Raw genomic sequence first — 56,833 nt, forward strand, 5'->3', positions numbered from 1 at the left:
GCCGGCTCCCTACGCCCAGGGCGGCGCGGGACAGGGCGGCGGCACGCACGGCGCCGGGCAGGTGCCCGGCGGCGCCCCGGCGGCGCCCGCGGCCTCCGCGGAACCCGCGACGCAGTACCTGCCGCCCCTGAGCGGTGACGATTCTGCTGCGGCTACGCAGTACCTGCCGCCTGTGGGCGGCGGCGCGGCCTCCGGGGACGCCTCCGCTGCGGCCACGCAGTACTTGCCGCCTGTGGGCGGCGGTTCCAACGGTGGCTCCAGCGGTGGTCCTACGGGTGGGGATTCCGCCGCTGCGGCCACGCAGTACATGCCGCCCGTGGGTGGTGGTCCCGCGGGCGGGGACTCGGCCGCTGCCACGCAGTACCTGCCGCCCGTAGGCGGTGGCCCCGCGGGCGGGGATTCCGCCGCGGCCACGCAATACCTGCCGCCCGTCGCCGGAGGCGCTCCGGTCGGTGGTGGTCCCCTCGGAGGCGCTCCCGTCGGTGGCGGTCCCGTCCCGCCGCCCCCGTACCAGCCGCCGCTCGGCGCCGGCCCCGCGCAGGGAGAGCGGCCGCCGCCCTCCGAGTTCGACGGCCTCTTCCGCGCCTCGGCCGCCTCCGCCGCGGCTTCCGCTTCCGTCTCCGCCTCCGCTCCCGGTTCCGCCGGTCCCCGCGGTGCGGCCGCAGCCGCCCCCGGGCACATACCTCCGCCGCGTGCCCCGCACGCGGCGCCCCCGCAGCCCGCCCCCGCCTCCCCGCCCTCCCGGCGGAAGCTGCCCACCGCGGCCATCGTCGGCATCGTCGTCGCCGGCTGCGCCGTCGCGGGCCTCGCCGCCGGTGCGCTGCTCAGCGGCGGGGGAGACGAGAAGAAGAGCGACACCCCGCAGAACACCGCCGTCAGCTCCGCCACGCCCGGCGACGCGTCCGACCAGGGCGACGGCGGCAAGAAGGAGCCGTCGGCGTCGGCGGACCCGGCGGATCCGGTGGCCGCCCAGGCCAAGGCCCTGGACGCCCTGCTGAAGGACAGCAACAACAGCCGCGACGCCGTGATCAAGGCCGTCGACTCGACCCGGGACTGCAAGGACCTGGGCAAGTCCGCGTCCGACCTGCGCGACGCCGCCAAGCAGCGCGACGGCCTCGTCACCCGGCTGCAGAAGACCGCGATCGACAAGCTCCCCAACAGCGCCGAGCTGTCGGCGCAGCTGACCAAGGCGTGGCAGTCGTCCGCCTCCGCGGACACCCACTACGCGGCGTGGGCGGACCAGGTCGGCGGCAAGCACGGCTGCATCAAGGGCCACGCGCGCCCGTCGGGCGAGAGCACCGCGGGCGACCGTGCCAGCGGCGACGCCACGGCCGCGAAGAAGCAGGCCGCGGAGCTGTGGAACCCGATCGCGAAGAAGTACGGGCTGTCGCAGCACTCGTGGGCGCAGCTCTGACGATCACCGGCGGAGGGGCGGAAGGCGGGGGCTCGGGCCGGATGTCAGTGGGGGAACGTACGATCGATTGCTATGCAGGGTTCGGAGAAGTCTTCCCGCCGCGGCCGCCGCTCGACCACCATGGACGGCATGCCGCTCAATGACATGCCGTGGTGGCGCTGGCGTGCCCAGGTGCGCTCGGCGCTGCACATGCTCTCGGACCCGGTCTTCCAGCGCGAGCGCTGGCTCGTCGGCGACGCGGGCTTCGGGGACGTGACGGACGCCGTCTACCGACTCGTCGAGGACACCTGGCTGGACAACTGGTCGGCCGAGAAATACATCGGGACGATCTTCCGCGACTCGGGCGAGGCCGCGCTCGTCGATCTCGCCGTGCTGCGCGTCCTGCGGATAATGCACCAGGTCGGGCCGGACGCCCCGGTCTCGGCGTATCTGGAGCACCACGGCTGGCCGGAGGCGGTCCAGGCCGCGCGGGAGGCGCACGTGCGGCTCGCGCTGAACGACGGGGACGAGCCGGAGGCCCCGCCGCGCCCGCTGGAGGTGCTGGAGCGGCTGACGCAGGTGCGCTGAGCCGCGGCCCCGACCGCGGCGCGGTTCGGGGGGCCCCGCGGGTGTGCGAGGCTATTGGGCTATGAACGCCTCCCAGTCCCCTGCCGCCGAAGGGGCCCCAGCGCAGCCCGAGCAGTACGTCCTCACCCTCTCCTGCCCCGACAAGCAGGGCATCGTCCACGCGGTGTCCAGCTACCTCTTCATGACCGGGTGCAACATCGAGGACAGCCAGCAGTTCGGTGACCACGACACCGGGCTCTTCTTCATGCGCGTCCACTTCGGCGCGGAGGCGCCCGTCACCCTGGAGAAGCTGCGCGCCAGCTTCGCCGCCATCGGCGACTCCTTCCACATGGACTGGGAGATCCACCGGGCCGACGAGAAGATGCGCATCGTCCTGATGGTGTCCAAGTTCGGCCACTGCCTGAACGACCTGCTCTTCCGCTCGCGGATCGGCGCCCTGCCGGTGGAGATCGCCGCCGTCGTCTCCAACCACACCGACTTCGCCGAGCTCGTCGGCTCCTACGGGGTCCCGTTCCACCACATTCCGGTCACGAAGGACACCAAGCCGGAGGCGGAGGCGAAGCTCCTGGAGCTCGTCCAGGCCGAGAACGTCGAGCTCGTCGTCCTCGCCCGCTATATGCAGGTCCTCTCGGACGACCTCTGCAAGGTCCTCTCCGGGAAGATCATCAACATCCACCACTCCTTCCTCCCGAGCTTCAAGGGCGCCAAGCCGTACCACCAGGCGCACGCCCGCGGCGTGAAGCTGATCGGTGCGACGGCGCACTACGTGACCGCGGACCTCGACGAGGGCCCGATCATCGAGCAGGAGGTCGAGCGCGTGGGCCACGAGGTGACCCCGGAGCAGCTGGTCGCCATCGGCCGCGACGTCGAGTGCCAGGCCCTCGCCCGCGCGGTGAAGTGGCACAGCGAGCACCGCGTCCTGCTGAACGGCCGCCGGACGGTCGTCTTCGCGTAGTACCGGGAGCGAGCGTCGGCCCGCCGCCTCGGGCTGATGCCCGCGAACGTCTGTGGCCCGCATCCTCGATGCGGGCCACAGACGTATTCCAGGCCCCTCACATCCGCGACAGCGAAGCCGTCGCGTACAGCGCGTCCAGGATCGCCTCGCGGTCCCCGGACTGGCCCGCTGCCGCGTCCTCCGGGTGGACGTGGCCCGCGGCGAGGCGGCAGAACTCCATGGCGTCCAGGGCGACATGGGCGACCTCGGTCGCCGGGGAGGGCGTGGCGGCCGGGGAGTCGAGGGCGATGTGCCAGTGGCCGCCGCCGCTGCCTTCCACTTCCAGGTGGAGGGAGCGGCCGGGCGCGCCCGCCACGGCCAGCGTGTGGGCCGGCGGGGCGAGGCCCGCGCGGCGGCGGGCGACGATGGCGGCCGGGAGCATGCGGGCCGCGAGGCCGACCAGCTCGTGGAGGTGGCCGGGCGACGGCGGGTGGTAGGGGTAGTCGACGGCGTCGGCGATGTCCTCCGCGTGGATCCAGCACTCGAAGGCCCGGTCGAGGAACGCGTCGCGCACGGGGAGCGTGGACGGGCCGTACGGGACGGCCGGTCCGGCGGCCTCCTGATCGGCGAACGACGCGCCTCGTATCAGCGTGCGGCCCTGTTCCCGCCACTCGGCCCGCACCGCGCCCGGCGGCGTCGAGGACCGTGCCGCCCACAGGGCCTCCGTGCGCTCGGTGGGGGTGCCCGTGGCGGCCCCGAGCGGGTCCGGCAGGCCCAGGGCCCTGGCGACGAGGCCGTCGACGGCCGTGAGGTGGCCGATGACCGCGGCCACCGTGGTGTCCCGGCCGGCGGGCCGCTCGCCGTCGAACCACCGCAGCCGCACAGGCGCCTGCCACTCCGCCTCGCCGATGTCGTGCAGGAGGGCGTCGAGGCGGGCGGTCTCCGCGTCGTAGGGGGCGGCCCACGCGGGCACGGGGACGCGGGCCGGACGGCGGCCCAGGCAGGAGGCGAGCACGCGCGAGCGCAGCCGCGGGTCGAGGTCCAGGTTGTCCTCCGGGTGGAGCAGGGCGACGGCTTCGCGCAGCCGTACGGCTTCGTCCGCGCAGGTGGCGCAGTCGGTCAGGTGGGCCTCGACGGCCGCGGTCTCCTCGGCGGAGCAGGCGGCCAGGGCCCACGCGCCGAGGAGGGACTTGAGGACCTTGTGCGACCTCGGAGCCATGTCGGACGTCGGAGCCATTTCGGGAAGAGGGGGTGAGGCGGGAGCGGCGGCGGGGCCGGGATCGGGCGCGGGAGCAGCGGCAGGGGCGGTCCCGGGATCGGGTGCGGGATCCGGTGCGGGAGCAGCGCTGGGCGCAGGGCCGGGCGCCGGTGCGGGGGCCGCTTCCGGCCACCGGGGGCCGTCCTCCGCCGCCGTCCGCGGCAGCGGTATCCGCGGCGGCCCGGACGGACCGGAGGCGCCGTTTCCGCCTTGTGGGCCCGCGCCGCCCCGGCCGAACTCCTCGCTCACAGTGCCCCTCCGTGCGCCGGCGGCGCGATGACGCGCGGCCCGCGGTGCGCGGTGGAGAGCAGCTGCAGCCCGAGGCGCAGCCGGCGCCGCGCCTCGTCCTCCGTGACGCCGAGCTGCGCGGCCGCCCGGCGGTAGTCGAGGCGGCGCAGGTAGGCGAGGTCGAGCGCGGCGCGCAGCGGGGCCGGCATGGACGTGACGATGTAGTCGGCGCGGGCCGCGGCGGACGCCGCCCGCACCTTCTCCTCGATCTCCTCGGGCGTGGCCGCCCCGGCGCTCTGGGACTGCCGCAGCCGCTCCACCGCCTGACGGTGGGTGAGCCCGGCGATCCAGGAGCGCAGCGAGCCCTCCTTGGGGTCGAAGTCGCCGGGGTGCTCCCAGACGTGGCCGAAAACCTCGCGCGTGACGCGGTCGGCGGCGGCCTCGTCCTCAAGGACGCGGTGGGCGAGGGTGTGCACGAGGGAGGCGAAGCGGTCGTAGAGTTCGCCGAGGGCGGCCGCCTCGCCGTGCGCGAGCCGCTGCTGCATCTTGCGGTCCCACCGGGGTGGTGCTCCGTCGGTCGCCATGGCTGCCCCTCCGTCCGCCGCTGGTTCTCGTCGATCCGATCCGCCGAAAGTGTGTCCGTCGCACTCATGCCCGGCGTCATGCCGCACCGCGCTTGTGCCCACGGTCACATACTCCTCGAATGTAGTGGCCGGGTCCGGCGGTCCGGCCGCCTTTGCGGGGAACATCGTGAAGATCGCCCCACCGGGCGGCTCCGGATGGTATTGCCACGGTCACTTTCCGCACATCTGGCCGATCGTTACGGATCGTACGTGCGCGAATGTGCCGATGTGTTATGCGGGTGTGACCGGAACTTTGGGGATTAACGGTTCGAGCTGGGCATAGGCTCGTTGGGGGCCGGCGCCGCACGCCCGGTCCCACCGGCGTTTCACGTGGGCGAGACGGGGGAGACGCCGGGCAGCCACGGCTGCGGAAAGGTCCGTTCCGGGGAGCGAGAGACCGAGCGAAGGGGCTTCGAGCGCGTGACGTTGAAGGTGAAGGACGCCGAGCGCGGGGACTGGGCCGTCCTCCGCGTCTCCGGCGAGATGGACCTGGTGACGTCGCCGGTGGTCCGGCAACGCGTGCACGACGCGGTCGCCGACGGACGGCGCAGCCTCGTGCTCGACCTGGCCGAGGTGCGCTTCTGCGACTCCAGCGGCGTCGGCGTCCTCATCGCCGCCCGCCGCCTGATGCGCTCCTGTCAGGGGCGGCTGAGACTCATCCTGCCCCCGCAGGGCGGCGCGGCGGACGGCTCCCACGTCAACAGGGTGCTCGGCGCACTGGGGGTGCGCCGCCTCTTCGAGATCTATCCGGACCTGGCCACGGCCACCCACGAGGGCCGCGACAGCGGCGAGGCCCTCCCCGCGCAGTCCGCCTAGGCGGACCGCTCCGCGGAGGGGCCCGCCCCTCCGACCCCCGTACCTCTCCTACCCCTCCCGCGGGAACCCGGCCCGTACGACGAAGCCGCCCTCCCGCGTCCCGTGTGCCTCAAGAGTTCCGCCCAGGCTCTGCGCCCGCTCGCGCAGTCCCACCAGTCCGTGCCCGCCGCCGGGCAGCCCCGGTGCCGGGACGGCCGCGTCCGGCGGTCCGTTGCGGATCTCCACCAGCAGCGTCTCCGCGGCGTCCTCCGCCAGCCGCACCCGTACCCGCGCACCGGGCGCGTGCTTGCGGGCGTTGGTCAGCGCTTCCTGCACCGTGCGGAACGCCGCGCGCTCGACGGCCTCGGAGCGCGCGGTCCCGGGAGCGCACGCGTTCTCGTACGTCACGTCGAGCGCGCTCAGCTCGATCAGCCGGGGCAGGTCCGCGAGGCGCGGCTGCGGGGTGAGCTCTTCGGTGTCGGCCCCGGCGGCGCGCAGGATGCCGACCATGTGCCGCAGCTCCTCCAGCGTGCGCACCGACAGCTCGCGGATCCTGCGGGCCCCTTCGCGCGCCTGCTCGTCGCCCGTGCTGATCTGGACGGCGCCGGCCTGCAGGCTGATCAGGCTGACCTGGTGGGCGACGACGTCGTGCATCTCGCGGGCGAGCCGGGCCCGCTCGGTGGCCAGGACCTGGTCTGCGAGCAGCCGGTCCTCGCGCGCCCGGCTGCGCGTCAGCTCGTCCAGCCGCGCGCCGAGCTCGCGCCGGGTGCGGGTGAGCAGGCCGAGCGCGACGGGCGTGGCGGCGGTGACGCACGCGTCGAGGAACTGGAGGGCCACGTCGCGCCGGTCGGCGAAGGAGAGGTGGGAGATCGGGTACGGCAGGAAGTGCGCGGCGGCGAGCAGCGCGGCCGCCCCCACGAGCAGCCGCCGGTCGGTGCGCAGCGTCGCCACCGTGTACAGCGCGATCATCGGGGCGAACCAGACGTAGCCGATGTAGATGCCGGGCAGCGTCACCGCGAAGACGGTGAGCGGGAAGCGCCGGCGCCACACCAGCGCGGCCGCGGCCGCGAGCGACACCCCGAGGTCCAGTCCGGGCTTCGGCCCGTTGACCAGCAGGGCGTCCACCACCGCTATCAGCACGGGGACGACGATGGGGAGGGCGGTGCGCACACGCGGGGGAAGCCGGCGCGGGCCCGCGGCGGTGGTCACGCGCCCGCCCCCGGGCCCTCGTCCTGCGGCCGCTGCTTGCCCTGCGCCGTGACGAGCCCGGCCCGGTCGGCGACGATCGCGGCCTGGACGCGGTTGAGCCCGCCGAGCTTGCCGAGCACCGCGCGGACGTGGTCCTTGACCGTGCTGGGCGCGAGCCCCATCCGCTCGGCGATCTGCGGGTTGGCCAGCCCCGCGCCGAGGTGCGCGAGCACCTCCCGCTCGCGCGGGGTGAGCACCGACACCGCCTCGGCGGCCGTGGTCTCCGCCTCGGACGCGAGGTAGCCGCCGATCACCGCGCGGGTCACGCCGGGATCGAGGACGCTGCCGCCCGCCGCGAGGGTCCGCACGGCCTGGACGAGCTGCTCCGGGTCGGTGTCCTTGAGGAGGAAGCCGGTCGCGCCGCCGCGCAGGGCCGCCGCCAGGTACTCGTTGGCGTCGAAGGTCGTGAGCATGGCGACCGCGGGCGGGCGCGGGGCGGCGCGCAGCGCGCGCAGGACGGTCAGTCCGTCGACGTCCGGCATCCGGATGTCCAGCAGGACGACGTCGGGGGCGCAGTCGCGCACGGTCGCGACGGCCTCGCCGCCGCCGCAGTCGGCGACCACCTCGATGTCCGGGGCCGTGCCCAGGATCATCCGCAGCCCGGACCGGACGAGCTGCTCGTCGTCCACCACCGCAACACGGATCACCTGCCGTTACCTCTTCCACGCCTACTGCTGCCTGCGCTGCTGCTCTGTGCGTTCACGACCCGCTAGACCCTGTTCGGAGGGGTCCGGTTCCGGTCGCGTTCCCCAGCCTGCCGTACGGGTCCGACAACCATCGCCGAAAACGGAGCGTGGCGCTCCGCCCGATCGCCCTTCGGACGGTCGGGCGGCGGGGCCGGTGGCGGGTCCGACGGCCGGCACCGCCCGGCCACCCCGGCCGGCCCCCGCCCGGTCCCCCCGATCGGCGGAGACACCCCCTCCGATCGGCGGGGGCGAACCGGGACCCGCGGCGGATTCCGTACGGGGCCTACGGACGGCAGAGTGCTGTCCGTACTGCAGCATGCCGGGACTGACCTACCGGCAGTGAGGTGTTGCGGCACACGGCCACGGACCGCCGCATCCCCCACAAGCGGCGGCCCGTGGCCGGGGGAATGCCTTTGTTCACAGGGGCCCGGAGCCGTGCGGCGCCGTCGTCACATCGGCGGCGCCGCCGGTGCCGGTCCCAGCGTCGTCGTCCCCGGCGCGGCCCGGTGGCCGAGGCCCGTGCGGTACGCGTCCAGCGCCGCCTCGACCCGGCCCGTCCGCCGCAGCAGGTCCCCCAGCAGCCGGCACAGGTCCGCCAGGTCCCCCGCGGCTCCCGTCCGCTCCAGCAGTGACAGCGCCGCGCAGTAGTGCTCCTCCGCCGTCTCGGTGAGGCCCCGTTCCTCCGCGATCAGCCCCAGCAGGCGGTGCGCGCCGCCCGCGTGGACCGCGCCGCGCTCGGCGCCCAGCGCCGACTCCGTGGCCGACGGCGCCAGCAGCGGGCTCAGCAGCCCCTCCGCCTCGGCCGCCTTGCCGCGCCGCCGCAGCACGTCGGCCAGTTCCACCTCCACCTGCACGGTGAACAGCGGCGCCCGCTTCGACGCCAGCATGTCGCGCGCCGTCCGCAGCTCGCTCTCGGCGCCCTCCAGGTCGCCGTTCTGCGCGCGGACGTAGCCGCGCATCCAGTGGCAGTGCGCGAGCTCGGTGCGGATGTGCAGCTGCTGGTAGAGCTCCTGGGCCTTGGCGAGGGAGGCGTCGGCCTCCGCGATCCGGCCCTCCGCGATCAGGGTGCGGGCCACGCCGCGGTGCATGCCGGCGACGAGCGCCGGGTCGTCGACCTGGGGAGCCAGCGCCAGGGCCAGCTCGGCGGCGTGCGCGGCGCGGGCGTGCGCCCCCATGTCCATGTACGGGGCGATGGACGCCGTGTAGAGGAGCAGCAGCGCGTCGGGGTCGTGCAGGCCGGAGGCGTTCAGCTCGTCCAGCGCGGTCTCCAGCAGGTAGCAGGCGTAGCGCAGTTCTCCCGCCAGGAGGTGGGCCGTGGCCCGGCCGCGCAGCGCGGGCACGCGGCGCGGCAGCGGCTCGTCGGCCAGCAGGGCCTCGGCGGCGGCGTAGTGGTCGCGGGCCTCGGTCAGCTCGCCCGTCTCCAGGGCGCAGTCGCCGAGCCCGAGGCGGGCGGCGGCGTGCTCGGAGGTGAGCTCCGCGCGCGCCGCCTCGTCGCGCAGCGCCGCGTAGCGGGCGGCGGCGTCCTCGGCGGCGCCGGTGGCCAGGGTGCGGCGCGCGTCGGTGAGCCGCATCCGCAGCCGGGTCGCCAGGTGGGCGGGGCGGCCGGTGGCGAGCTCGTCCACGGTGGTCCCGAGGCGGTCGGCGAGGTGGCGCAGGGCGGTCTCGGAGGGGCGCACGCGGCCGGCCTCCAGGGTGGAGATGTAGGCCGCGGTGTAGGCGGGCTCGGCGAGCTGGCGCTGGGTGAGGCCCTTGGCCGTCCGCAGCCGCAGCACGCGCCGGCCGATCTCGGCGGGCCCGTCCGCCCGTATGCCGTGGGTGCTGTTCTCGGCCACTGCTGCCCCTCGGTAGGTTACGCCGTGCATTTCGCGGTGCACCGCGTCATGCATTTCGCCCTGCACGCCGCCGTGCACCGCGTCATGCGCTTCGCCGTGCACCTCGCCGTGCGTGTCAGGTACTACGTGACGACGTGAGGATGGAACCATGCCGGATGCCCGCGCCGGGCAGGATCTCGCAGGGGGCGCACAGAGGCGCGGAGGGGCGCTCGGCGCCGCACCGTCCGGTGCGGCAGCACCGTCGGTGACCGGCCGGCACCGCCAGCCCGGCCTGGTCCTCACCGACCACCACTTCGACGTGCCGCTCGACCACGACGACCCCACCGGTGAGCACATACGGGTCTACGCGCGCGAGGTCGTCGCGAGCAGCCGCGAGCACGACGAACTGCCCTGGCTCGTCTACCTCCAGGGCGGCCCCGGCTTCCCCGCCGGCCGCCCCGTGGGCCGCGACAGCTGGCTCGACCGCGCCCTGGAGGACTACCGCGTCCTCCTCCTCGACCAGCGCGGCACCGGCCGCTCCACCCCCGCCACCCGCCAGACCCTCCCGCTCCGCGGCACCCCCGCCCAGCAGGCCGACTACCTCGCCCACTTCCGCGCCGACGCGATCGTCCGCGACTGCGAGCACATCCGGCGCCGGCTCACCGGCGACCGGCCGTGGACCGTCCTCGGGCAGAGCTTCGGCGGCTTCTGCGCGGTCACCTACCTGTCGTACGCGCCCGAGGGCCTCGCCGAAGTGCTGATCACCGGCGGTCTCCCCGGCCTCGACGCCGACGCGGACGCCGTCTACCGCGCCGCCTACCCGCGCATGGAGCGCAAGACCCTCGCCCACTACGACCGCTACCCCGGCGACGAGGCCGCCGCCCGCCGCATCGCCGCCCACCTCGCCGAGCACGAGGAAGTCCTCACCGACGGCACGCACCTGACCGTCGAGGCCTTCCAGCAGCTCGGCATCCTCCTCGGCACCGGCGACGGCTCGCACCGCCTCCACTACCTCCTGGAGGACGCCTTCGCGGACACGGCCGACGGACCGCGCCTCTCCGACGCGTTCGCCGAACAGGTCGCGGCGATCCTCTCCCGCGCCCACTGCCCGCTCTACGCGCTGCTCCACGAAGCCATATATGCCCAGGACGGGGAGGCGACGCACTGGGCGGCCGAGCGCGTACGGGCGGAATTCCCGCAGTTCGACGGGTTCGGTCAGTCCGGCGGGTTCGGCCGGCACGACAACGACGGCGGGCGCTTCCTCTTCACCGGCGAGACCGTCCACCCCTGGATGCTGCACACCCACCCCGCCCTGCGCCCGCTGCGCCGCACCGCCGAACTCCTCGCCGAGCGCAAGGGCTGGACACCGCTGTACGACGCCGGCCGGCTCGCCCGCAACACCGTGCCCGTCGCGGCGGCGATCTACCACGACGACCTCTACGTCGACACCGCGCACTCCCTGCGCACGGCCCGGGCGATCCGCGGGCTGCGGACGTGGGTCACGGACGAGTACGAGCACGACGGGGTGCGGGCGGGAGGCCGGGCCGTACTGGACCGGCTGCTGAAGCTCGTACGGGACGAGGCGTGACGTCCGGAGGCGTGACGTCCGTGACGTCCCTCAGTCCAAGCGCTCGTTGATCGCGTCCATTGCCGGGAGCCTCCCGGGCCCCTACGTTGAGCCGCGCATTAAAGCGACTTGACCCGCCACTTGACACCCTGTCCGGTGGCGGCCGAGCCCCGGAGGCCCCCTATGAGAAGACGAACCACGAGACGACGAATATCCCTCGCGGCCGGCGGGCTGGCGCTCGCAGCGGCACTGGCCGTCACGGCGCCCGCCGCGGCCGCGAGCCCCGACCGCGCCCAAGGCACTCAAGGAACCCCACACACGCAGGACGTCGAATACTTCACCGGCCCCGACGGCCACCCGCGTCACACCACCATCCCCGCGTCCCCCGCCCTGCCGCGCCCGCTGCTCCCTTCCGCGAAGGGCGACGGTGACGTCACCCCGGTCGTCACCAACGGTCCGGTCGGCTCCAAGCTCGACGTCGTCTTCATCGGCGACGGCTACACCGCGGGCCAGCAGGGCGACTTCCACGCCGCAGTACGCGCCAAGTGGGCGAAGATGTCGGCCGTCGAGCCGTACGCGTCCTACACGAACCTCTTCAACGTGTGGGCGGTCGACGCGGTCTCGCGCGACTCCGGCGTCACCAATGACCCCGCCAAGGGCGTCACGAAGGACACGGCCCTGCGCTCGTACTTCTTCTGCGACGACATCGAGCGCCTGCTGTGCGTCGACACCGCGCGCGTCGAGTCGTACGCGGCGAAGGCTCCGGCGGCGGACCTCGTCGTCGTCCTCTCCAACTCCACCAAGTACGGCGGCGCGGGCTACAACGACGTGGTCTCGCAGGTCGGTTACGACGGCGTCGCCACGGCGTCCTCGGACCATCCGAAGTCCGACCAGGTCGCCGTCCACGAGACCGGGCACTCGCTCGGCAAGCTCGCCGACGAGTACCAGTACGACGAGTACGGCACGTACACCGGCTCCGAGCCGCGCGAGGTCAACATCAGCACGCTGGACGCCGGGCAGCAGGCCGAGAAGCGGCAGAAGTGGTACCGCTGGCTCGGCAGGACCTCACCGGACGGCGGCACCGTCGGCTCCTACGAGGGCGGCGGCTACTACCCCAAGGGCCTCTACCGCCCCACCGAGAACTCGATCATGCGCACGCTGGGCCACGAGTTCAACCTTCCGGGGCGCGAGGCGATGATCGCGGGCTTCTACCGCCACGCGAGCGTGCTGAGCAGCGACACCGGCACGTACGGGACGGTCTCGCGCCGCCGGCACGTCACCGTCCGGCTCGCCGCGCCCACGGTCACCGTGCGCTGGTACGTGGACGGCCTGGAGGCCGTCGCCGCGCGCGGCCGCACCGACGTCGTCCCCCGCGCACTGGGCGTGCCGGCGGACGGCCGCCCGCACACGCTGAAGGCGAGGGCGGTGGACCGCACGGACGCGGTCCTCGACCCGGAGCTGCGGGGACGGCTGAGGGGGGAACTGGTGTGGGGGGTGACGCGGTGACGCGCTAGCGTCCCTGCGTCCCTATAAGGGGCGCGGGAACTGCGCGATCAGCCACGTGCGGCCCGCAGTTGACAGCCCGGCCGTGTCATCCCGCGTCCAGGAAGGGCGCGTCCACGTAGGCGCGAGCGAGGCGGCCGTAGCCGCGATCAAGCACGGCCGCGGCCGCCTCCCGCACGCCCTCGGCCGGTTCCCCCGCGGCCAGCGCGGCGTGCACCGCATCGAAGCCCAGCTCCCGTACCGCCCCCGCCAGGGACGCGAACGTCTCCAGCTCGTCCCGTACGTCCGCGTCCGCGGCCCGCTCTCCCGCCCGTTCCAGCAGGGCGGCCAGGAGCTGGTCGCGGCGCTCGCGGGCCAGCGGGAGGTAACTGCGGCGCAGGGAGGGGCTGTCCAGCAGGATGCGGGAGAACGTGCGCGCCTGGGGGAGGGAGTCCGCGGCCAGGATCGTGCCGACGGCCTCGGTGCAGGCGCGGCGCAGCCGCTCGATGAGCTCCGGGCCGGTCGCCGCGCCGCGCACGGCCTCGGCGATGCCCGGCTCGAACTCCAGCCGGCGGCCGAAGAAGATGTCCTCTTTCGACGCGTAGTGCGTGAAGACGGTGGCCGGGGCGACGTCGGCCGCGGCGGCGATCCGGGTGAGCGTCACGGCGTCGAAGCCCTCGTCCGCGAAGAGGCGGAACGCGGCTTCGGCGATGGCGCGGCGGGTCCGCTCGCGCTTGCGGCCGCGCATTCCGGAGGCGGGTGCGGCCGGTGCGGCGGGGGTGCCCGGTGCGGCTGCGGTGGTCGCGGTGGCCGTGGAGCTCGTGGTCATGCCTCCCAGGATAGCCGTCCGGCAAGTAAAAATAGAGGTGCTACATTTTTGGAGCACCTCTATTTTCGAGGTCCGCCCGCTGTCGGTCCACCCACTGCCGGAGGACGTCACTGCCATGCGAGCTGCCGACCCCTCGTCACCCCGATCCCGCCCCGCCATACGCAGGGCCGGCCGGTCCCGGACCGGCCGGCCGCCGTCCGCACGCGCCACGACCGCGATCCTCGTGATCGCCTGCACCGCTCAATTCATGGTCATCCTCGACGTGTCGGTCATGAACGTGGCCCTCCCGGCCATGCGCGCCGAGCTCCGGCTGGGCCCGGCGGGCCAGCAGTGGATCGTCAACGCCTACACCCTCGCCTTCGCCGGCCTGCTGCTCCTCGGCGGCCGGGCGGCCGACCTCGTCGGCACGCGGCGCGCCTTCCTCGCCGGCGTCACCGCGTTCACGCTCGCCTCCCTCGCGGGCGGCTTCGCCTCCGAGGGCTCCCTGCTGATCGCTGCCCGCGCGGTCCAGGGCGCGGGCGGCGCCGTCCTCGCGCCCGCCACCCTCACGCTGATCATGCGCACCTTCACCGAACCCGCCGCCCGGACAAGGGCCATGGGTGCCTGGAGCGCGGTCATGGCGGCCGGAGGCGCGGTGGGCGGCGTCGTCGGCGGAGTGCTCACGGAGTACGCCGGGTGGCGGTGGGTGCTGTTCGTCAACGTGCCGATCGGGGCGGGGCTGCTGGCCGCCGCGCTGGTCTGCGTACCGGCTGCGGAGGCGGCCGGGAACGGCACCCATGCGGGTGCCGGGGAAGGCGCGGGTGCCGGTGCCGGGACCGGGACCGGTGCTGCGGGAGGGCTGCGCCGCCTCGACGTCCCGGGCGCGGTGTCCGTGACCGCCGGCCTGACGGCCCTCGTCCACGGCACCGTCGCGAGCGGCACGCACGGGTGGGACGCGTGGATGGTGTGGGGCTCGCTGGCGGCGGGAGTGCTGCTCCTCACGGTCTTCGTGGCCGTCGAGCTGAGGGCCCCTCACCCGCTGGTCCCCCTCGCGACCCTGCGGCGGCGCACCGTCGCCACCGCCAACCTGCTGGTGTTCTGCATGGGCGCGGCCGCGTTCTCGATGTGGTTCATGCTCTCCCTGTACTTCCAGCAGGTCCTCGGAGAGAGCGCTCTCGTCGCCGGGCTGTGCTTCCTGCCCGGTTCGGCCGCCATCGTCGCCGGCGCGCAGATCTCCACCCGCCTCATCGCCCGCACCGGCCCGCGCCCGCTCGTCCTCACGGGGATGACGATCAGCACGGTGGGGTTCCTGTGGATGTCGCGCATCGGCGCCCACGACGGCGGGGACTACGTGGCGGACGTGCTCGGCCCGTTCGTCCTGGCCACCCTCGGCGCGGGCCTGGCCATAATGCCCGTCACCGCCGCCGCCACCAGCGGCACGCCACCGCACGAGGCGGGACTCGCCTCCGGCCTCGTCAACACCTCCCGCCAGGTGGGCGGCGCGCTGGGTCTGGCCATGCTCGGCACGGTGGCCGCGCACGCGGGCGGGGGAGCGGCGGGCTACGGCAGGGCGCTGCTGGTGGGGGCGGCGTGCACGGCGGCCGCGGGGGCGGGAGCGCTGGCGCTGCCGCGGCTGCGGCTGCGAGAAACCGACCGGAGAGAGCCCGGCCCCGGCCGGCGAGAGACCAACCGTTTTCCAAGGAAAGGCTGACCGTGTCCAACGAACTGAACCACTTCATCGTCCACGTCAAGGACCGCCGGGAGACGGGCACGTTCCTGTCCTGGCTGATGGCCGCGCCCGCCCCGCTGGAATGGGGCCGCTTCACCCAGGTCACCAGCGCGAACGGGGTCGGCATCGACTTCCTCGACGACCTGGTGGACCCGGGCGGCATCAACCGCAGCCACATCGCCTTCCTCGTCACGGACGAGGAGTTCGACGCGATACTCGGCCGGCTCGCGGAGCGGCAGGTGCCGTTCTGGGCCGATCCGCTGCTGAAGGTGGCGGGCGAGATCAACGACGAGTACGGCGGCCGCGGGGTCTACGTGCTCGACCCGGGCGGCACGTGCGCCATCGAGTTCATGACGACGCCGTACGGGGACCAGCCGTCGCCCCGGTCGGGGGTGGCGACGGCCGGGGCGACGGCCGGGTAGGGGTCAGGCCGCCCGATCAGGCACGATGCCGGTGACGCCTGCGAGACGTGTGAGTTGTGCGTGGCGTATGAGGTGTACGAGGCATGTGACGGCGGCGGGAAGAGCCGCCCGGGAAGGGAAGCACGTTTCAGATGAGTGGGCTCGGCAGCGGCAGAGGGCAAGTGGACGCGGAACGGATGGTCGCGGAGGCGCGAAAGGCGTTCTTCGTGATGTTCGGGTTCCTGGCCCTGGTGTGGGCGGTCCAGCTCGCCAACTGGGCGAGCGACTACGCCTTCTCCCGCCACCACGGGATCGTCCCCGGTGACGTGGGCACGCTCCCCGACGTCTTCGCCGCCTCCTTCCTCCACTGGAGCTGGGAGCACATCGAGGCGAACTCCGGCCCCCTCTTCGTGTTCGGCTTCCTCGCCGCCTACCGGGGCGTGGCCCGCTTCCTCGGGCTGAGCGTCCTGCTGATGGTGAGCAGCGGGCTCACGGACTGGGTGTTCGGGGACGCCGGCACCCGGGGCGTCGGCGCCAGCGGCCTGGTCTTCGGATACTTCGCGTACGTGGTGGTCCGGGGCCTCTTCGACCGGCATCTGATCGACTCCCTGATCGGCGTCGTCATGGCGGCGTCGTACGCGTACCTCCTCACCGCCGCCGTGCCGGGTGCCCCCGGCATCGGCTGGCTCGCCCACCTCGGCGGGCTGGTGGGAGGCGTGGTGGGGGCGTGGGTCTTCCGCGACCGCGACCGCGACCGGGGCGGCGTACGGGGCGGCGAAGGGGGCGGCGAGCGGGCGGCCGTCGAGCCCGCCGCGGCGAATCCGAGGGCCGCCCTGTACAAGGAACTCGACGACTTGGGCCTGCTGTAACAGCGCCGGACGGACAGGCGGGCGAGCGGACTGACTGGCTGACCAGACCGGACCGGGCACAGGATGTCGGGTCCGGGAGCACGTGCCCTTCCTAACGTGAAGGACGTAAGGAAGAGAAGGAGATCCGCAGTGCTGGACCGGCTCAACGAGGCCCTGGAACACATCGAGTCGCATCTCGACCGGCAGGTCGACGTGGCCGGGCTGGCGCGGATCGCGATGACGTCGGAGTACCACTTCCGCCGGCTGTTCTCCGCGCTCGCGGGGATGCCGCTGTCGGAGTACGTCCGGCGCAGGCGGCTCACCGTGGCGGGCGCCGAAGTGCTCGCCGGCGAGCGGACGCTGCTGGAGATCGCGGTGCGCTACGGCTACGGCTCGGGGGAGGCGTTCGCGCGTGCGTTCCGCGCCGTGCACGGCACGGGTCCGGGCGAGGCCCGGCGGAACGGCGCCACGCTGCACTCCCAGCCGCGGATCTCCTTCCGTCTCGTTGTCGAAGGGAGCAGCAGCATGCAGTACCGGGTTGTGGAAAAGCCGGAGTTCCGTGTGGCCGGGAAGAAGGTTCGTGTCCCCCTGGTCCACGAGGGGGTGAACCCGGCGATCGCCGATTTCATCCGCGGCATCGACCAGGAGACGATCCGGCGCATTTCCGCGCTGTCCGACCAGGACCCGGAGGGGATCGTGGCGGTGAGCGACGACCTCGACCCGAGCCGCGCCGAGGGCACCGAATTCGACTACTACCACGGCGTGGTGACCGGTTCCGCCGACGTGCCGGAGGATTTGGACGCGCTCACTGTCCCGGCGGGCGCGTGGGCGGTCTTCGAGAGCTCCGGCCCGTTCCCGAAGGCCCTCCAGTACATGTGGCGGGACGTCTTCACCCAGTGGTTCCCGTCCAACCCGTACCGCAGCAGGCCGGGCCCGGAGATCCTGCGCGTCCGGATCACCCAAAGCGCGGCGGACGCGGAGGCACAGGCGGACGCGGAGCTGTGGATACCGGTGGAGCGGACGACGGCCTGAGCCGGGTGACGGCTTGGGCCGGGTGACGGCCCGCCCGGGCCGCATTGCAGCGCCGGGTGACGGCCTGACCGCATGACACGCGCGCCCCCGGCGATGCCGACCACCGGCATCGCCGGGGGCGCGCGCGGCTCACCCCGCCGCCAGTTCCCTCTCCAGGGGCGTGCGGAAGCGCGGGGTGACCCGTACCGCGCCCAGCCACGCCGACAACCTCGCGGCCTCGGCGGCGATCGCCGCCTCCGCCTCCGCGCCCGCGTCCGCCAGCAGCCGCCAGGCGATCTCGCCGTTCGCCCGCTGGGCCCAGCCGCCGATGACGCGGCCGTTCCACCACACCGTGGGGCCGACGTTGCCGGCGCGGTCGAAGAGTGCGGGGACGTGATCGGGGGAGAGGTACCAGTCGCGGCCGCGCCAGCCCATGGCGGTCGGGTCGAGGCCGGGGAGGAGCGCGGCCCAGGGGGCGGGCTCGGGGTCGTCGTCCAGGTCGCCGGCCAGGACGTGGGCGGTCTCCCCGCGCGCCAGCTCCGCCTCACGGGCGCCGATGTCCGCCAGCGCCCGGCGCGTGTCGCCGAGGGTCCAGCCCGTCCACCACTTCAGGTCGGCCTCCGTGGCCGGCCCGTACGCGGCGAGCCAGCGCCGGGCGAGCTCGGCCTTGGCCTCGCGCACGTCCATCTCGGGGATCGGCGGCACCGGCGCCCACGGGTAGAGGCTGCTGGTCCACGACCCGCGCGGCCGGGCGCGGCGCACGTGCCCGTCCGCGGCGAGCAGCCGCAGCACCCGGCTGCCGATGCTCTGCCGGCTCTCGTACGCCTTGCCCGGCGACGTCACGAGCGTCTCGCGCAGGGCGGGCACGTCCTTGCCGAGCTCGGCGGTGGTGGCTTCGCCGCGCGCGGCCAGCGCGTCCAGGACCTCCCGCTCGGTGCGGGCGAGGCGCTGCTCGTCCCAGGGGGCGTGCCCCTCGGTGTGGGCGCGCAGGCGCTTGAGGAGCATCGCCCGCTCGCGGGCCGCGATGGCGCGGGCGGTGGAGGAGCTCACGTACGGGGCGAGATCCGTGGTGACGGCGAAGATCGTGTGCCGCATGGACAGCAGCTTGACGAGGGACACGTCCTCGTACAGCGCCCGTTCCACGTCACCGGGGGAGGGCTCGGCCAGCCGCGCGCAGGCGGAGAGGTAGACGGTCGCGGCGTCGGTGGCGTGCAGTCCGACCAGGGCGTCCGCGACCTCCTCGGTGCTGCCGGCCCGGTGGGCGGGGGCGAGGAGGTGGCGCCGGGCGAGGCGCGCACGGCGCTGGTCGTCGGAGACGCGGGGGCGGGGGCTGCTGCTCATGGGGGCGAGGGTAGAGCGGATGTAGGACGGATTCCGTCCTTCAGGGCCCGTGTACGGGACATCCCTGAGGCGGGGTCGGGGGAGTGTGGGGGACGGGTCGGGGCGATGCCCGATGTAGAGATGATCTTGGTTCGGAAGACTCGTCGGCATGGAGCAGACGAAGAGGAAGACCCCCGGCCGCAGCGCCCTGCTGGCGGCGGCGCTGGCCGCCGCACTCGCGGCGGGGACGGCCACGGCGGCCGGCGCCGCGACGCCGAGGCCGGACAAGAAGGCGCTGGAGGAGTCGATCGCCGGCTTCCCGAACGCGGACGTGAACGGCGCGCTCGTCCGCGTCGCCGGCCCCGGCGGCCACTGGTGGGGCACGTCCGGCGCGGCGGACAAGGAGACCGGCGCGTCCGTCCGCTCGGACTCCTCCTTCCGCATCGGCAGCATCACCAAGCTCTTCACCGGCACGGTGATGCTCCAGCTCGCCGCCGAGCACCGGGTCGACCTGGACGCGCCGGCCCGGCGCTACGTGCCCAGCCTGCTCCCCGACGCCTTCCAGGACGTGAAGGTCGGCCAGCTCCTCAACCACACGAGCGGCCTGCCGGGCCCTTCGGCGCTGACCTACGGGGACGGCTCCAACAAGTGGTTCGCCGAGAACCGCTTCCGGTCGTGGACCCCCACGGAGATCGTCAAGGCGGCCGTGGAAGGAAAGAAGCCGGCCTTCCCGGCGGGCGAGGCCCAGCAGTACAACGGCATCAACTCGCACGTGGCCGGACTGATCATCGAGCGCGTCACCGGCCACACGTACGCGGAGGAGGTCCGCAACCGCATCACCCGCCCCCTGGGCCTGCGCCACACCTACGTCCCGGCCGCCGCCGACGTCACCCTCCCGGAACCCCACGCGCACGGCTACCGCACGGTGGACGGAACACTCGTCGACGTCACCGAGCAGAGCCCGTACCCGTGGGCGGAAGGCGGCATGATCTCCACCGCGCCGGATCTGGACCGCTTCATCACGGCGCTCCTCGGCGGGCGGCTCCTCCCGCCCTCGCAGCAGCAGCGGATCTTCGACCTCCCGGACGTCCCCAACGCCCCCGGCAACCACCACTGCGCGAGCCTCACCGACCCCGGCAACCCCGGCCGGGCCTGCTTCAGCCGCATCGGCCTCATGCGCACCGAGCTGCCGGACGGCACGGTCGTCTGGGGCAAGACCGGCTCCGAGCCGGGCTACACCAACGGGATCTTCGCGAAGCGTGATCTGTCGCGGCGGGTGGTGTACTCGCTCAATTACAACAACCCCCCGGGCTCCAGCGAGCTGCGGTACATCCTGCGGATAGCGGGGGCGGCGTTCTCTGCGGGGCCGCGGGAATGAGAAAGGGGCCGGACGCTCAGGCGTCCGGCCCCTCTCAGGAAAGTGTGCGCTCGGCAGGATTCGAACCTGCAACCTCTTGATCCGTAGTCAAGTGCTCTATCCGTTAAGCTACGAGCGCTCGGCTTCGGAGTGATGGCTACCACTCGTCGGCGTTGCGGGGACAATATTACCCGACCCGCAGGGGTGCTTTTTACCGCCACCCTCGGTGACGATCTCACTACGGCGCCCGCCGGGGAGGTCGCCGCGCGGCGCGCCGAGGGTGCCGCGGCTCAGGGCGCGGGTGAAGGAACGATACGGCTGGGCGGCGACGCGGAGGGTCGGCCCTTCGGGCCGCTTTGAGTCGCGTATGAGTATGGGGCCGGGGGCGCGTATGCCGTCGGGCAGGGCGATCTCCACGCAGTCCTCAGCCGCTGCGCTGTGGGTGCTCTTCTTGAACCTCACTGGGTCTCCTTGGCGATCCTGCGGATGAAGTCGCGGGACATCTCCGGGTCCAGCGCCTGGGCCTGCAAGTGCTCGAATGCGATGGCGTACCGCACGACGTGAGCGTCCTCTTCCAGGTAGATGGACTTCGCGAGAGGCTCGACGGCGACGACCGGCTCACCGACGTGGAAGTTGAAGACCGTGTAGGCGCCGTTGATTCCAGTGTGCGCCCCTGCCGCGAATGGGAGAACCTGCAGTTCAATATTCGGCTGCATCGATACGGTGAGGAGATGCTCAAGCTGACCTCGGAGCACTCCGCGGCCACCCACCTCTCGCCTCAAGCAGGCTTCGTCAAGTACGCACCTCAGCGTGAGTGGAGGTCTGTCTGATTCGGCGTTGTGGACAAGGATCCCTTGGCGCTTCATGCGCAACTCGGCGAAGGCGCGCACCTCGCGCATGGTCTTCCATACGCTGCTGCCCTCGATGACCGCGTGGGCATAGTCGACTGTTTGTAGCAACCCGGGGATGACGAGAGCGCCGTAGGCGTCGGTGCGGGTGGCGATCTCCTCCAGCTCCATGAAGTCGGCGAACGGTGAGCGGATGACGTCCCGATACTGGGTGTAAAGGGCATACTGCCGGCTGCTGTTGGCGAGCTTGGCGATCTCCTGCGTCTCGGCGATGCGATCAGCGTCTTCGACTCCGTACACGGCGAAGAATTTGTCCAAGTCGGGCGGCCTGTGCTTGCCGTTCTCGATTTTGCTCAGCGACGGGGCGCCGTAGAGGTCCAGCAGCTTGGCGGCGTCCGCCAAGTTCAGTCCTGCTCTCATGCGCATGGTCTTCAAGATCGTGCCGAGCCTTCGGCGTAGCAGCGTGGGTGTTGCGTCGGCCACGCGATCACCTCCCTGAACAGCGACTCTACTGACCCTAACTGCCCCTTCGTGAGCCCCTGTTCACCCACTCGGGCTAATCATCCCGAGCAAGGTTGCATTGAACTTTTCGCGAGCGCATCGTTTTCGCTGTCGCAGACGGAGCTCGGGGAGGCGTGAGGCCATGACCTACAGGATCGGCGCGTTCGTGGTGGACACCCGTGAGGGAAAGATCGCGCAGGTGATCGGGGCGGCGGGGAGCCGCGTGACGTTGCGGCGGCCCGGAGGCGGGCTCGAATGGGAGGCGCCGTTCGCCTCGTTGCGGCTCGCCACCCGGGAGGACCGGGAGGCCGCCGGGTTGTGGCCGGCCATGCGGCGGACGTACGGGTGCGTGGACTGCGGGCAGTTGAGGGACGCCTACAACGAAGCCGCCGCCGGAGGCGACCCGTACGCGACGGGCGAGGCCCTCGTCCTGCTGCGCCGTCACTGGCGCATGGTGCACATGGGGGGTGCGTGACCGTGCGGAGCACATGCGCTCACCGCGGCGGCTGGTTCGCCCGCACTCGGGGCGAGGCCCGCTGCCGCGACTGCGGAACCGTCCGTTTCACGGACTACGGCGCCCTCAGGCCGCCGGGCCTCCCGCACGCGCTGACCCCGAAACGGAGGGACGCACGCAAGGCGGACAGTGCCGCAGCGGCATGGATGGCGAACTTGCCCCGGAAGGTGGTGTGGTGGGGGCTGGGATCCGTGGCGGTGGGTGCGGGTTAGAACAGGCTGGCAGCGGGGGGAGGGGTGGGGGGTGCGGCTCCGTCGGGTGTCCGGCGCTGAGTGGGTGGTTGGCCGCCGTACTCGTGCCGTCACGGATGCGGGCGCGTGAGGAGACCTCCCCATCGGCCTGGGCTGATGGGGAGCTGGCTGCTGCCGCGATGTGGCTGGGGCCGTCGTGGGCGCTTCGCTCGGCGCGCCACCGTCGTGGCTGGGCGGGCGAGTGCGGGGGGTGGGGGGCTGGTGCCTTCTCGGTGCGGGAATCCACCGGCGGGGGCGGGGCTGGGCGGCGTAGAAGTGCGCGGAAGGTGTTGGCCGTATGCCTCGGCCGTCCCATGTGGCGGCCCCCGCCTCACGGGTCCCGGCGCTCGGCTGCGGGGGCCGGGAGTCGCCCGGGCCGGTGGCCGCGCGGCGTACAAGTGCGCCGAGGACGACAGTGCATGCCTCAACTGCCCCACCGGGTGGCACCCGCCTCACTGGCCTCAGTGCTCGGCTGCGGGCGCTGGAAGTCGCCGGGCCGGTGGCCGCGCGGCGTACAAGTGTGCCGAGGACGGCAGCCGTATGCCTCAACCGCCCCACCGGGCAGCCGCCGCCTCACGGGCCCCACCACCCAGCGGCGGGGGCCGGAAGTCGCCCGGTCCGGCGGCCGCTCGGCATACAACCGCGCTGAGGACGGCAGCCGTACGCCTCAACCGCCCCACCGGGCGGCCCCTATCTCAGAAACCACCCTCCACGTGCACCCGGCCGCTCGGCCACGACGCTCACCCGCGCCTAGCGAAGCGCCCACGACGGGAGCAACCACATCGCGGCAGCAGCCAGCTCCCCGCCAGCCACGACCTATGCGCAAGGTCTCCTCACGCGCCCGTCATCCGTGACGGCAGGAGTACGGCGGCCGACCACCCACCCACCGCACACCTCGAAAACCGAACCCGCGCCCCCCACCCCTCCCCCCGCTGCCGGCCTGTTCTAACCCGCACTCGACCCACGGAACCGCACCACAACACACCACCCACTACCGCCGGGCGTGTCGGTAGAGCACCAGCACGGCGAGTGCCGCCGCCACCGAGAAGGGGACGCTCCAAGGGAGCAGTCCGGCCGCTGCCAGGGCCACGCAGAGCGGGAGGGCGAGCAGGGCCGTCGGGAAGACGGGGATCAGGGCAGGGATCAAGGAGGCAGGGATCAGGGCGGCGGCGGTACGGCGTGAGTCGCGGGACGTCATTCGGGGGCTCCTTCTCGGGCGCGGTCCAGGTAGTCGGCCAGGTCGCCCCAGCCCTCGGTGGCGGCGGGCGTCTCGCCGGACATGGCGTGCGGGGCGTCGCGCCAGGCGCCCCGCACGGCCGCGGAGGTGGCGGTGTCGCCGCCGGAGAAGCGTTCGCCCAGTTCGTCCATGCGGGCCACCAGCCGCCGTACCCGGGGGTCCGCCGGCGGCACTCCGGTCGTCCGGAGGCGCTCGGCCCGGCGGTACAGCTCCGGCCACTCGACCTCCAGGAGGTAGTGCGCGGCGGGGCCGACGGCGGCGGCCTGGTCCTGGAGGAGCCGGAGCTGGTCGGCGCCGAGGCGGTCCCGGAGGGCCTGCGCGCGGTCGGGGGCGGTGGCGCCGGTGGCGCGGAGGGCGTCGAGGAGGTCGGTAGTGGCGGGGGAGCGGCCCGCGGCGAGTTCGGCGTCCAGGCGCCGGAGGCGCTCGCGCAGGGACGTGAGGGACGCCAGGGCGGCCTCCACGCCGGCCAGGTGGTCCCGTACGAGCCGCCTCGGATCGACGCCGCCGTCCAGGCAGGTGGCGATGGTCTCCAGGCCGAGCCCGAGGCTCCGCAGGGCGAGCACCTGGTAGAGGCGGACGAGGTCGTCCTCGGTGTACTCCCGGTGCCCTCCCGGCGTGCGCCGGGAGGGGCTGAGCAGACCGATGGTGTCCCAGTGGTGCAGTGTGCGCACGGTGAGCCCGCAGGCCTCGGCGAGGGCGCCCACTTTCCAGGTGCCGGAATCGTTCATGAGGCCACCATGCCTCCTCACGCGGCGTGAGGTTCAAGCGGCGTGAGGTTGAAGCGGAGTGAGCTGCAAGCGGCGCGAGGTGAACGCGGCAGCGCACCGGCTGGCCGGAACCCGTCCCCCCGCGTAGCCGTGGGCCGGGAAAGTGTGGGGCAAGATGGGCCTATGGGGACCTTCGCTGCGCACGATGGTCTGATCGCCGGCCGGTACCGCCTTTCCGGGCGGATCGGGCGCGGCGGCATGGGCACCGTATGGCGTGCCACCGACGAGCTGCTGGAGCGGCAAGTTGCCGTCAAGGAACTCCATATGGACGAGAGTGACGGCGATAACGGAACCTGTCCCGCCGGCCTCTCCGATTGCGACCGCACGCTCCGCGAGGCGCGCGCGGCCGCGCTCATCAGTCATCCGAACGTCGTCGCGCTCCACGACATCGTCGTGCAGGACGGCCGGCCCTGGATCGTGATGGAGCTCGTGGACGGGCGCGCCCTGTCCGAAGTGCTGGCCGCCGAGGGGCCGGTGGGCCCGCGGGAGACCGCGCGGATCGCGATCGCCCTGCTCTCCGCCCTGCGCACGGCGCACGCCCGCGGCGTCCTGCACCGCGACATCAAGCCGCCGAACGTCCTGCTGGAGACGGCGACCGGCCGCGTCGTCCTGACGGACTTCGGCGTCGCCCAGGTCCGCGGCGCGACGACGATCAGCGAGACGGGCGCCTTCGTCGGGTCGCCGGAGTACACGGCACCGGAGCGGATGTCGGGCGGCTACGCCGGGCCCGCGTCCGACCTGTGGTCGCTGGGCGTCCTGATGTGCGCGGCGCTGAGTGGAGTGACGCCTTTCCACCGCGACTCGCTGGGCGGCATCCTGCACGCGGTCGTCCACGAGGAGATACGCCCGCCCGACGCCGCGGCGCCCCTCCTGCCCGTCGTCCAGGGGCTGCTGGAGCGCGATCCCGCGCGGCGGATGGGAGCCGACGAAGCGGAGCGGCTGTTACGGGGCTACCTGGCCTCCGGAAGGGTCGCCGGCGGCCCGGGCGGAGGGACCGCCGCGTACCCGCCGGGCGGCTCCCCGTACAGCCATCCGTACAGCCGCCCGCACAACGCTCCGTACAGCCCCCGCGGCCGCACCGTCCTCATGGCCGCCGTCGCCGTCGTCACCCTCGCCGGCACGGGTGCCGGCCTCGCCGTCCTGCTGACCGAGCGCGGCGCGGAAGGCGGCCGTCCGGCGCAGGTGTCCAGCGGCCCCCTCGTCCGCTCGCCCGGCCCGCCCGTCACCCGCGAACCCCCGGCCAGCGCCCCCGTGAACGCCCCGGAGGGCTATCACGCGGTGCAGGACCCGGCCGGGTTCGCGCTCGCCGTACCGGACGGCTTCACCCGCTCCTTCGAGCCCCCGCGCGTCTTCTACTACGCGCCGGACCGGCGGACCCGCCTCGCCGTCGTCATCCAGGACGCCCAGCCCGGCGGCGCCGCGGCCGCCCTGCGCGCCTCCGCCGCCGCGGCCCCCGAGCGCTACCCGGGCTACCGCTCCGCGACCCTCCGCGAGACCACGCGCAAGGGATACCCGGGCGCCTCCTGGGAGTTCACCTGGGACGGCCCCGAGGCCGGGGCGGGCGGTGCCGGCGGGGCGCTGCGGACGTACGACATCTGCTGGGACGAGGGCGGCAAGATGTACGAGGTGTGGGTCGCGGGCCCGGCGGGGGAAGCGGAGCGGACGAAGCGGCAGTTCGACGTCGCCTTGGAGACGTTCGTGCGGATCAGGACGGTATCAAGCCCTTAGTTCCGTAGACCCGTAAGAGGATGGTTTGCACCGTCAAGGTGCACCTGCCCGTGCGCCCTTGGTAATGATGGGGCCATGACGAACGACGGGGGACAGCCGAACCGGCCCGGCAGAGCCGGCGAGCCCACCAGCTACGACCTTCAGCCGCCGAATCCGCCGAATCCGCCGAATCCGCCGGATCCGGCGAGTGCGACCGCCCTGGCCGCTCCATCCGTTCCGGCTGCCGCCCCCGCGGCCGAGCCCGGCGCCGGCCGCCGCGTCGGCAACCGCTACCGGCTGATCTCCCGCCTCGGCCACGGCGGCATGGGCACCGTCTGGAAGGCCCACGACGAGGTCGTCGACCGCGAAGTCGCCGTCAAGGAGCCGCGCGTACCGGACCACCTCCCCGCGTCCGTGCGGGAGAACGTCCACCAGCGCATGCAGCGCGAGGCCCGCGCCGCGGCCCGCGTCGCCCACCCCTCGGTCGTCGCCGTCCACGACGTCGTCGTCGAGGACGGGCGCCCCTGGATCGTCATGGAGCTCGTCCGCGGTCACTCCCTCGGCGACCGGCTGGCCGAGGGCACCCTGGACCCGCGCGAGGCCGCCCGCATCGGCCTGGCCGTCCTCGACGCGCTCGGCGCCGCCCACGAGGCCGGCGTCCTGCACCGCGACGTCAAGCCGGACAACGTGCTCCTCGGCCGCGGCGACCGCGTCGTCCTGACCGACTTCGGCATCGCCCGCATCGAGGGCGAGCAGGGCCTCACGGAGACGGGCGCGTTCGTCGGCTCGCCCGAGTACGTCGCGCCCGAGCGCGCCCTCGGGCAGCACCCGGGCCCCGAGTCCGACCTGTGGTCGCTGGGCGTCGTGCTGTACGCGGCGGTCGAGGGCGTCTCCCCGTTCCGCCGCTCCAACGCCCAGGCCACCATGCAGGCCATCCTGTCGGCGGAGCCGCAGGCGCCGGCGCGCGGAGGCGGCCCGCTCGGCGGGCTCGTCATGCGGATGCTCAGCAAGGACCCGGCGGCCCGCCCCGGCGCGGCCGAGATCCGCCGGACGCTGGAGGCCGTCGCCCAGCCGGTGCCGGCGCAGCAGTCCGCCTTCAGCGCGTCGCGCGCGCAGCCCACCGGCAGCAAGTGGGTCCCGCCCGTCCTGCACGGCAACCGCAAGGCGCAGTGGGGGCTCGGCGTCGGCGTGGTCGCCGTGGCGGCGGCCGCGGCGCTGCTGATCGTCAACCCGTTCGCCGTCGGCCCGGCCGTCCCGCTGCACTGGAAGGTGCGCGACGAGCCGGAGATCGTGCGGGCGTCGATGGCGGTGCCCGAGGACTACGTGAAGTCGGTCAACGTCGACAAGGGGTGGGTGTCCTTCCGGGATCCGAGCGGGGTCTTCTCCGTCTCCCTGGACCGCGACACCCTCGAACAGCGCCGCAAGAACGTGCTGGACAGGGAGCCGAAGGACATCGGCACGGCCGACGTCGAAGCCAAGCGGCTCGCCGACTACTACACGGCCGATCCGTCGAACAAGCTCAAGGACGCCAAGGCGACCGTGTCCAAGTCGGCCTCCTTCCAGGGCATGCAGGCGACGGAGGTGCTCACCGTCTACCGCCCTGGTTCCGACGAGGACGCCCCCCGGAGCGCCGTCCGCAGCAAGATCATCATCAACCAGGCCAGGACCGAGCTCTGGCTGCTGGAAGTCCGGATGCCCGAACAGGGCCAGCTGCGCAAGGACGGCGACAAGCTCTTCGAGAGCGCCGTCAAGTACATGAAGATCCAGGACTCGAAGATCTAATTACCCACGGGTATTCAAGCGGTAGGAGTCCGTCATACGCTCCCCCGTATGACGGACTCGGCACACACCGCACCCGTGGCAGCAGCACCGGCACCGGCGGCGGCGGGGCACCCGCCCGCCGGCGGCAACCCCGTCGCCCCGCCCGGCAGCCGCACTCCGGCCGACGTCGTCACTCCCGCCCTCGCCGCCCGTCTCACCCGCCCCGTCGTGGGCTCCGGCAGCACCGTCAGCCGCACGCCCCTCACCGGCCTGCAGCTCGCCGAGCTGCCCGAGTCCACCCCGGACGACGTGGCCACCGCCTTCGCGCGCGCCCGCGAGGCGCAGCAGCACTGGGCGACCGTCCCCGTGAGCGCGCGGGCCGCCGTCCTGCTGCGCTTCCACGACCTGCTCCTGGAGCGGCAGTCCGAGGTCCTCGACCTCATCCAGGCGGAGACCGGCAAGGCCCGCCTGCACGCCCACGAGGAAGTGCAGGCCGTGGCCGTCGGCGCCCGCCACTACGGGCGCAGGGGGCCCGCCTACCTGCGGCCGAAGGGCCACGCCGGCGTCCTCCCCGTCCTGACCAAGGTCACCGAGCTGCGCCACCCGCGCGGCGTCGTCGGCCAGATCGCCCCCTGGAACTACCCGCTGGAACTGTCCGTGGGGGACGCCCTCCCCGCGTTCGTGGCGGGCAACGCCGTCGTGATGAAGCCCGACACCGGGACGGCCCTGACCGCCCTGTGGGCGCGCGAGCTGCTGGTCGAGGCCGGGCTGCCGGAGGAGGTCTGGCAGGTCGTCATCGGCGACGGCCCGGTCGTCGGCCCGGCGCTCGTCGAGCACGCCGACTACGTCTCCTTCACCGGCTCCACGCGCACCGGCCGCGAGGTCGCCCAGGGCGCCGCGGCCCGCCTGATCGGCTCCTCGCTCGAACTCGGCGGCAAGAACGCCATGCTCGTCCTCCACGACGCCGACGTCGAGAAGGCCGCCGCGGGCGCCGTCCGCGGCTGCTTCTCGTCCGCGGGCCAGCTGTGCATCTCCATCGAGCGGCTGTACGTGCACGAGTCCGTCGCCGACGCGTTCCTGGAGCGCTTCACCGCCCGCGCGAAGGCGCTGCGGCTCGGCACGGGCCTCGCCTACGGCGCCGACATGGGCTCCCTCGCCTCGCAGCGCCAGCTGGACGCCGTGGTCCGGCACGTCGAGGACGCCGTCGCGCAGGGCGCCGGCGTCCTCGCGGGCGGCCGCCCGCGGCCCGACGTCGGCCCGTTCTTCTACGAGCCGACGGTCCTCGACGGCGTCAAGCCGTCCATGGCCGTGTGCGGCGAGGAGACCTTCGGGCCCGTCGTCTCCGTCTACCGCTTCCGGGACGAGGACGAAGCCGTCGCCCTCGCGAACGCCACCCCGTACGGGCTCAACGCGAGCGTCTGGACCGCGGACGGGCGCCGCGGCCGGGCGGTCGCGGCGCGGCTGCGCACCGGCACCGTCAACGTCAACGAGGCCTACGCGGCCGCGTACGGCAGCGCGCGGGCCCCCATGGGCGGCATGGGCGAGTCCGGGCTGGGCCGCCGCCACGGCTCCGAAGGCATCCTCAAGTACACCGAGGCCCAGACGGTCGCCCACCAGCGCGTCGTACCGCTCGCCCCGGCCTTCGGGCTGGACGACGCGAAGTACGCGGAGGTCATGACCCGGGGCCTGCGGCTGCTGAAGGCGCTGCGCCTGCGCTGACCGCCAAGCACCCCCGCACGCGCCGCACGTTCTCGTACGACCCGGAGGAACGGAGAGCAGTGTTCGACTACGACGTGATCGTCGTCGGTTCGGGATTCGGCGGCGCGGTCTCCGCGCTGCGCCTGACCGAGAAGGGCTACCGCGTGGGCGTCCTGGAGGCGGGCCGCCGCTTCACCCGCGAGAACCTGCCCAGGAACTCGTGGGACCTGCGCAACTACCTGTGGGCGCCCGCGCTCGGCCTCTACGGCATCCAGCGCATCCACCTCCTCGGCAACGTCATGGTCCTCGCGGGCGCCGGCGTCGGCGGCGGCTCCCTCAACTACGCCAACACCCTCTATGTGCCGCCGAAAGCCTTCTTCCAGGACCGGCAGTGGGCCGGCATCACCGACTGGGAGGCGGAGCTGCGGCCGCACTACGACCAGGCGAGCCGCATGCTCGGCGTCCGCCTCAACCCCACGACGACGCCCTCCGACGTCCACCTGAAGGCCGCGGCGGAGCGCCTGGGCGTGGGGGAGACCTTCCGCAAGGCGCCGGTCGGCGTGTTCTTCGGGGACGGCGAGGACGCCGCCGGCACGCACCGGGCCGCGCCCGGCGAGGAGACCGCCGACCCGTACTTCGGCGGCGCCGGACCCGCCCGCCGGGCCTGCACCGAATGCGGCGAGTGCATGACCGGCTGCCGGCACGGCGCGAAGAACACCCTCAACGAGAACTACCTGTACCTCGCCGAGCGCGCGGGCGCCGTCGTCCACCCCATGACCACGGTCGTCGCGGTGAGCGAGCACCGGGAGGGCGGCTACCGCGTCGTGACCGTCCCGACCGACAAGCGGCGCGGCTCCGGGGCCGCCCGGCCGCGGGTCCTGCGCGCGGAACGCGTGGTGATCGCCGCCGGCACGTACGGCACCCAGACGCTGCTGCACACCATGAAGGACAAGGGCCTGCTGCCCCGCATCCCGGCCGGGCTGGGCCGGCTGACCCGGACGAACTCCGAGGCCCTGGTGGGCGCGCAGACCGACGACCGCCGCTACGGCAAGGCGCACGACGGCGCCCGGCCGGACTTCACCCGGGGCGTCGCCATCACCTCCTCCGCCCACCTGGACGACCACACGCACATCGAGCCCGTCCGCTACGGCAAGGGGTCGAACGCGATGGGCATGCTGTCCGTCCTGCAGGTGCCGGTGGGGACGCGGTCGCCGCGGGCCGTCGCCTTCGCGGCGCGCTGCGTACGGCACCCGGTGCAACTGCTGCGGTCGCTGTCCAACCGGCGCTGGTCCGAGCGGACGATCATCGGGCTCGTGATGCAGTCGCTCGACAACTCCCTCACCACGCACCGGCGCAGGCGCGGCCCCGGCAAGGGCCTGCTGACCGCCGAGCAGGGGCACGGGGCGCCCAACCCCAAGCAGATCCCGGCGGCGGCGATGGCCGCGGACATCCTCGCCGAGGAGATCAACGGCTTCCCCGGCAGCAACGTGGGCGAGCTGATGGGCACCCCGCTCACCGCGCACTTCCTCGGCGGCTGCCCGATCGGCGCGGACGCCTCGCAGGGCGTCATCGACCCGTACCACCGGCTGTACGGGCACCCGGGGATCTCGGTCGTGGACGGCGCGGCCGTCTCCGCGAACCTCGGCGTGAACCCGTCGCTCACCATCACGGCCCAGGCCGAACGGGCCATGTCCTTCTGGCCGAACAAGGGCGAGCCCGACCCGCGTCCGGAGCAGGGGCAGGCGTACGAACGGATCGAGGCGGTCGCACCCGTACGGCCTGCCGTTCCCGAAGGGGCCTACGGCGAGCTGAAGTTGAACGCCGGGCCGGTGGCGCTGCCGGTGCAGCCGCTCCCGGAGGGGCGGCCGCTGCTCCGGCTGCTGCCGGTGATCCCGCCGGAGGGGCGGGCGAACGGGCGTGGGTGCGGGTCTTCTTGACACGCATGGCATGCATGACACGCATGCCGCGCCTGACACGGCATGACACGGCGAAGGGCCCCGGGCCGCCTCCGCGGGGGCGTGCGGGCGGCCTCGGGGCCCTTGACTGCCGGCACCGAGGTCAGGGCAGGGTCGGTGCCGCGGAGCGGCGCCGGGGGGAGCGCCGCTGGTCCTGGGTGGTGCGCGGTGGTGCGGGGGCGTACTGCCTCACTGGTTCGACCAATGGCGGTGCGGGACCAGGAGGTTGTGCTCTCCTGGCATCGTGCGGGATGGGCCGGACTCGGCGCAACCGTTTCGACCGGATACGGTCGGTTCCAGGCGTCCCCGGAACCGACCGTCCTTGGTGGCAACCGGGCTGCTGTCCCCTGCTGACCGGTCGCCGTGCACCGGAGTGAGGTCCCACGACGCGCGCACTCGCACGTCTCACACTCCGGTGGATCCGCCCTGTCGGTGCCGGGCGCCCAGGTGAACAGGGGCGGAAGCCACGCGTGGATTTCAGGTGGGCCGCTCCTGGCTGGCGCGGGCATCCGGCTCAACGAAGCGGGCCGCCGTACGGTCACGCGCCGTCCGGGTGACGTGACGGCCCGGTCCTCCGAACCCGCATGCGGCACCTGCACAGATGCGGGTCTCCGCGAGGCGTGCTTCAGACGCGGCCGCGGCACAGCTCCAGCAGCGTCATGGCGAGCGTGGTGCCGGGCTTGCCGAGCTGACCGCTGTAGTGGCCGATGATCTCCATCTCGCGGGAGAGGTTCACCCGGCGCCCCCCGGACGCGATGCGCTCCTGCTGGATCACGGCCGAGACGGCCATCCGTTCCTGGATGAGCCCGATGATCCTGCCGTCGAGATCGTCGATCCGCTGCCGGGCGCCGGTGATCACGCCGGCGGCCTCGGCCGTGCGGGCGCCGGTCTCGGCGGGGACGGTGCGGACGGCGTCCGGGGTGCTGCTGCTCACAGTGCTGGTGCTCATGTCTGATCCTCCAAAAAGGGGCGGCGGCCCTCCGGAGCGGCACGGCCCGGGAAAAGCGACAGGCGCCCCGGGCCTTGTCGGCCCGGGGCGCCTGTGGAAGTCGCTTGTCAGTTGCTCAAGCAGCACGACCATGGCAGCCGGACGGGCCGGTTGCCATAGGTAAAGACGAAGGTCTGGTGCTTGCGCATGGGGGACAGTATGGCCCGCGGGCGCCGCCGGGGCCAATGCGGGCCGGGTGTGCTTTCGGATGGTGAGACAAAAGCAAGCACCGGCGCCCCGGTAGAATCGACAAATACAGACCCCTCCTCCACCGCCGGAAGGCCGCTCCCGTGTCAGCAGCACCCCCCGCCGCCCACGACAACACCGCGGAGCCGGTGCTCGTTGTCGACTTCGGCGCGCAGTACGCCCAGCTCATCGCCCGCCGCGTCCGTGAGGCGCGGGTCTACAGCGAGATCGTCCCGTCCACCATGCCGGTGGCCGAGATGCTCGCGAAGAACCCCAAGGCGATCATCCTGTCCGGCGGTCCCTCGTCGGTCTACGAGGAGGGCGCGCCCCGCCTCGACGACGCCCGCGGCCTGTTCGAGGCCGGTGTCCCGGTCTTCGGCATGTGCTACGGCTTCCAGCTGATGGCGGCCACCCTCGGCGGCACGGTCGACAACACCGGCGCGCGCGAGTACGGCCGTACGCCGCTGCACGTCACCAAGACCGGCTCGACGCTCTTCGAGGGCACGCCGGCGGAGCAGTCCGTGTGGATGTCGCACGGCGACGCCTGCTCGGCCGCCCCCGAGGGCTTCACGGTCACCGCGTCCACGGACGTCGTGCCCGTCGCCGCCTTCGAGAACGACGAGCAGAAGCTCTACGGCGTCCAGTACCACCCGGAGGTCATGCACTCGACGCACGGCCAGCAGGTCCTGGAGCACTTCCTGTACCGCGGCGCGGGCATCGAGCCCACCTGGACCACGGGCAACGTGATCGAGGAGCAGGTCGCCGCGATCCGCGAGCAGGTCGGCAGCAAGCGCGCCATCTGCGGCCTGTCCGGCGGCGTGGACTCCGCGGTCGCCGCGGCCCTCGTCCAGAAGGCCATCGGCTCGCAGCTGACCTGCGTCTACGTCGACCACGGCCTGATGCGCAAGGGCGAGACCGAGCAGGTCGAGAAGGACTTCGTCGCCGCGACGGGCGTCCAGCTCAAGGTCGTCGACGCGCAGGAGCGCTTCCTGAACGCGCTGGCCGGCGTCTCCGACCCGGAGACCAAGCGCAAGATCATCGGCCGGGAGTTCATCCGCGTCTTCGAGCAGGCCCAGGCCGAGATCGTGGCCGAGGCCGGCGCGGGCGGCGAGGACGTCGCCTTCCTGGTCCAGGGCACCCTCTACCCCGACGTGGTCGAGTCCGGCGGCGGCACCGGCACCGCCAACATCAAGTCCCACCACAACGTGGGCGGCCTCCCCGAGGACCTGGAGTTCGAGCTCGTCGAGCCGCTCCGCCAGCTCTTCAAGGACGAGGTCCGCATGGTCGGCCAGGAGCTCGGCCTGCCGGAGGAGATCGTCCAGCGCCAGCCCTTCCCGGGCCCGGGCCTCGGCATCCGCATCGTCGGCGAGGTCACCAAGGAGCGCCTCGACCTGCTGCGCGAGGCCGACGCCATCGCCCGCGAGGAGCTCACCGCGGCCGGCCTGGACCGCGAGATCTGGCAGTGCCCGGTCGTCCTGCTCGCGGACGTCCGCAGCGTCGGCGTCCAGGGCGACGGCCGCACCTACGGCCACCCGATCGTGCTCCGCCCGGTCTCGTCCGAGGACGCCATGACCGCGGACTGGTCGCGCCTGCCGTACGACGTGCTGGGCAAGATCTCGACCCGTATCACCAACGAGGTCGACGAGGTCAACCGTGTGGTGCTCGACATCACGAGCAAGCCGCCGGGCACCATCGAGTGGGAGTAGTCCTCCCGCTCCCCCTCCTCTGATCGGATCCTCTGATCGAACGCCGGTGCCGTCGCCCATTCGTTTGGGCGGCGGCACCGGCGTTTGGCGTGGGTACGCTGGCCGTACGGGCGAGACTCCGTCGTATGGGAGCAATCATGAGCGCCGCACCCGAGTTCGAGCTGGACGAGCAGTACAACTATCCGGTTCCCCCGCCCGGGGGCTGGACGGCCGATGACCTCGACCGGCTCCCGGACTTGCCGCGGCACACTGAGTTGATCGACGGGAGTCTCGTCTTCGTGAGTCCGCAGACCACGTTTCATCTCCGGACCATGCGGTTGCTGGAGACCGCTCTCCTGGATCAGGCGCCCGACGAGCTTGACGTCTTCCGGGAGTTCACGGTCAGGCTGAACGAACGCAACCGGCCGGAGCCGGATGTTCTGGTGGTCCCGACAGGGGCGGACACGGGCCCGAAGGACACCTGGCTCAAGCCGGAAGATGTCATTCTCGCGGTCGAGGTCGTCTCCGAGGACTCCGAGGACCGTGATCGTGAGGTGAAGCCCCGGAAATACGCAGCCGCCGGCATCCCGCACTTCTGGCGCGTGGAGGGGAACGAGGGTCTTCCGGTCGTCTACGTCTACGAGCTCGATCCGGCGACGCGCTCGTACGTCCCGAGCGGCATCTTCCACAACCGGCTGAAGCTGTCGGTCCCGTTCGAGATCGACATCGACCTCACCGCGATCGACCGGCGTCGTTCCAGCCGAGCCTGAGCCTGAGCCTGCGCTTCGCGCCGGCCTCCCCGTAGGAAAACGGGGAGGCCGGCGCCGCTGTTTTCCGGGGGGATTCGACAGGGATCTTGGCAAGGTGCGAGACGAGACGTATCGTATCGCCTACTGGTCCGCACGGACCCGTAACCCAGGGAGGACCCATGACCCGCACCCGTACCGTCACCGTCGCCCCCGGCGTCGACCTGTGGACCGAAGAGCGCGGTGCCGCCGACGCCCCGCCCCTGCTGCTGATCATGGGCGCGCAGGCCTCCGGACTCGGCTGGACCGAGGAGCTCACCGACGCCCTCGCCGCCCGCCACCGGGTCATCCGCTACGACCACCGCGATGCCGGCCGCTCCCCCTGGACGTTCGACGAGCAGCCCTACAGCATCCCCGACCTCGCGGACGACGCCCTGGCCGTCCTGGACGCCTACGGCGCCGAGCGCGCCCACATCGTCGGGCTGTCCCTCGGTGGCATGCTGGCGCAGCTGCTGCTCGCCGACCACCCGGACCGCATCCTCAGCGCCACCCTCATGGGGACTTGTGCGCTGAGTCAGAAGCCGCTGGTGGAGCCCGACGGCACGGAGATCGCCGCCGCCGACCTGCCCGGCGTCGCCCCGCACGTCCTGGAGATGTGGGCCCTGCCCGTCGAGGACCACGGCCTGGAGGCCGAGCTGGACCGGCGCGTGGAGCACTGGCGGGTGCTCAGCGGTGACGAACTGCCCTTCCACGCGGACGAGATGCGCGAGCGGGAGCGGCTGATCATCGAGCACGCGGGGCGTTACGACGTCTCCACCGCCCACGGCCGCGCCGACTACTCCGGCATGGACCGCACGGAGGAGCTGGCGCGCAACACCGTCCCCGTGCTGGTGACCGACGCCTCCGCCGAGCCCGTCTTCCCGCCGCCCCACCCCCGCCACATCGCCCACGTGATCGGCAACGCCCGCCTGGTGGCGATGCCGGGCATGGGGCACGCGCTGCCGCGCGAGCACCTCGGGCGGCTGGCCGAGGCGATCCTGGAGCACACGGCGGCCGCGACGGCGGCGCCCGCCGCGTCGTAGGTCTGTTCCCGGCAGGGGTCTGTTCCCGGCGGGTACCCGGCGGTAGCTTCCGTTGCATAGCCATGGAAGAACCGGAGGAAGCACTGCCATGTCGCAGGCAACAGCACCGGACCCCATCCCCGTCGATCAGCTCCACTTCGCCATGCCTCCGAAACACGAGACCGCCGAGGACGAGCGGCGCCACCGCAAGGAGCGGCTCGCGGCGGCGCTGCGGCTGTTCGGGCGGTTCGGCTTCGAGGAGGGCGTCGCGGGGCACATCACCGCGCGGGACCCGGAGTTCACGGATCACTTCTGGGTCAATCCGTTCGGGATGTCGTTCAAGCACATCACTGTGAGCGACCTGATCCTCGTGAACCACAAGGGGCAGGTCGTCGAGGGCCGCCACCACGTCAACCAGGCGGCGTTCGCGATTCATTCGCAGATCCACCGGGCGCGGCCGGACGTCGTGGCCGCCGCGCACAGCCACTCCACGTACGGGCGCGCGCTGTCCGCGCTGGGGGAGCTGCTGGAGCCGATCACTCAGGACGTGTGCGCCTTCTACGAGGACCACGCCCTCTTCGACGACTACACCGGCGTCGTGGTGGACGAGGAGGAAGGGCGTCGGATCGCCGCGGCGCTCGGGCCGCACAAGGCGGTCGTCCTGCGCAACCACGGGCTGCTGACCGTGGGGGACACGGTGGACGCGGCGGCGTGGTGGTTCATCACGATGGAGCGCTCCTGCCAGGTGCAGCTCGCGGCGAAGGCGGCCGGGAAGCCCGTCCACATCGACCAGGCAAGCGCCCGGCACACGCGGGACCAGCTCGGCAACGACCTGGCGGCGTGGATCAACTACCAGCCGCTGTACCAGCAGATCACGCGGAGCGAGCCGGAGCTGCTGGGGTAGGGCTCGGGCCTGCCCACCCCCTCCGTTCGGCGGGGGCGGCTCGTCCTTCCGGGGGTTTTTGCGGTTCTTTTACCTTGTTTACGATGGTCGGGAGCCGGGGCGGTCGCGCCTCGGCTCCGTCGTGTCCGTCGTGTCCGTCGTGTCCGTCATGCCGTGAACCGGTAGGAGAACCATGCGCCTCACCCGTGCCGTCGGGCTGTCCGCCGTCCTCGCCCTCTCCGGGCCGGCCGTCACGGCGTGCGGTGGGGGAGCCGAGGCCGAGCAGCGGCCCGCGAAGTCCTCCGCACCGTCCCCGTCCGCGCCCGCCCCGTCGAGCCCCGCGCCCGTCACCGAGAAGCCCGCCCCGGAGGCCGCGCTGCTCAAGGGCGCGGCCAGGGTCGTACGGCCCGAGATCGCCCCCCTCGACGGCGAGAAGGTCGGCGTCGGCCAGCCCATCGCGATCGTCTTCAAGCAGCAGAAGGTCTCCAAGGAACTGCGCGCCGGCATCGAGGGCCGGCTGAAGGTCTCCACCTCGCCGCGGGTCCCCGGCGCCTGGCACTGGAACGAGACCAAGGGCGACACCCGCGTCCACTTCCGGCCCGAGAAGTTCTGGCCGGCCGGCACCAAGGTGACCCTGGACGCCCGGCTGGCGGGCGTGAAGCTCGCCGAGGGCACGGCCGCCGCCGGCGACCGCACCGTCTCCTTCACCATCGGCGACTCGATGGTCAGCACCGTCGACCTCAAGGCCCGCAAGCTGACCGTCGTGCGCAACGGCGAGACGCTGCGCACCATCCCGGTCAGCGGCGGCGACGAGAGCAAGGGCTTCGGCACCCGGGAAGGGATCAAGACGATCCTCGCCAAGGAGGGCAAGGTCGTCATGGACTCGCTCTCCATCGGCATCCCGCGCAACCACCCCGACGGCTTCTACGGGTCGTACGAGTACAGCATGCGCGAGACGGTCAGCGGCGAGTACGTGCACGCCGCGCCGGACAACGCCGAGTCGTTCGGCAAGGAGAACGTCAGCCACGGCTGCATCGGCATGTCGACGGCCGACGCGAAGTGGCTGTACGGGCTGAGCCTCAAGGGCGACGTCGTGCAGGTCACCGGCAGCACCAAGCCGAAGCCGATGGACCGCTTCGGCAACGGCTACGGCGACTGGAACCTCGGCTGGGAGGAGTGGGTGGAGGGCAGCGCGCTGGGAATCCGCACCGGCGCCTGAGGTTATCCACTGAGGTTATCCACAGGGGTGAACGCGTTCCGCCGCACGTCCGTATGGTTCGGGTGACGACCAGGACCGGCAAGGCGGGACGGAGAGGCGGCGGACGCCATGGCATTCATCGGGCGCGGGAAGCAGGGGGAGAGCGCGCGGTACGCACTGCTGCCGCTGCGCATCTTCCTCGGCGTCACCTTCATCTACGCGGGGCTCGACAAGCTCACGGACTCCGGTTTCCTGGCGGCCACCGGGCCCGGCTCGATCGGCGAGCTGATGCGCACGGTGCGCGGCACGTCCGCCGTCCCGTGGCTGGTGGACCTCGCCCTGAAGAACCCCGAGGGCTTCGGCTACGCGATAGGCCTCGGCGAGTTCGCGGTGGGCGTCGGCACGCTCTTCGGCATATTCGCGCGCGTCGCCGCGGCCGGCGGCGCGCTCATCTCCCTCAGCCTCTGGCTCACCGTCAGCTGGCAGACCACGCCGTACTACTACGGCAACGACCTGATCTACCTGATGGCGTGGCTGCCGCTGGTGGTGGCGGGGGCGCCGGTGTGGTCGGTGGACGCGGGGTCGGTTCCCTGGGCCCTCAAACCGGCGCGGAAGTCGCCCCGCAGGCCGGCGCGCAAGCCCTCGGGCAAGCCGCCGGCCAAGAGGTCCCGGCCGGCGGCCAAGCCCTCGGCGAAGCCTTCCGCCAAGCCTGCGGCGAAGCCTTCCGCCAAGCCCTCGGCCAAGTCCGCCGCCGCCAAGCCGGCGGCCAAGCCCTCGGGCAAGGCGCCCCGCCGCTCCGGGAAGTGACCCGGCCGCGGCGGTGACGCAGGCCTCCCGCGATCCGCCGGAGGCTACCGCCGGTGGCGCCGCCGGATCGCGAAGGTCACCGCCGACACCACGCCCGCGAGGCAGAACCCCGCCACCAGCACGGGCAGCAGCGCGTACGAAGGGAAGTGCAGATCCCCGCGGGCCGCCCCGAGATACGCGGCCGCGCACACCAGCAGCACGAGCCCGACCACCAGCTTCCCCGGCTCGAAGTCATGACGACGCACGGTCCACCTCCACCTGGCCGATGCCGACCTTGAGCCGGATCTCAAGAGTGCCGCGCGAGGGCTTCCCGGCCTGCGGCTCCAGCGTGACGTGCTTCTTCTGCTCCGGGCGGACGTCGACGTCGTCGCGCGCCTCGCCGGGGAGGCGGATGTCGCCCACGCCGACGTCCATGGTGATCCGGGCCGTGACGTCGTCCGGGACGGTCAGCTTGAGCTGTCCCGCGCCCACTTCCGCGCGGGTGCTGACCGTGCCGCCCCGCTGCCACGGCAGGCCGGTGAGGTCGAGCTCGCCCACGCCGCTGCCCACGCGGTACTCGTCGCGGACGGCGGCCACGGTCTCCGGGCGCCAGGTGGAGTGCGTCCACTGGGTGGAGACCGACTTCGGCAGGGCCGCGGCGCCCGCCAGGAGGAGGGCGGTGAGGACGGCGGCCACGACCGTGCCGCCGCCGGTGCGGCCGTAGCGGGAGCTGACGGTCATGCCGAGGCCGAAGACGGCCAGCGCGCAGGCCAGGCCGATCTCCAGACAGGTGCCGAGCGGCTGGTGGCGCCAGCTGAGGCCGGTGCCGAGCGCGAGGGCCACGACGGCGACGAGGAACGTCCAGCCGCCGAGCGGCGTGCCCCCGAGCGGGGTCACGGCGGGCGCGGGGCGGAGCCTGAGCGGGGCCCGCTCCTCCGCGGCCTGCGGGCCGTCGTCCGGGCCCCACAGATAGCCGGTGCCGGCGCCTATCGGGCCCGTGGTGCCGTCCTTGATGATCGGGTCGCGCCACCAGGAGGGGCCGCCCGGCGCGGGCGGCGCCTTGGTCTCGGGCGGGGGCGCCGCCGTCTTCTGCGCCTTGTGGACCTTCTGCGCCGCGGACACGGCGGCCTCGCCGCCGGGCTCGTGACGGTGGTGCGACCAGTAGGACGCGCCGGCCAGCGCGGCCGTCAGCATCAGCGCGAAGGACATCACCGCGCTGTTGTTGAGCATCGACAGGAACAGGCCGCAGCCCACCAGCGCGCACAGCACCGCCGTCAGCGCCGGGCCCTCGACGCGGCCCGAGAGCATCCGCCGGGCCTCGTTCTCCTCCTCGCCCTCCAGGGGGATCAGCAGCCACGCGAAGCCGTAGAGGATCAGGCCCAGGCCGCCGGAGACCGCCAGCACACCGAGCACCACCCGGAAGATCACGGGGTCGACGTCGAAGAAGCGGCCCAGGCCGCCGCACACGCCGGAGACCACCTTCTGCTCACGGCTGCGCCGCAGCGGCGGCCGGGCGTCCTGCGGATCACCGTGAACCGGACCCGCCTGATGCGCGTCCTGGGGTGTGGGTGTGTCGGTCATACAGAACATGGTGTCAACCGGAACGCGCTTGCGGCACACCTCGCAACCCTGGCCGTTCCCTGAGATCGCCCCTGAGAAGGTGCCGTATATCGTGTCGCGACACAGCACAGCAGGGGAACCGGAGGGCTTCGGGGTGGATGGGTCAGTGCCCGGGCAGGCGGCGTCCGGTCAGTGGCAGGACCACGGCCGGCTGGTCGCCGGGCGGTACCGCCTCGTCGACCGCATAGGCCGCGGCGGCATGGGCACGGTCTGGCGCGCCCAGGACGAGCTGCTCGACCGTCAGGTCGCGCTGAAGCAGCTGCACGTCTCGCCGTATCTGGACGACGACGAGCTCGCCACGCTCTACGAGCGCACCCGCCGCGAGGCCCGCAGCGCCGCCCGGATCACCCACCCCAACGTCGTCGTCGTGCACGACGTGGTCGACGACCACGGCCTGCCCTGCATCGTCATGGAGTACGTGCCCTCGAAGACGCTCGGCGACGTCCTCAGGCACGGGACCATCACCCCGGAGGAGGCCGCCCGCATCGGCCGCGGCATGATCGCGGCGCTCCGCGCGGCCCACGCGGCCGGGGTGCTCCACCGCGACGTGAAGCCGGGCAACGTGCTGCTCGGCGACGACGGCCGGGTCGTCCTCACCGACTTCGGCATAGCCCAGTCCACCGGCACCTCCACCCTCACCAAGACCGGCGAGATGGTCGGCTCGATCGACTACATCGCGCCCGAGCGGGTCAAGGGCGCCAAGCCCGGGCCCGCCTCCGACCTGTGGGCGCTCGGCGCGACGCTGTACCAGGCCCTGGAGGGCCGCCCGCCGTTCCGCAAGGACACGGCCGTCGAGACGGCCTACGCGATCGCCATGGACCCCCTGGAGCCGCCGCGCAACGCGGGCGAGCTCACCCGGCTCATCGAGACCCTGCTCGCCAAGGACCCGGCCGTACGGCCCCCGGCCGACCTGGCCGAGCAGATCCTGCGCGAACCGGCGGCCGAGGCGGACACGGCGCACATGTCCGCGCACACCTCCGCTGCCTCCGTCCCCGAGCCCCGCCCCGCCGCGCCCGCGGCCGCGCGCTGGGACGACCTGCCGGACCGCGGCACCATGACGGCGACCGCCGCCACGGCCGCCACCACTCCTGCCGCGCCCGCCGCCCCTGCCGCCCCCGCCGTCCCCGCCCAGGCGACGGGCCCCGCGGCCGACGCCGCCACCAACGCCCCCGGCGACCAGAGCCGTTGGCGGCCCTGGCGGTTCCGCATGTCCAACGACGTCTGGGGCACGCCCACCGTCGCCGGCGAGCTGCTGTACGTCACGTCGTTCGAGGTGCACGCCCTCGACGTGGCCACCGGGCGGCGCCAGTTCAAGACCCGGGACGTGGCCTGGGCGATGGCCGTCACCGACGGGCGCATCCACGCCTCCGACGGCCCCACGCTCTACGCCCTGGATGCGGCCGACGGCGCCGAGCGCTGGCGCCTCGCCACCGACGGCTGGGTCTACTCCCTGCGGGCCGACCGCGGCACGGTCGTCACAGGCACCCGCGGCGGCGGCGTCCAGGCCTGGGAGGCCGCCAACGGCGAGCTGCTGTGGGAGATGGGCGGCGCCCAGACCGACTTCGAGACGCCCGACTGCGGGCCGCTCGTCCACGACGGCGTGGTCTACGTCTGGGCCGACGCCCGGCTGCGGGCCCTGGAAGCCCGTACCGGCGCCGAGCGCTGGTCGTACCCGGTGGGCGACACCGCCTCCTGCGGCGGCGTGCCCGTACGGCTCCTGGCCGGCCCCGACGGCGTCGTGTACGTCGCCGCGGGCACGCGCGTGCTGGCCATCGACGTGGCGCGCGGTGACGTGCGCTGGCGCTTCGAGGCGCCCGCCGTGTTCCTCAGCCCGCCGGCCTTCGCCCCCGGCCCCGCCGTCACCGGAGGCGGCGTCTACATCGCCGACTACCTGGGCACCGTCTACGCCCTGGACGCCGCCACCGGCCGCGACCGCTGGCGCATCGCCACCGAAGCCCGGCAGTCCACGGAGCCGGTGCTGGTCACGGCGGGCTCCGTCCATCTGGGCAGCGGCGGCGCGCTCTACACGCTCGACGCGGTCACCGGCACGCCGAAGTGGCGGTTCGCCGCCGGCGGCGACGTGGTGGGCTCCCCGGTCATCGCCGACGGTCGCATCCACTTCGGCTCCGCCGACCACTGCCTGTACACGGTGGACGCGGCGGGCGGCCAGCTGCGGTGGAAGCTCGCCACTGGCGGTGAGATCACGGGCTCGCCGGTGGCGGCGGGCGGAGTGGTGTACGCGTGCAGCAAGGACCGCTGCGTGTACGCGCTGGACGCGGCCAAGGGCACGGGGATGACGTCGCGCCGCTGACGGTGCGGGGGCGTGGCGGTTCGCGTTCGCCAACGCGGGGCGGTGGCCCGCGGTGCGGTGGGTCGGTGCGGGTCGTGTGTGGCTGGTCGCGCAGTTCCCCGCGCCCCTGAGGGGCGTGGGGAGGTCCGTCCGGTGCTGCGGCTGCGGGGCGTGCGTGGTTGGTCGCGCCTGCGTCGCTACGGAGGGCATCTCAGCGCAGGCGGTGGTTCCGGTCCCGGGAGGTGAACAGCTTTGCTTGTTCCTCCTGGGGCAGGTTGCCCAGGGAGATCAGGTGCGGCGCGAGGGAGAGGGCTCGTTCGCGGGTCGCTTCCTTCGCCGCCCACAGCGCCCGCACCGTGCCCTGGACCGCCTCCGTCGGGCACGCCGCGATGACGGCGGCCGCGCGCAACGCCGCGGCCACGGCTTCCCCGGGCGCGGTCAGCTCGGAGACGAGACCGATCTCGTACGCGCGCCGTGCGGAGAGCCGCTCGGCGGTGCCCATCAGGGCCAGGCGGGCGGCCTCCCCGAAGGGCATGCGCTGCGCCATGTGGACCGTCTCGTACGCGCTGACCATGCCGTACGTCGTGTGCGGGTCGAAGAAGGCGGCGTTCTCGGCGGCCACGATGAACTCGGCCTCGCCGAGGAGGTAGAACGCCCCGCCGCACGCCATTCCGCCGACCGCTGCGACGACCGGCTTCCACAGGTCGGCCGACTTGGGGCCGATGGTGCGCAAGGGGTCGTCCAGCGAGTAGGGCGAGCCCGGCTGGGGGACGTCGGCGGAACGGTCGATGCCGGTGCAGAAGGCCCGGTCGCCGGCGCCGGTCAGTACGACGGCGCGGACGGTGTCGTCGAAGCGGAAGCGGCGCCACACGTCGGTGAGTTCGGCGGCAGCCGCCAGGTCGAGGGCGTTGTGCCGCTCGGGCCGGTCGAGGGTGACGAGCGCGACGCCGTCCGTGCGTACCTCCGCCCGCACGCCCGAGCCGCCGCCGCTGCCGGCGTTGCCATTGCCGCCGCTCCCGCTGCCGCTCATGACGTCGCCCCCAGCAGCCATCGCGGCACGGTGAAGCCGCCGGGGAGCCGGGCGAAGGTGACGCGCACGGGAGCGCCGATGTAGAGCTGCTCGGGGTCCACGGAGTCGATGTCCGCGCCCGGCGCCGCCACGAGGTTGCCGACGAGGCGGATGCGCGGGGCCTCGGCCAGCTCCACGACCACCACGTTGTACGGGGCCCGCGCGGCGTAGGCGGGCAGGAGCGGCGGGTGGGGCAGGACGTACGACCAGATGCGGCCGCGGCCACTCATCCGCTGCCACTCGTTGTCGAAGGACTGGCAGCGCGGACAGCACGGGCGCGGCGGGAACCGCAGCTCACGGCAGAGGCAGCAGGCCTGGACGCGGAGTTCGCCGCGGGCCGCGAACTCCCAGAAGGGCGCGCCGTCCTCGTCGGGCTCGGGCAGCAGGGGCCCGTTGTCAGTGGTGCCCCTCATCATGGAGGACATGAGCTCAACTCCTCAGCAGGAGAGCCGATGTGGGGACGCCCTCGCCCGCCGTGACCAGGCAGGTCGAGGCGCCGGGCACCTGCGCGGTGGAGGTGCCGCGCAGTTGCCGGACGCCTTCGGTGATGAGGTTGAAGCCGTGCACGTAGGCCTCGCTGAGCCCGCCGCCGCCGGTGTTCAGCGGGAGCCGGCCGCCGAGTTCGAGGGCGCCGTCCTCGGTGAAGGCCGCGCCCTCGCCGCGGCCGCAGAAGCCGTAGCCCTCCAGGGAGAGCGGGATGAGGGGGGTGAAGGCGTCGTAGATCTGGGCGACGTCGATGTCGGCGGGGCCGAAGTCGGCCGTCTTCCACAGCTGCCGGGCGGCGGTCCAGGAGGGGCCGGTGAGCGGGTCGTCGTTCCAGTAGTTGACCATGCCGTGGTGCTGGGCGGGCAGCCCCTGCGCGGCCGAGTGCACGTAGACGGGGGAGCGGCGGCAGTCGCGGGCCCGGTCGGCGGAGACGACGACGCAGGCCAGGGCGCCGTCCGTCTCCAGACAGTTGTCGTAGAGGCAGAGCGGTTCGCTGATCCAGCGCGAGGTCATGTAGGTGTCGCGGGTGAGCGGGCGCCCGTGCATCACGGCGGCCGGGTTCAGGGAGGCGTGACGGCGGCAGGCGTGGGCGACGTTGAAGAAGTGTTCGCGGGTGGCCCCGTACTCGTGCATGTAGCGGCGGGCCAGCATGGCGATCTCGTCGGCCGGGCGGATCAGCCCGTACGGGCGGCTCCACTGCGCGGGGGTGGGGAGCTGCGTCCGGGTGTTGCGCCAGGGGCGGGGGCCGGAGCCGCGCTTGCGGGAGCGCCAGGCGACGCCGACGGACGCCTGCCCGGTGGCGATCGCCATGGCGAGGTGGGCGACGGTCGCGCAGGAGGCGCCGCCGCCGAAGCCGGTCCTGGCGAAGAAGGTCACGTCGCCCGCGCCGATGGACTTGGCGATCTCGACCTCGTCGGTCTCCTCCATGGTGTAGGAGGCGAGAGCGTCGACCTGGGAAGGGGGGATGCCCGCGTCGTCGAGCGCGGCGAGGATCGCACGGCAGGCCAGGGACTTCTCCGAGGCTTCGAGCCGGCGGGCGAAGGGGGTCTGACCTATGCCGACGATCGCGGTGGCGTCCTTGAGCGCCGGTGAACCCCTGCGTGCCGGGGGAGGTGCGGGTGTCGTGCTCTTCGTCGCCCTTGCCGCCATCGTCGCCTCCGCGCTCCGGTCGATCCCCTCGTCACCTACGGCACCGGCCCGTCCGCTGTTGCTACTGCCTCTACTGCCGTTGCTGCCCTTGCTGCCGGTGAAGTTGCTGCTGCCGCTCCTGGCGCCGTCGCTGCTGCATTCGCTCCTGCCGCCGCCGTTGCCGCCGCCGTTGCCGCCGCTGTTGGCGTCCCTGCTGCTCCTGCCGTTGCTACCGCTGCGTCCCCTGCTGACAGCGCGGAAGGGTATCGCTAATCTGACGAACAGTCAGCATTGGGCCGGCCGGGGCGGCGGGGAGGGCACGCGATGCGCGGAGACCTGGAGTTCATGTCCCTTCCCCGGCTGGTCCGCACGGCGGCCGCGCGCCACGGCGACCGCGAGGCCGTGGTCGAGGGCCGGACCAGGATCGGCTACGAGCAGCTCGCCGCCCGCATCGAGCGGGCCGCCGCCGGGTGCCTCGCGGCGGGCGTCGAGGCCGGCGACCGCGTGGCCGTCTGGGCGCCGAATACCCTCGACTGGATCGTCTCCGCCCTGGGCGCCGTCACGGCCGGCGCGGTCCTCGTCCCGGTCAACACCCGGCTCAAGGGTGCCGAGGCCGCCCACGTGCTCGGGCGCACCCGGGCGAAGCTGCTCTTCGTCACCGGCACCTTCCTGGGCACGTCCTACGTCGCCGCGCTGCGGCGGGCCGCGGGCGGCGCGCCCGCGGCCCGGGACCGCGGCCGCGCCCATAGGCGGAGTCGTGCGGGGGAGGCGGGGGAGGGGGAGGTCCCCCTGCCCGGGCTGCCGCACCTGGAGCAGGTCGTCGTGCTGGCCGAGGACGCGCCGTCGGCCTCCGGTTTCCGGACGTGGAAGGAGTTCGTCGCCGCCGGGGACGCGGTGCCGGCCTGGGCCGTACGGGCACGGGCGAACGCCATCAGCCCCGACGCTCCCTCGGACATCATCTTCACCTCCGGCACCACGGGTGAGCCCAAGGGCGTGGTCGTCACCCACGCCCAGACCCTGCGTACCTTCGGCTCCTGGTGCGACCTCGCGGGGCTGCGGAGAGGAGACCGCTATCTGATCGTCAACCCGTTCTCGCACACCTTCGGCTACAAGGCCGGGGTGCTGGCCTGCCTCATGCGCGGCGCGGTGATGGTGCCGCAGGCCGTCTTCGCGGTGGACACGGTGCTGGCCGGCATCGCGGCGGAGCGCATCACCGTGCTGCCCGGCCCGCCCACCCTCCTCCAGGCGCTCCTCGACCACGCGGCCCGGCCGGCGTGCGCACTGTCGTCACTGCGGCTGGTGGTGACGGGAGCGGCGGCCGTGGATCCGCGGCTGGTCGAGCGGCTGCAGACGGAGGCCGGCATTCCCACGGTGCTGACGGCCTACGGGATGAGCGAGGCCACCGGTGTCGTCACCATGTGCCGGCGCCACGACCCCGCCGAGGTCGTCTCGCGCACCGCGGGCCGGGCCCTGCCGGACACCGAGGTCAGGGTGGCCGGAGCCGACGGGAAGGCGCTGCCGTCCGGCAGCCCGGGGGAGATCCTGGTGCGCGGCTACCAGGTCATGTCCGGCTACTTCGAGGATCCGCGGGCCACGGCGGAGGCCGTCGACGGGGACGGCTGGCTGCACACCGGCGACATCGGCGTGCTGGACGACGAGGGCAACCTGCGGATCACCGACCGGGTCGGGGACATGTTCGTGGTCGGGGGCTTCAACGTGTACCCGGCGGAGGTGGAGCGGCTGCTCGCCCGGCATCCCGGCATAGCCGAGGCCGCCGTCGTGGGCGTGCCGGACCAGCGGCTGGGCGAGGTCGGCAGGGCCTACGTGGTCCGCAGGGACGGGGCCCCCGCGCTTTCCGCGGACGAGCTGATCGCCTGGGCGCGGCGCGAGATGGCCGCGTACAAGGTGCCGCGCGAGGTGGAGTTCGTCCCGGGGCTCCCGCGGAACGCCTCCGGCAAGGTGGTCAAGGGCGGACTGCGGCCGCCCGGCGGAACGAAGGGCCGGTGAAGGGGGATGATCAGGGGGAACGGCGGCGCGGCCCCCGGCGCCGTACGGGGCGGGGAGCGAAGATGGCCCTCGGAGCCCCGAGCGTGAACGAGGTGGATGCGATGCCGCTGTCCGTCGAAGAGCGTGAGAAATTCCTGGCCGGCCCCCACGTGGCGGCCGTCGCCGTCGAAGCGGGCGGGGGACGCGGACCGGTGAACGTGCCCGTCTGGTATGTCTACCGTCCGGGCGGTGAGGTCGTGCTGGTCACCGGCCGCGCCTCCCGCAAAGCGCAGCTCATTGCCGATGCCGGGCGATTCACGCTCTTGGTGGACCAGACGTCTCCGACGTACCGGTACGTCTCCGTCGAAGGCGAGCTCGTGTCGCTCGAAACGGCGACGGAGGAGCTGGCGAGGGAGATCGCTGTCCGTTACCTGCCGACGGAAGCGGCAGTGGACGCGCACCTGGAGAGGATCATGGCCGACCCGGAGGCGGTCGTGGCGATCAGGATGCGGCCGCGCCACTGGCACTCGGCCGACCTGGGCCGCGCGAGCTGACCGGCAGGGCCGGCGCAGCGGCCGGGCCTAGCGAGCCGCTGAGGCGGCGTCGAAGCCGGCCCGGATGGTGCCGTGGTCGTCGCTGACGAGTGTGCCGTGATCGTCGCGGGCGAACGTGCCGTGGTCGTCACGACCGCCTGTGCCGTGGTCGTCTCCGCCACCCGTGCCGTGGTCGTCGTTGACGAACGTGCCGTGATCGTCACGACCGCCCGTGCCGTGGTCGTCCCCCGGAGAGCCTGCGTGGTCATCCCCCGGAGTGCCCGCGTGGTGGTCCGCCGGGGCGTCCGCGTGGTCGCCGATCGGGTGCGCGAGCCGCACCAGGCCGGCCGATGTCGCCGTGGTCAGGTGGTCGTCGGCGGCTGCGGGGCCTGCCGCGGCCATGGCCCCGGCGGCCGCCATGGCGGTCATCGCGGCTATGACGAGGGCTTTCTTCGTGCGCATGGTCGTGCCGTTCATTTCCGACTCCTCTGATTCGGGGGTGTGATGCAGTGGTGGTGCATGTGTCGGCGAAGTTAGCGGGTGAGGACGACTGCGTCCGCCGTTCGGACCGAAGTGCAGGCACGAACTCCGGTCCTCTTTCGTGCAGTTCGGCGCCGTTGGGCGCATGACTGCAGGGGTCGGCGTCGACGGCTTCCCCTCCGCGCTGCCGACGCCGGCCCCTGACAGTCCCCCGTTGGACATCCCTGTTCAGTTGTTGTGCGTTCAGTTGTTTTGCACGTTCCCCCGTTGCTTTCCCTCGTTGCTTTTCCCCTGTTGCTTCCCCCGTTGTTCTTCGTTGTTCTTTTGTCTCTTCAGTTGTTGTGCGTCTTGCGTTCCCCCGTGCATTCCCCCGTGCGGTGGCGCCTTTCTCCCCGTCCGACGCCCCCCGTGCTGCTCATGCGTCGGACGACCCCCGTTGGAAATCCCCCGTGATCCCCCGTTGGAATTCCCCCGTCGTGTGTTCCCCCGTACGTTTCCCCCGTCGTGCGTCTTCCCGGGTGCGTCCCCTGTGGATCTTCCTCCCCCGGAACGCTTCCCCGTCGTGCTCTCCCCCTGAGCCCCCGGCCGGGGAATTCCTGCCCGCCGATGTTTCCGGCCAGAAATCCCCCGCCCCGGGAGCCCGATCAGATCAGCCCGGTTTTGGGCTTGTCCCCCGTGGTGTGGTCGTCCATGACGACCCTGTCCTCACCCGGTAGGGGTTTTTTCTTCTTCAGGACGTTCTTGTCCTTGAGGGCGACGGGCTCACCGATGGTGGCGTGGTCGTCCGGCGGCGGCGCGAACTGCTGCCCCGCTGCGAACGTGCCTCCGGTGGTGTGGTCGTCCTGCGGTGTGGCCACGCCTGGCGTGAGCTTGCGCTCGTCGCTCATAGCGATCAACTCCGATGGGTCGGTGCGAGTCGTTTGGCGTGAGGGGTTGGTGCTGGGATGCAGAACCCGCCCGGCGACTCCCCCGATGGCCGCCGGACGGGGACTGGGGCTGATCACCCCTGAGGTGAGGCCTCACCTACGACCCGTCTGCCCCCCGACGCGACGGATCGACAGGACTCAGACTGCCCTGTCGCGATAAACGATCGATGAACGGGCACGTGACAGCGTTTTTCCGGGCGGTTCCACGGCCGTTCCGTGCCGGTTCCACGGCCGTTCCGTGCCGGTTCGCGGCCGTTCCACGGCCGCTCCGGACCGGTTCCGCTTCCGTCCGGAGTGACGCACGCCACCCCGGAGCCGGCCCTGAAGCCCACCCCGGAGCCCACCCCGGAGCTCAACCCGAAGTCCACCCCGGAGCCCGCCGAGCCTGCCCGGCCCGCTCCTTGCTCGCTACCCCGGACCGCAGGGTTCCACCCACCGCCCGGCAGCCCGCTCCTGTCCGGGCCGGATCGGGACCGGAGCCCCGACCCGCCCCCTACGCCGCCGGCACCAGCGACAGCAGCCTTCGTACCTCCGTCGCTTCCGGTGCTCCCAGCTGCTCGTAGACCGCCAGTGCCTCCGTCCAGCAGGCGCGCGCCCGGCCCGGCTGCCCCAGCGCGTCGAGCGAGCGCCCCAGCACGGTCAGGATGTTGCTGCGCCGCCACTCCCCGCCGATGCCGCGGATCTTCAGCGCCTGCTCGGCGTGGTGGGCCGCGGCGGTCGGCCGGCCGGCCGCGAGGTGGACCTCGGCCAGCCGGTAGTGGGTCATGGCCTCCCACAGCCGCTGCCGGTTGTCGACGAAGATCGACAGGGCGTTGTCGAGCTGCCGCAGCGCTTCGTCGAAGCGCCGTGCGTGGGTGAGGGCCATGCCGTACGAGTACAGGCCGTTCGCCAGCCGCCAGCTGACCTTGTTCTCGCGGTAGATGGCGATGGCCTGCTCCACGAGCTCGATGGCCGAATCGATACGCCCGGTGTCGAGGTGGACCCGGGCGAGGTTGCTGAGGGCGCTCGCCTCGCACGGCCGGTTGCCGTCCGCGCGGAAGCACTCCAGCGCCTGCTCGATGTAGGCCTCGGCGTCCTCGTAACGATGCTGGTAGGTGGCGATGATGCCGCGGTTGTTGGAGGCGTACCCGCACGGAATGGGGTCCTCCGTGGCGCGGCCGAGGAGGACGGCGTGCAGGGCGTGCTCGTCCGCCTGGCCGAAGCGGCCGGCGAGGCTGTGCACGTGCGTCAGGACGGTGCGCGCGCGGCCCTCGGCCCGGGCGTCCCCCGCCGCCTGCGTGGCGGCCAGCAGCGCCGTCGCGGCCTGCTCGTAGAGGCGGGAGTCGGCGCCGGACTCGGCGAGGTCCTTGGCCGCCAGCAGCAGGTCGACGGCCCGGCGCAGGGTGTCGCCGGTGGCGGACGCGTGCTGCCGGACGCAGGCCAGCAGGCACCCGGCCTCGGCGAAGAGCCAGTCGGCCGCCGCCGCTTGGTCGGTGAAGACGAGCCCCGGGTGGGAGGTGGGCGTCAGGTGGGCGAGGAGCTGGTCGCCGGGGCGCTCCAGCACGTACACGCCGGCCGCCGTCGCCAGGTAGAAGTCGAGCAGCCGGGAGAGGGCTGCGGCGCCTTCTCCGGGTGGGTACTCGTCCCGCTCCGCGCATGCACGCGCGTAGAGGCGGACGAGGTCGTGGTAGCGGTACCGGCCGGGTGCGGCGGACTCCAGCAGGGACGTGTCGACGAGCGATTCCAGGAGCTCTTCGGTCGCGTCCAGGTCCAGGTCCAGGACGGCCGCGGCGGCGGCCAGGGAGATGTCCGGGCCGTCCGCGAGGCCCAGCAGCCGGAAGGCGCGGGCCTGGCCGGGCTCCAGCTGGCCGTAGCCCAGTTCGAAGGTGGCCTTGACGGCGAGGTCGCCGGCGCGCAGCTCGTCGAGGCGGCGCCGCTCGTCACCGAGCTTGCGGGCCAGCACGGACACGGTCCACGTCCGGCGGGCGGCGAGGCGGGAGGCGGCGATGCGGATGGCGAGCGGCAGGAAGCCGCAGGCCGCGACGACGTCCATCGCCGCGTCGCGCTCGGTCTCCACGCGCTCGGTGCCGACGATGCGGGTGAACAGCACCAGCGCCTCGTCCGGGCTCATCACGTCCAGGTCGACGAGGTGGGCCCCGGCGAGGCCCACCATGCGCGTGCGGCTCGTGACGAGGGCGGCGCAGCCCTCCGTGCCGGGCAGCAGCGGGCGGACCTGGGCGGCGTCCCGGGCGTTGTCGAGCAGGGCGAGGACGCGGCGGCCGTCGAGGGTGGAGCGGAAGAGCGCGGACCGTTCCTGCACCCCCTCCGGAATGGCGGCGTCCGGGATGCCGAGGGCGCGCAGGAACGATCCGAGCACTGCTTCGGGCTCGGCGGGCAGCGGCCCCGCGCCCTGCAGGTCCACGTACAGCTGCCCGTCCGGGAAGTGGTGCCGGGCGGCGTGCGCGACGTGCACCGCCAGCGTCGTCTTGCCGACGCCGCCGATGCCGGCGACCGCCGACACCGCCATGACCCGGCCGTCGCACGTCGCGAGCTGGTCGCCGAGCTCGTCCACGAAGGCGGCGCGCCCGGTGAAGTCGGAGACCGTCGCGGGCAGCTGCGCGGGCCGGATGAAGGCGGGCCCGGCGCAGGGCCGGTCGTCCGGGACGAAGGGCAGGGCGAGGTCGGCGTCGGCGTTGAGGATGCGCTGCTGGAGCTCGGAGAGCTCGGGGCACGGGTCGACGCCCAGCTCGTCGGCGAGGAGCCGGCGCGTGTCGGCGTAGACGGCGAGGGCCTCGGCCTGCCGGCCGCTGCGGTAGAGGGCGAGCATCAGCAGTTCGCGCAGCCGCTCGCGCAGCGGGTGGGCGGCGGTGAGGGCCGTCAGCTCCGAGACCGCCTCGGCGTGGCTGCCCACCTCCAGGTCCAGGTCCAGCCGGGTCTCGATGAGGGAGAGCCGCCACTCCTCCAGGCGCGTGCGCTGCGTCTCCGCGTACGGGCCGGGGAGGCCGGCCAGCGGCTCGCCGTCCCACACGCCGAGGGCCTCGTTGATGAGGTCGCGGGCGCGGTGGCGGTCGCCGGAGGCGCGCGTTTTCTCCGCCTCGGTCACGAGGTGCTCGGCCCGGTCGATGTCCAGGCAGCCGAGGCCGATCCGGACGGCGTACCCCCCGGACTCGCTGACCAGAACGTCGGCGTCCCGGCCGAAGGCCTTGCGCAGGCGCGAGGCGTACGTGCGCAGCGCGGCGAGGGCGGCGTGCGGCGGTTCGTCGCCCCACAGCGCGTCCACCAGCTCGGGCGCGGTGGCGGTCCGGCCGCCGCGCAGCAGCAGGGCCGCGAGGAGCGCCCGCTGCTGCGGCGAGCCGGTGTTCAGCAGTTCCCTGCCGCGGCGGGCCCGGACGGGCCCGAGCACGGTGAATCGGAGCTGCTGCCCGTGCCCTGTGTCGCCGGCCATGGTGACCCCCTGCTTGTCCCGCTCGGTCGCACGGCCAGTCTGCCTTGTCAGGGGGCTCTGCGTCAGCAGGGGTCCGGCCTCTCCACAAGGCCTGCCGAAGTCCGCCCCACGCCTGCTGCGGCGGCTTGCTGACGAAGTGTCAGATCGTCGCTAACGTGTCAGCCATGGAGAGCATCCCCCGCATCATCTCGGTGGACGATCACACGGTCGAGCCTCCTCACGTCTGGTCGGACCGGCTACCGGCGAAGTTCCGCGACGTCGGGCCGCGGATCGTGCGCGCGCCCGTGAAGGAGCTGACCTTCGTCGGCGGAAGGTTCACTCCCGTCATGGGCGCCCCCGGCGACGACGGGCCGGAGGCGGACTGGTGGATCTATGAGGATTTGCACCGTCCGCTCACACGGCTGGATACCGCCGTCGGATACTCCAGAGATGAGGTCAGGCTGGAGGGGATCACGTACGAGCAGATGCGGCCCGGTTCCTTCAGCGTCCCGGAACGACTGGCCGATATGGACCGCAACCATGTCCAGTCCGCGCTCTGCTTCCCCACCTTCCCGCGCTTCTGCGGGCAGACCTTCACCGAGGCCGCGGACCGCGAACTCGCCCTCCTCGGCGTCCGCGCGTACAACGACTGGATGGTGGAGGAGTGGTGCGGCCCGGAGGCGCACGGCCGCCTCATCCCCCTCGGCATCGTCCCCCTGTGGGACGCCGGGCTGGCCGCCGCCGAGGTCCGCCGCAACGCCGCGCGCGGCGTGCGCGCCGTCTGCTTCTCCGAAATACCCCCGCACCTCGGCCTCCCCTCCGTCCACACCGACGCCTGGGACCCCTTCCTGCGCGCCTGCGCCGAGACCCGCACCGTCATCGCCATGCACATCGGCTCCTCCTCGCGCATGCCGTCCACCTCGGCCGACGCGCCGCCCGCCGTCGGCTCCGTCATCACCTTCGCCAACTGCTGCTTCTCGCTCGCAGACTGGCTGATGTCCGGCGCCTTCGAACGCTTCCCGGACCTGCGGATCATGTACGCCGAGGGGCAGATCGGCTGGATCCCGTACGTCCTGGAGCGCGCGGACGTCACCTGGGAGCAGAACCGCGCCTGGGGCGGCGTCGCGGACAAGGTCCGGCGGCCGCCCTCCGAGCTGTTCGCCGAGCACGTCCACGGCTGCTTCTTCGACGACGCCTTCGGCCTGCGCAGCCTCGACGCGATCGGCGCCGGAAACGTCCTCTACGAGACCGACTACCCGCACTCCGACTCCACCTGGCCGCGCTCGAAGGAGGTCGCGGAGCGGCAGATGGGGCACCTGCCGCCGGACGTCGTCGAGCGCATCGTCCGCGGCAACGCGATCGACCTGCTGGGGCTCACGGAGGAAGGGCTGTGGGCGCATGCCGCGGGGTGAGGAACCTCCGCCGGCCGCCGGCCTGCAGGTGCTGCCCCCGGGCCGCCTCTCCTACGGCATGCAGCTCCCCGTCACCTCCCTCAGCACCCTCTACGCCGAGCCGTGGGAGGTCGAGGCCGGCCCCGCCGAGCTGCGGCGGATCGCCCGCGCGGCCGACCGGCTCGGCTTCGCGTACGTCGCCACCTGCGACCACGTCGCCGTCCCCGTGCGCCTGGCCGCCGCCATGGGCACCGTCTGGTACGACCCGGTGGCCACCCTCGCCCACCTCGCCGCCGTCACCGGGCGCGTCCTGCTGCTCAGCCACGTCGCCGTGGCCGCGCTGCGGCACCCGCTCGCGCTCGCCAAGCAGTACGCGACCGTCGACCGGCTCGCGGACGGGCGGCTCGTCCTCGGGGTGGGGGCCGGGCACGTCCGGGAGGAGTTCGCGGCGCTCGGCGTCGACTACGGGCGGCGCGGCGCGATCCTGGACGAGACGCTCGACGCGCTCAAGGCGGCGCTCGGACCGGCCGAGTTCCCGCGGTTCAGCGGCCGCCGCTTCGCCTTCGAGGGCCTCGGCCAGGCGCCCCGGCCCGTCCGCACGCCGCGCCCGCCGCTGTGGGTCGGCGGCTCCTCGCCCGCTGCGCTGCGCCGGGCGGCGCTCCGGGGCGACGGCTGGCTGTCCCAGGGCGACCGCCGCGACGAGCTGCCGCAGCGCGTCGCCGAGCTGCGGCGGCTGCGCGAGGAGGCGGGCCGGGACGGGCCCTTCGCGGTCGGGGCGATCTCCGAGGCGCTGTACGTCGGGAGCCCGGCCTGGGACACCGGCGGCCGGACGCTGACCGGGGAGCCGGAGGCGCTCGCGGAGTCGCTGCGGGCGTACCGGGCGATGGGCGTGGACCAGATACAGGTGCGGTTCCGCTCGCGCGACGCGGCCGAACTCCTCGATCAGATGGAGGCGTTCGCGGAATCAGTTGCTCCGCTCCTCAGCGGGTAGTCCGAAGGGCAGGTGCAGGCGCACAGGCGGTAGGGGCGACAGAGGCGGACGACAGAGAGGGGCATCATGGGCAAGCTCGACGGCCGTGTCGTGCTCGTCACGGGCGCGGCGCGCGGACAGGGCGAGCAGGAAGCGCGGTTGTTCGCCGCGGAGGGCGCGAAGGTCGTCCTCGCGGACGTCCTCGACGAGCAGGGCCGCGCCGTGGCGAAGGAGCTGGGCGCCGACGTGGCGCGCTACGTCCACCTCGACGTCGGTGAGGAGGCGGACTGGCCGGCGGCGATCGCGGCCGCCAAGGAGGCGTTCGGCTCGCTGGACGGACTCGTCAACAACGCCGGGATCCTGCGCGCTCGTCCGCTGGTCGACACGCCCCTGCAGGAGTTCGTGGAGGTCTGCCGCGTCAACCAGCTCGGCACGTTCCTCGGCATGCGGGCGGCCGCGCCCGAGCTGATCGCGGCGGGCGGCGGCACGATCGTCAACACATCGTCGGTCGCCGCCCTCTCCGGCTTCCTCCTCCTCTCCTCCTACTCGGCCTCGAAGGCCGCCGTCCTCGCCATGACCCGCGTGGCGGCGCTGGAGCTGGCGTCCAAGGGCGTGCGCGTCAACGCCATGTGCCCGGGCGCGATCGACACCCCCATGACCGACCCGGTCGCCTCGGGTTCCTCAACCGGCCCTGCCGCCCCTGCCGGCCCCGCCGACCCCGCGGAGCGGGCAGGCGCCGCGGAGCGGGCCGCCGCGTTCTACCGGAAGGCGGTGCCCATGGGTCGGATCGGCCGCCCGGAGGAGATCGCGCGGCTCGCGCTCTACCTGACGGCGGAGGACTCCTCGTACGCGACCGGGCAGCATTTCGTGGCGGACGGCGGGTGGATCGCCGGGGTGCCGCTGGGTTCCTGAGGGCGTGGGCGCCCCGGGGCCGGGAGGCCGCGGCCGTGACGGCCCACGGCGTCTTGACGCCGCCGGGGGCCGGTGCCAGAGTCTCAGCAGCCAGCGATCTGACGATTCGTCAGAAGATGTTGCTTCAGAAGGCGTTGCGTCAGAACTCGGAAAACCTGAACGGACGGACGGTGAACCTCCGTGGAATTCGGGATCTTCGTGCAGGGATACGTTCCGGCGAGCCGGCGGCGGGACGATCCACGGGCCGAGCACCACGCGCTGATGGAGGAGACCGAGTACGTCATCCAGGCCGACAAGTCCGGCTTCAAGTACGCCTGGGCCTCCGAGCACCACTTCCTGGACGAGTACTCGCACCTCTCCGCCAACGACGTCTTCCTCGGCTACCTCGCGCACGCGACCGACCGCATCCACCTCGGCTCCGGCATCTTCAACCCGCTGCCGCAGGTCAACCACCCGGTCAAGGTCGCCGAGAAGGCCGCCATGCTCGACCACCTCTCCCGCGGCCGCTTCGAGTTCGGCACCGGGCGGGGCGCGGGCAGCCACGAGATCCTCGGGTTCCTGCCGGGCATCACCGACATGGACCGCACCAAGGAGATCTGGGAGGAGACGATCGCCGAGTTCCCCCGGATGTGGCTGCAGGAGGAGTACCCCGGCTTTCAGGGGAAGCACTGGTCCCTGCCGCCGCGCAGGGTGCTCCCGAAGCCGTACGGGCCCGCGCACCCCGCCATGTGGTACGCGGCCGGGTCGCCCTCCTCGTACGCGATGGCGGCGCGCAAGGGGCTCGGCGTCCTCGGCTTCAGC

At 73.1% G+C, this 56,833-nt stretch carries 49 protein-coding genes, 1 tRNA gene and 1 pseudogene (1 of these 51 cut by a window edge); 30 read left to right on the top strand and 21 right to left on the bottom strand.

Annotated features, from left to right (window positions below; genetic code table 11):
- From B7P34_RS37445 to purU, 3 genes and pseudogenes are all read left to right on the top strand, one after another.
- Positions 1-1,414, top strand: a pseudogene (locus B7P34_RS37445) (hypothetical protein); the annotation flags it as partial.
- Between the two features lie 129 nt (positions 1,415-1,543).
- Entirely contained in the window at positions 1,544-1,981 is a 438-nt protein-coding gene (locus tag B7P34_RS11650; RefSeq protein WP_223267748.1) for an SCO4402 family protein, read from the top strand.
- Between the two features lie 61 nt (positions 1,982-2,042).
- Positions 2,043-2,936, top strand: coding sequence for a formyltetrahydrofolate deformylase (gene purU, locus B7P34_RS11655; protein ID WP_106675775.1), 894 nt, complete (start codon positions 2,043-2,045; stop codon positions 2,934-2,936).
- A 97-nt stretch (positions 2,937-3,033) separates the two neighbouring features.
- Here purU and B7P34_RS11660 read toward each other — a convergent pair whose 3' ends face one another.
- Positions 3,034-4,134, bottom strand: a complete 1,101-nt coding sequence (locus B7P34_RS11660; protein WP_223267749.1) for a maleylpyruvate isomerase N-terminal domain-containing protein — start codon at positions 4,132-4,134, stop codon at positions 3,034-3,036.
- 284 nt (positions 4,135-4,418) lie between these two features.
- Positions 4,419-4,985 carry a sigma-70 family RNA polymerase sigma factor gene (locus tag B7P34_RS11665; protein ID WP_106675777.1) on the bottom strand — a complete coding sequence of 189 codons (567 nt, stop codon included), beginning with the start codon at positions 4,983-4,985 and terminating at the stop codon, positions 4,419-4,421.
- A gap of 459 nt (positions 4,986-5,444) precedes the next feature.
- Here B7P34_RS11665 and B7P34_RS11670 point away from each other — a divergent pair, with 459 nt between their 5' ends.
- A complete protein-coding gene (locus B7P34_RS11670; protein WP_106675778.1) occupies positions 5,445-5,840 on the top strand; it encodes an STAS domain-containing protein in 396 nt (131 codons plus the stop codon).
- A gap of 48 nt (positions 5,841-5,888) precedes the next feature.
- Here B7P34_RS11670 and B7P34_RS11675 read toward each other — a convergent pair whose 3' ends face one another.
- From B7P34_RS11675 to B7P34_RS11685, 3 genes are all read right to left on the bottom strand, one after another.
- Positions 5,889-7,028, bottom strand: coding sequence for a sensor histidine kinase (locus B7P34_RS11675; RefSeq protein ID WP_106675779.1), 1,140 nt, complete (start codon positions 7,026-7,028; stop codon positions 5,889-5,891).
- A complete protein-coding gene (locus tag B7P34_RS11680) occupies positions 7,025-7,714 on the bottom strand; it encodes a response regulator (protein WP_106675780.1) in 690 nt (229 codons plus the stop codon). Before B7P34_RS11680 ends, B7P34_RS11675 begins: the two co-directional genes overlap by 4 nt.
- 488 nt (positions 7,715-8,202) lie before the next feature.
- Entirely contained in the window at positions 8,203-9,585 is a 1,383-nt protein-coding gene (locus B7P34_RS11685) for a helix-turn-helix domain-containing protein (protein WP_223267750.1), read from the bottom strand.
- A gap of 148 nt (positions 9,586-9,733) precedes the next feature.
- Here B7P34_RS11685 and B7P34_RS11690 point away from each other — a divergent pair, with 148 nt between their 5' ends.
- Together B7P34_RS11690 and B7P34_RS11695 are read left to right on the top strand one after the other, a co-directional pair.
- Positions 9,734-11,152: an alpha/beta fold hydrolase gene (locus B7P34_RS11690; protein WP_189382697.1), complete on the top strand. Its 1,419-nt coding sequence runs from the start codon at positions 9,734-9,736 to the stop codon at positions 11,150-11,152.
- A gap of 162 nt (positions 11,153-11,314) precedes the next feature.
- Positions 11,315-12,637, top strand: coding sequence for a M64 family metallopeptidase (locus tag B7P34_RS11695; RefSeq protein WP_106675783.1), 1,323 nt, complete (start codon positions 11,315-11,317; stop codon positions 12,635-12,637).
- An 85-nt stretch (positions 12,638-12,722) separates the two neighbouring features.
- On the opposite strand, the gene B7P34_RS11700 is transcribed toward B7P34_RS11695, so the two are convergent.
- Positions 12,723-13,442, bottom strand: a complete 720-nt coding sequence (locus tag B7P34_RS11700; protein ID WP_189382699.1) for a TetR/AcrR family transcriptional regulator — start codon at positions 13,440-13,442, stop codon at positions 12,723-12,725.
- Positions 13,443-13,659: 217 nt separating this feature from the next.
- Here B7P34_RS11700 and B7P34_RS11705 point away from each other — a divergent pair, with 217 nt between their 5' ends.
- The 4 genes from B7P34_RS11705 (at position 13,660) to B7P34_RS11720 (ending at position 17,431) form a co-directional block, all read left to right on the top strand.
- Complete coding sequence (locus tag B7P34_RS11705) at positions 13,660-15,132, top strand: MFS transporter (RefSeq protein ID WP_435693959.1); 1,473 nt, start codon at positions 13,660-13,662, stop codon at positions 15,130-15,132.
- Positions 15,133-15,134: 2 nt separating this feature from the next.
- On the top strand, positions 15,135-15,572 hold the full coding sequence (locus B7P34_RS11710) for a bleomycin resistance protein (protein ID WP_106675786.1): 438 nt from the start codon (positions 15,135-15,137) through the stop codon (positions 15,570-15,572).
- Positions 15,573-15,733: 161 nt separating this feature from the next.
- A complete protein-coding gene (locus tag B7P34_RS11715) occupies positions 15,734-16,420 on the top strand; it encodes a rhomboid family intramembrane serine protease (RefSeq protein WP_223267752.1) in 687 nt (228 codons plus the stop codon).
- 129 nt (positions 16,421-16,549) lie between these two features.
- Entirely contained in the window at positions 16,550-17,431 is an 882-nt protein-coding gene (locus B7P34_RS11720; protein WP_106675788.1) for an AraC family transcriptional regulator, read from the top strand.
- Positions 17,432-17,560: 129 nt separating this feature from the next.
- Here B7P34_RS11720 and B7P34_RS11725 read toward each other — a convergent pair whose 3' ends face one another.
- Complete coding sequence (locus B7P34_RS11725) at positions 17,561-18,751, bottom strand: winged helix DNA-binding domain-containing protein (protein WP_106675789.1); 1,191 nt, start codon at positions 18,749-18,751, stop codon at positions 17,561-17,563.
- A gap of 148 nt (positions 18,752-18,899) precedes the next feature.
- On the opposite strand from B7P34_RS11725, the gene B7P34_RS11730 reads away from it, so the two are divergent.
- Positions 18,900-20,108 (top strand): serine hydrolase domain-containing protein, encoded by a 1,209-nt coding sequence (locus B7P34_RS11730; RefSeq protein ID WP_106675790.1) that lies wholly within the window; start codon positions 18,900-18,902, stop codon positions 20,106-20,108.
- Between the two features lie 45 nt (positions 20,109-20,153).
- On the opposite strand, the gene B7P34_RS11735 is transcribed toward B7P34_RS11730, so the two are convergent.
- The 3 genes from B7P34_RS11735 to B7P34_RS11745 form a co-directional block, all read right to left on the bottom strand.
- Positions 20,154-20,226, bottom strand: a tRNA-Arg gene (locus tag B7P34_RS11735).
- Positions 20,217-20,549, bottom strand: a complete 333-nt coding sequence (locus B7P34_RS11740; RefSeq protein ID WP_106675791.1) for a DUF397 domain-containing protein — start codon at positions 20,547-20,549, stop codon at positions 20,217-20,219. Before B7P34_RS11740 ends, B7P34_RS11735 begins: the two co-directional genes overlap by 10 nt.
- Positions 20,546-21,418, bottom strand: coding sequence for a helix-turn-helix domain-containing protein (locus tag B7P34_RS11745; protein WP_106675792.1), 873 nt, complete (start codon positions 21,416-21,418; stop codon positions 20,546-20,548). The genes B7P34_RS11740 and B7P34_RS11745 overlap by 4 nt, the downstream gene beginning before the upstream one ends.
- Positions 21,419-21,578: 160 nt before the next feature.
- Between B7P34_RS11745 and B7P34_RS11750 the strand changes: the two genes are divergently transcribed.
- Positions 21,579-21,911 carry a hypothetical protein gene (locus B7P34_RS11750; RefSeq protein ID WP_106675793.1) on the top strand — a complete coding sequence of 111 codons (333 nt, stop codon included), beginning with the start codon at positions 21,579-21,581 and terminating at the stop codon, positions 21,909-21,911.
- 2 nt (positions 21,912-21,913) lie between these two features.
- A complete protein-coding gene (locus tag B7P34_RS39700) occupies positions 21,914-22,162 on the top strand; it encodes a DUF6255 family natural product biosynthesis protein (RefSeq protein WP_223267753.1) in 249 nt (82 codons plus the stop codon).
- Positions 22,163-23,171: 1,009 nt separating this feature from the next.
- On the opposite strand, the gene B7P34_RS11755 is transcribed toward B7P34_RS39700, so the two are convergent.
- Positions 23,172-23,378 (bottom strand): hypothetical protein, encoded by a 207-nt coding sequence (locus tag B7P34_RS11755; protein ID WP_106675794.1) that lies wholly within the window; start codon positions 23,376-23,378, stop codon positions 23,172-23,174.
- Positions 23,375-24,145 carry a MerR family transcriptional regulator gene (locus B7P34_RS11760; RefSeq protein ID WP_106675795.1) on the bottom strand — a complete coding sequence of 257 codons (771 nt, stop codon included), beginning with the start codon at positions 24,143-24,145 and terminating at the stop codon, positions 23,375-23,377. Before B7P34_RS11760 ends, B7P34_RS11755 begins: the two co-directional genes overlap by 4 nt.
- 162 nt (positions 24,146-24,307) lie before the next feature.
- Between B7P34_RS11760 and B7P34_RS11765 the strand changes: the two genes are divergently transcribed.
- The 4 genes from B7P34_RS11765 to B7P34_RS11780 all read left to right on the top strand — a co-directional run bounded on the left by B7P34_RS11765 (position 24,308) and on the right by B7P34_RS11780 (position 31,287).
- Entirely contained in the window at positions 24,308-25,912 is a 1,605-nt protein-coding gene (locus B7P34_RS11765) for a serine/threonine-protein kinase (RefSeq protein ID WP_106675796.1), read from the top strand.
- Positions 25,913-25,987: 75 nt separating this feature from the next.
- Positions 25,988-27,673: a serine/threonine-protein kinase gene (locus B7P34_RS11770; RefSeq protein ID WP_106675797.1), complete on the top strand. Its 1,686-nt coding sequence runs from the start codon at positions 25,988-25,990 to the stop codon at positions 27,671-27,673.
- 48 nt (positions 27,674-27,721) lie between these two features.
- On the top strand, positions 27,722-29,371 hold the full coding sequence (locus B7P34_RS11775) for a succinic semialdehyde dehydrogenase (RefSeq protein WP_106675798.1): 1,650 nt from the start codon (positions 27,722-27,724) through the stop codon (positions 29,369-29,371).
- A 59-nt stretch (positions 29,372-29,430) separates the two neighbouring features.
- Complete coding sequence (locus tag B7P34_RS11780) at positions 29,431-31,287, top strand: GMC family oxidoreductase (RefSeq protein WP_189382701.1); 1,857 nt, start codon at positions 29,431-29,433, stop codon at positions 31,285-31,287.
- Between the two features lie 643 nt (positions 31,288-31,930).
- On the opposite strand, the gene B7P34_RS11785 is transcribed toward B7P34_RS11780, so the two are convergent.
- The gene (locus tag B7P34_RS11785; protein WP_106675799.1) at positions 31,931-32,254 is read right to left on the bottom strand and encodes a chorismate mutase; all 324 of its coding nucleotides are present in this window, start codon (positions 32,252-32,254) and stop codon (positions 31,931-31,933) included.
- A 329-nt stretch (positions 32,255-32,583) separates the two neighbouring features.
- Here B7P34_RS11785 and guaA point away from each other — a divergent pair, with 329 nt between their 5' ends.
- The 6 genes from guaA (at position 32,584) to B7P34_RS11815 (ending at position 38,859) form a co-directional block, all read left to right on the top strand.
- The gene (gene guaA / locus B7P34_RS11790; RefSeq protein ID WP_106675800.1) at positions 32,584-34,185 is read left to right on the top strand and encodes a glutamine-hydrolyzing GMP synthase; all 1,602 of its coding nucleotides are present in this window, start codon (positions 32,584-32,586) and stop codon (positions 34,183-34,185) included.
- Between the two features lie 137 nt (positions 34,186-34,322).
- Positions 34,323-34,934: a Uma2 family endonuclease gene (locus B7P34_RS11795; RefSeq protein WP_106675833.1), complete on the top strand. Its 612-nt coding sequence runs from the start codon at positions 34,323-34,325 to the stop codon at positions 34,932-34,934.
- Positions 34,935-35,092: 158 nt separating this feature from the next.
- Positions 35,093-35,992, top strand: coding sequence for an alpha/beta fold hydrolase (locus tag B7P34_RS11800; RefSeq protein ID WP_106675801.1), 900 nt, complete (start codon positions 35,093-35,095; stop codon positions 35,990-35,992).
- Between the two features lie 88 nt (positions 35,993-36,080).
- The gene (locus B7P34_RS11805) at positions 36,081-36,875 is read left to right on the top strand and encodes a class II aldolase/adducin family protein (protein ID WP_106675802.1); all 795 of its coding nucleotides are present in this window, start codon (positions 36,081-36,083) and stop codon (positions 36,873-36,875) included.
- 172 nt (positions 36,876-37,047) lie between these two features.
- Entirely contained in the window at positions 37,048-38,073 is a 1,026-nt protein-coding gene (locus tag B7P34_RS11810; RefSeq protein ID WP_106675803.1) for a L,D-transpeptidase, read from the top strand.
- Positions 38,074-38,181: 108 nt separating this feature from the next.
- Positions 38,182-38,859 carry a DoxX family protein gene (locus tag B7P34_RS11815; protein WP_223267754.1) on the top strand — a complete coding sequence of 226 codons (678 nt, stop codon included), beginning with the start codon at positions 38,182-38,184 and terminating at the stop codon, positions 38,857-38,859.
- A gap of 44 nt (positions 38,860-38,903) precedes the next feature.
- Here the strand turns inward: B7P34_RS11815 and B7P34_RS11820 are convergent, their stop codons facing one another.
- Both B7P34_RS11820 and B7P34_RS11825 read right to left on the bottom strand, forming a co-directional pair.
- On the bottom strand, positions 38,904-39,104 hold the full coding sequence (locus B7P34_RS11820) for a hypothetical protein (protein WP_106675804.1): 201 nt from the start codon (positions 39,102-39,104) through the stop codon (positions 38,904-38,906).
- Positions 39,091-40,419 (bottom strand): PspC domain-containing protein, encoded by a 1,329-nt coding sequence (locus tag B7P34_RS11825; RefSeq protein ID WP_106675805.1) that lies wholly within the window; start codon positions 40,417-40,419, stop codon positions 39,091-39,093. Before B7P34_RS11825 ends, B7P34_RS11820 begins: the two co-directional genes overlap by 14 nt.
- A gap of 145 nt (positions 40,420-40,564) precedes the next feature.
- Here B7P34_RS11825 and B7P34_RS11830 point away from each other — a divergent pair, with 145 nt between their 5' ends.
- A complete protein-coding gene (locus tag B7P34_RS11830) occupies positions 40,565-42,769 on the top strand; it encodes a serine/threonine-protein kinase (protein ID WP_223267755.1) in 2,205 nt (734 codons plus the stop codon).
- 190 nt (positions 42,770-42,959) lie between these two features.
- Here B7P34_RS11830 and B7P34_RS11835 read toward each other — a convergent pair whose 3' ends face one another.
- The 3 genes from B7P34_RS11835 to B7P34_RS11845 are packed head-to-tail and all read right to left on the bottom strand — an operon-like array spanning position 42,960 to position 45,452.
- Positions 42,960-43,799, bottom strand: coding sequence for an enoyl-CoA hydratase/isomerase family protein (locus B7P34_RS11835; protein WP_223267756.1), 840 nt, complete (start codon positions 43,797-43,799; stop codon positions 42,960-42,962).
- Positions 43,775-44,242, bottom strand: a complete 468-nt coding sequence (locus tag B7P34_RS11840) for a Zn-ribbon domain-containing OB-fold protein (RefSeq protein ID WP_189382703.1) — start codon at positions 44,240-44,242, stop codon at positions 43,775-43,777. Before B7P34_RS11840 ends, B7P34_RS11835 begins: the two co-directional genes overlap by 25 nt.
- A gap of 4 nt (positions 44,243-44,246) precedes the next feature.
- Positions 44,247-45,452: a lipid-transfer protein gene (locus B7P34_RS11845; RefSeq protein ID WP_106675808.1), complete on the bottom strand. Its 1,206-nt coding sequence runs from the start codon at positions 45,450-45,452 to the stop codon at positions 44,247-44,249.
- A gap of 303 nt (positions 45,453-45,755) precedes the next feature.
- On the opposite strand from B7P34_RS11845, the gene B7P34_RS11850 reads away from it, so the two are divergent.
- Together B7P34_RS11850 and B7P34_RS11855 are read left to right on the top strand one after the other, a co-directional pair.
- Entirely contained in the window at positions 45,756-47,438 is a 1,683-nt protein-coding gene (locus B7P34_RS11850; protein ID WP_106675809.1) for an AMP-binding protein, read from the top strand.
- A 62-nt stretch (positions 47,439-47,500) separates the two neighbouring features.
- Positions 47,501-47,971 (top strand): pyridoxamine 5'-phosphate oxidase family protein, encoded by a 471-nt coding sequence (locus B7P34_RS11855; RefSeq protein WP_223267757.1) that lies wholly within the window; start codon positions 47,501-47,503, stop codon positions 47,969-47,971.
- Between the two features lie 27 nt (positions 47,972-47,998).
- Here B7P34_RS11855 and B7P34_RS39355 read toward each other — a convergent pair whose 3' ends face one another.
- From B7P34_RS39355 to B7P34_RS11870, 3 genes are all read right to left on the bottom strand, one after another.
- The gene (locus B7P34_RS39355) at positions 47,999-48,427 is read right to left on the bottom strand and encodes a hypothetical protein (RefSeq protein ID WP_106675810.1); all 429 of its coding nucleotides are present in this window, start codon (positions 48,425-48,427) and stop codon (positions 47,999-48,001) included.
- A 647-nt stretch (positions 48,428-49,074) separates the two neighbouring features.
- Entirely contained in the window at positions 49,075-49,317 is a 243-nt protein-coding gene (locus B7P34_RS11865; RefSeq protein WP_106675811.1) for a hypothetical protein, read from the bottom strand.
- A 532-nt stretch (positions 49,318-49,849) separates the two neighbouring features.
- Positions 49,850-52,780, bottom strand: coding sequence for an AfsR/SARP family transcriptional regulator (locus B7P34_RS11870; protein ID WP_106675812.1), 2,931 nt, complete (start codon positions 52,778-52,780; stop codon positions 49,850-49,852).
- A gap of 164 nt (positions 52,781-52,944) precedes the next feature.
- Between B7P34_RS11870 and B7P34_RS11875 the strand changes: the two genes are divergently transcribed.
- The 4 genes from B7P34_RS11875 to B7P34_RS11890 all read left to right on the top strand — a co-directional run.
- Complete coding sequence (locus B7P34_RS11875) at positions 52,945-54,171, top strand: amidohydrolase family protein (RefSeq protein WP_106675813.1); 1,227 nt, start codon at positions 52,945-52,947, stop codon at positions 54,169-54,171.
- On the top strand, positions 54,158-55,141 hold the full coding sequence (locus B7P34_RS11880) for a TIGR03619 family F420-dependent LLM class oxidoreductase (RefSeq protein ID WP_106675814.1): 984 nt from the start codon (positions 54,158-54,160) through the stop codon (positions 55,139-55,141). The genes B7P34_RS11875 and B7P34_RS11880 overlap by 14 nt, the downstream gene beginning before the upstream one ends.
- 66 nt (positions 55,142-55,207) lie before the next feature.
- Positions 55,208-56,032, top strand: coding sequence for an SDR family NAD(P)-dependent oxidoreductase (locus tag B7P34_RS11885; RefSeq protein WP_106675815.1), 825 nt, complete (start codon positions 55,208-55,210; stop codon positions 56,030-56,032).
- A gap of 180 nt (positions 56,033-56,212) precedes the next feature.
- Positions 56,213-56,833 carry the 5' portion of an LLM class flavin-dependent oxidoreductase gene (locus tag B7P34_RS11890; protein WP_106675816.1) on the top strand. It continues 507 nt past the right edge of the window, so 621 of the gene's 1,128 nt are visible here — the first part of the coding sequence; its start codon is at positions 56,213-56,215; its stop codon lies beyond the right edge, outside the window.

Origin of the sequence: Streptosporangium nondiastaticum, from assembly GCF_003011965.1 — a bacterium.
In the GTDB taxonomy this organism is placed as follows: domain Bacteria; phylum Actinomycetota; class Actinomycetes; order Streptomycetales; family Streptomycetaceae; genus Streptomyces; species Streptomyces nondiastaticus.

Coding starts and splice junctions, on each gene's coding strand:
- B7P34_RS11650 (WP_223267748.1), top strand. CDS start 1,544: ATGCCGCTCAATGACATGCCGTGGTGGCGCTGGCGTGCCCAGGTGCGC.
- purU (WP_106675775.1), top strand. CDS start 2,043: ATGAACGCCTCCCAGTCCCCTGCCGCCGAAGGGGCCCCAGCGCAGCCC.
- B7P34_RS11660 (WP_223267749.1), bottom strand. CDS start 4,134: ATGGCTCCGAGGTCGCACAAGGTCCTCAAGTCCCTCCTCGGCGCGTGG.
- B7P34_RS11665 (WP_106675777.1), bottom strand. CDS start 4,985: ATGGCGACCGACGGAGCACCACCCCGGTGGGACCGCAAGATGCAGCAG.
- B7P34_RS11690 (WP_189382697.1), top strand. CDS start 9,734: ATGCCGGATGCCCGCGCCGGGCAGGATCTCGCAGGGGGCGCACAGAGG.
- B7P34_RS11695 (WP_106675783.1), top strand. CDS start 11,315: ATGAGAAGACGAACCACGAGACGACGAATATCCCTCGCGGCCGGCGGG.
- B7P34_RS11700 (WP_189382699.1), bottom strand. CDS start 13,442: ATGACCACGAGCTCCACGGCCACCGCGACCACCGCAGCCGCACCGGGC.
- B7P34_RS11725 (WP_106675789.1), bottom strand. CDS start 18,751: ATGAGCAGCAGCCCCCGCCCCCGCGTCTCCGACGACCAGCGCCGTGCG.
- B7P34_RS11730 (WP_106675790.1), top strand. CDS start 18,900: ATGGAGCAGACGAAGAGGAAGACCCCCGGCCGCAGCGCCCTGCTGGCG.
- B7P34_RS11750 (WP_106675793.1), top strand. CDS start 21,579: ATGACCTACAGGATCGGCGCGTTCGTGGTGGACACCCGTGAGGGAAAG.
- B7P34_RS11755 (WP_106675794.1), bottom strand. CDS start 23,378: ATGACGTCCCGCGACTCACGCCGTACCGCCGCCGCCCTGATCCCTGCC.
- B7P34_RS11760 (WP_106675795.1), bottom strand. CDS start 24,145: ATGAACGATTCCGGCACCTGGAAAGTGGGCGCCCTCGCCGAGGCCTGC.
- B7P34_RS11765 (WP_106675796.1), top strand. CDS start 24,308: ATGGGGACCTTCGCTGCGCACGATGGTCTGATCGCCGGCCGGTACCGC.
- B7P34_RS11770 (WP_106675797.1), top strand. CDS start 25,988: ATGACGAACGACGGGGGACAGCCGAACCGGCCCGGCAGAGCCGGCGAG.
- B7P34_RS11775 (WP_106675798.1), top strand. CDS start 27,722: ATGACGGACTCGGCACACACCGCACCCGTGGCAGCAGCACCGGCACCG.
- B7P34_RS11785 (WP_106675799.1), bottom strand. CDS start 32,254: ATGAGCACCAGCACTGTGAGCAGCAGCACCCCGGACGCCGTCCGCACC.
- B7P34_RS11795 (WP_106675833.1), top strand. CDS start 34,323: ATGAGCGCCGCACCCGAGTTCGAGCTGGACGAGCAGTACAACTATCCG.
- B7P34_RS11800 (WP_106675801.1), top strand. CDS start 35,093: ATGACCCGCACCCGTACCGTCACCGTCGCCCCCGGCGTCGACCTGTGG.
- B7P34_RS11805 (WP_106675802.1), top strand. CDS start 36,081: ATGTCGCAGGCAACAGCACCGGACCCCATCCCCGTCGATCAGCTCCAC.
- B7P34_RS11810 (WP_106675803.1), top strand. CDS start 37,048: ATGCGCCTCACCCGTGCCGTCGGGCTGTCCGCCGTCCTCGCCCTCTCC.
- B7P34_RS11815 (WP_223267754.1), top strand. CDS start 38,182: ATGGCATTCATCGGGCGCGGGAAGCAGGGGGAGAGCGCGCGGTACGCA.
- B7P34_RS11825 (WP_106675805.1), bottom strand. CDS start 40,419: ATGACCGACACACCCACACCCCAGGACGCGCATCAGGCGGGTCCGGTT.
- B7P34_RS11835 (WP_223267756.1), bottom strand. CDS start 43,799: ATGGCTGCTGGGGGCGACGTCATGAGCGGCAGCGGGAGCGGCGGCAAT.
- B7P34_RS11840 (WP_189382703.1), bottom strand. CDS start 44,242: ATGTCCTCCATGATGAGGGGCACCACTGACAACGGGCCCCTGCTGCCC.
- B7P34_RS11845 (WP_106675808.1), bottom strand. CDS start 45,452: ATGGCGGCAAGGGCGACGAAGAGCACGACACCCGCACCTCCCCCGGCA.
- B7P34_RS11850 (WP_106675809.1), top strand. CDS start 45,756: ATGCGCGGAGACCTGGAGTTCATGTCCCTTCCCCGGCTGGTCCGCACG.
- B7P34_RS11855 (WP_223267757.1), top strand. CDS start 47,501: ATGGCCCTCGGAGCCCCGAGCGTGAACGAGGTGGATGCGATGCCGCTG.
- B7P34_RS39355 (WP_106675810.1), bottom strand. CDS start 48,427: ATGAACGGCACGACCATGCGCACGAAGAAAGCCCTCGTCATAGCCGCG.
- B7P34_RS11865 (WP_106675811.1), bottom strand. CDS start 49,317: ATGAGCGACGAGCGCAAGCTCACGCCAGGCGTGGCCACACCGCAGGAC.
- B7P34_RS11870 (WP_106675812.1), bottom strand. CDS start 52,780: ATGGCCGGCGACACAGGGCACGGGCAGCAGCTCCGATTCACCGTGCTC.
- B7P34_RS11875 (WP_106675813.1), top strand. CDS start 52,945: ATGGAGAGCATCCCCCGCATCATCTCGGTGGACGATCACACGGTCGAG.
- B7P34_RS11880 (WP_106675814.1), top strand. CDS start 54,158: ATGCCGCGGGGTGAGGAACCTCCGCCGGCCGCCGGCCTGCAGGTGCTG.
- B7P34_RS11885 (WP_106675815.1), top strand. CDS start 55,208: ATGGGCAAGCTCGACGGCCGTGTCGTGCTCGTCACGGGCGCGGCGCGC.